This is a genomic window from Sphingomonas sp. FW306-05-A (genome assembly GCF_058782275.1).
Window position 1 is genome coordinate 1 of the sequence record NZ_JBYSXN010000005.1, and the last position, 56066, is coordinate 56066.

The window sequence follows — 56066 nt, forward strand, 5'->3', positions numbered from 1 at the left end:
CAATGAGGAGGTGAGCGCTGTGCTCGCGCGCGTTAACGCCATCGATAAGAGATCGACGTTCTCACACAGCCTCCACCCTGTGCGGGCGTCCAAAGGCCCCTGCCTCACCTCCTGAACGAACGTCCGCTTCTCGCGATCAGCTCCCGGAAGCGGCCATTCCGCTATCCACCCCAAAACGGCGATGCAGCCCCCTGCCCGGCTGTCTGAACGACGTCCGCTTACGCCGTTCGCTTCCCGAAAGCGGCCAGTCCGCTAACCACCCCCTTATGACATTCCGAACGTCGCAAGCTTCTAGAAAGCAGTCGTTCGCGTTTACAACGAGAGATAGGAATGCGGCCTACCCAGCTGGACATTTTCGAGGTATCACAAAATATCGCTACCGATCATTCCGCGAGCAGGATGGCGACCGAGGGCAATGTCTGGCTCCCGCTTGCACGTGGAGCACCAACATGCCTGAATCTGAGGATATGGCATTTCTTGTCATGCGCGAGCGACAATCGCGCGAGTTGGCGGCAGTGCCAGGGGATATCGCCGTGCAGCGAGCGCACCTGGCCATGGCGGACCGCTATGCCGCCCGCATATCCACTCTAAAATCCCAAGCCCTTTAGCTCGCTCACGTACATAGGCACCTTCGGCCTGTGGGTCGGACATCTTGGAAACTACGCGTACAGTATAGCCGATTTTGGTCAAACGCGTGCCTTCTGCCCGCCTTGCACCAGGTAGGCGTCGCTCGACTGTCGGGGCGGATCGCAACGCGTTGATTGGAAGAATGGTAAAAACTGGTGATTATCAGGCGAAAGAGGTCCAGCGCCATTTTGAGACGGAGCCGGGCCAACGTCGGATTTCTGTCGTTTTAGCTAAAGTGAGCGCATCCTCCTACAGCTAGATAGCGGACCGTACTTGTGATTTTAGTGTGTCCCAGCAAATTTGCACTGCCCGCAATTTTGCCGTCGCCTTGCAGACTATCGAAGCCTTTGTCCGCCAAGGCGAGTGAGTTCCATACTCTCGCCTTCGAGCTACAACTGAGTTCACCTTCTAAATGGCAGTCGGATAAGCCCCCTATTGATCTAACCCGTTGACAAGCAATTTTTTACAGGCAGGTTTTACGCATGCGCAAAATTCCTGAAACACCGCCGAGTTATCTGCGCGCGTTGATCACCGCCGCACCAAGTCTGACAGACCAACAGAAAGGCCAAGCTGTCGCGGTCTTGCTGTCGGATGTTCTCGGCTCGATAGACCGGGCGGTCGCAGGCGCCGCACAAAGCGAACCGGGCATAGCTTCAGTTGCGACCGACGTAACCGAATGGCACAGCAATAAAGCGGATTGTAATAGTTGATTAGACAGCGCTGACGGGATTCATCGTCGGTCGTGGCCCATTCCAAGGTCAAATGTTGGGTTTTTTGACTCTGAAACACCCTTGACGGCTCGGCAAGATAGGCGCTTGCGCTGTTGATAGGCGTTATTTTCGGAATGCCTACACGGTTTCGTCGATTACTGTCTAAACCCAAGCGGCTGCCTTCGGAATGCTACCGGTCCAGAAGTAGCTCGATTGCAATCCTGACAGGTGTCGGTCGATTACAAACCGGCCGCTATGGCTAGCATCTATCATACGCGCGCCCCCCCCCCTTTACCATGCGAGCAGCCGTTACTTATCTTCAGTGCCGTCACATTGGTAAGCGGTCAGCAAGGATCGGCTTGTACGATGGCCGCATGGAATACATTGATACAAAGGCTGCCCTGCACGAGCATCAACGAGCGGCATACGTGTTGCTTAAACAAGGAATTCAAGCGGTGGGTGCCGGCCTGGGTCCAACGCTAGCAGCACTCCCCGCATTGCGCGCTGAAATGGCGTCTGTGCTTAACGCCTATCAAGGCTTTAAACACGACGGCATTTTCAACCATGCCGTAGCATCAGGTGATCGGGAACGTGTCGCACTAGGCCACGCGATGAAGATCGAATGCATCGCTGCCGGTGAAGTGTTTCGCAGCCACTTGAGCCGTTGGAAGGAAGCAGACATCGGAGCGGATTGGGATGGTTATAAAGTGGCCACGCGCCTCGCGGCAGGTCAGCTAATCCGACACATCGACAATGAGCGCGACGGAATTCTGCGGCTGATCGATCTGGCTCACATCGGCTGCTCCCGACATTGATTTGAACGCCTGCACTGCCCAGTCAGTTGGAAGCCTTGGCAGGTTTTCCGTATATCAATATGCGCAACCGACAGCCGAAAGGGCCAAGGAATTTTCGCACCATGCAGATCATCGTTCGAGACAATAACGTCGATCAGGCGCTCCGCACTCTGAAAAAGAAATTGCAGCGTGAAGGCCTGTACCGTGAGCTGAAGCTTCGCCAGCATTACGAAAAGCCGTCAGTGAAACGTGCTCGCAAGCGAGCAGCAGCAATCAGCCGTGCGCGCAAAGCCGATCGAAAACGCGCGGCACACGACGGATGATTAACAAAACGGCAGCAAAGTGACGGCGATCGGGATGCGCCTTGAGGAAAGCGGTACCCTGATCCACAAGGGCGAAACCTTCTACCTCCGTCGTGATCTTGGGGGACTCTATCAGCTCGAAGCAAGCTCCTCCCCCGTCGAGCTCTTAGGAATGCGCGTACTTTTGTCTGGCACATGCGTGGGGACCGATCTGATCCATGTTGACCGACTGACGGGTACTGACGATTAGAACCCGCACGCGTTTCAACTGCCTACCGCACATCTGATTCAACTCGACTCATTACAATTGCTCACCCCCAGCGGTGAGGCAGAATGACGGGCATGGATCAAGTCATTGCCCACGTCTGCGGCCACTCACAGCTGCACTACTTACACGGCTTTGCCAGCCAGCAGGACCGCAAGGCTCGTTGGCTGGAGACTACGAAGTGCCGTACGTGTTTCGCTATGGACAGACAGGGCGAACAGATCGCTAACGTAACTCGGGACGATGCGACAATCGCCCATCTTGTGCTGCCGCAGCTGTCCGGCAGCGATCGGCAGATCGCGTGGGCGACTAAGATCCGCACGGAGCGGCTTTCGGCTATCCTTACGGAAGCGGCGGAACGTCATGTCAAAGCCTGCACCGACTGCCTTTCAATAACTGAGGCAAAATGGTGGATCGATCATCGCAATCTGTCCGCCACTGACCTCATAAATAAAATCCAAGCTAGTCCCTCCCTCATAGATACCAAGGCAGTTGCCGCTTTAATGTCCGATACATGCCCCACTATCCGAGCCGGTTCCTCATCGTAGCAATGCCGTAAGTCAGGGTTCGGAAGCCGCGTGTCGGGCGATGCCTGATCCGGCTTGTTTTGCTCGATGTAATGCCGTCACGCGCTTCACCTGAGCGATACTGCATCCGGCCAATTCAGCAGTACGGGCAATACTCATACCCGCCTCCCGCAGACCAATAATACGTCGGTGATGCGCTAGATCTGGCTTCCGCCCGGTGTAGCGCCCTGCCCTTTTAGCGAGCTCGATCCCTTCCCGCTGCCGTTCGCGCCGGGTTTCGTAATCGTCACGAGCGGTTTGAAGCGCAACCCGAAGCAGCATGTCCTGCACCGCTTCTAGGACAATTCGAGCTACGCCCGAACTGTCCTCAACCAGATCAGACAAGTCGACGATCCCTGGTACAGCCAGGCGAGCTCCCTTTCCCTTGATAGTTGCAACCAGAAGCTCCGCCTCAGCCAACGGCAGTCGGCTGATGCGATCAATCTTCTCGGCAATTACCACTTCACCCGCTTGCAGGTCAGCAACCATACGCAGCAGTTCGGGGCGATCCGGCCGCGCCCCCGAAGCTTTTTCGCGGTATACTGCGGCGACGTAGAAACCGGCGGCCCGTGCACTCCCCACAATCGCCTCTTGGCGCGTCAGGTCTTGCTCATCGGTACTCACCCTCAAATAGACCCGCGCTGCTCGGATCGCGTCTTGTTTCGGTTGGTCGTTCATCGCCTCGGCTCCATTGGGTATACCCAAGATAGCACACGGGAATTGGGTGGGCTCAAATGCCTGCATCGCCAGCCATCATAGCTTAGCCAATCATGCCGATCACATCTCGCCAGGCGGTCACTGCTTGCCGTGCCCCTATATATAATGCCTACAGGAATCCCTCGCCGGCATGTGCCCGGAAGCGTTCATGGTCCCGCACGTATTCGGCAACCATGTCGATCGAGGCGTGACGGCTATGCTCGCGCATCTTGAACAAATTGGCGTTCTGGCGGCCCGCCTCGGTCAGGAACCCGGCACGCAGCGAGTGGCCAGAAAACAATGCCGGCGGATAACCCGCCGCCTGCGCGGCGGCCTTCACGATCAGTGCCACGCCTTGCGCGCTCATCGCCAGTTCGGTCAGCCGCCCTTGCGGGGTGAGCTTGCGGAACACCGACCCGTGCGCGATCCCCGCCTGATCAAGCCAGGCCCGATAGTGCCGGACGGGTTCGAGACGGCGACCATCTGGAATGGCGACACTGTGCCCCCTGCCCTCCTGATCGGTCTTCGATGTCGGTACCCGTACCAGTAATCCGCGCGCATCCTCCGACACGCGGGCCACGGTGATCGCAACGAGTTCCGAGCGACGGAAGGCACCCGCCATCCCGATCGCCAGCAGCGCACGGTCGCGGTACGCGCGCAGATCGCCACCGGTGATCGTGCGCAACATATCACGGAGCACGTCACCATCGGCAGGCCGCTTCCGTGCGGAGGGATCATCGCGCTTGTCACGCCGGATCGCCCGCATCGCCTTGTCGAGCCGGGTGGCGTCGGGCTGGTGGGTCGGCGGATCAATCCCCGCTGCCCGGTGTGCGAACACGATGGCGGCAAGACGCCGGCTGATCGTCGAGCGCCCAAGCGGCTTTGCGACCGCTGCCCGCCCCCCGCGCGATCGCTGCGGCGTTTGGGGAACGAAACCGCGTTCCGCGAGCAGCGTCAGGAACGCCGCGACGATCGCCGGCGTCGCCGGCAACGGTCGGTATCCGCTCTCCTCACACCATACACGGAACAAACGCCAGTCAGATTGATAGGCGCGCAGCGTCGCCGCAGCCGATGCCCGCGCTACATAATCGTCGACGCGGTCGCGATCATCCGGCGCGAGGTCCGGAAGGTACGCGGCAACTGCCTTGACCTTATCGGCAACAACGAGACCAAGTGCGTCGCCTGTCCCCTTATCGTCGTTCTGTGACACGTGAGCTCATTCTATCACCAAAGCCACGATCATGACCCATTCTGCCACCGCTGACCGGCACGCTGACCGTAAGATAGGTACCGAAATCTATTTGGCAGGAATTACATTTATCGCTAGAATGTTTTGCCAGATATATCGCGTCTATGGCGCAATTCCGGATCTCCCTTTTTTCCGGATTCTCCGGTTCTCGCTGTTTATATCGTTTTGGCACATCTTGACGGCTATCCTTATTTTCCGTATTTCATCGATACGGGCTTAAAGCCGTCGTGCTTCTACCATGATCCGCGCGTGCAGGCTGAGCCCGTACTCGCGACCGAGCCCCGCGCGTACCGGCAGCAGCCTGCATGCGATCGAGATCCCGCCGCACAGGCAGCAGCCTGCAACGCATCCAGCACAGGAACACCCGCTCATGGCGACGAGCATAGAAATCGTACCTTCGGGCGAATTGCAAAAACAGTTCGGCCGCTATTCCGACGAGGCGATGATCCGCCCGGTCGGCGTTAGTCGGAACGGCCGCCTGCGCTTCGTCATGGTCCCCGTCGATGAATATGAGCGCCTGCGCCGTCGCGAACGGATCGCCGGCCGCGTGGAGGATCTAGATGACGAAACCCTCGAAGCCATCCGGGCCGTCGAACCCGGCCGCGGCGCCGAAGACGCCGAAAAAAGGCTCAACGCTGCCGCAACCGGGTGAAGTTCTCAACTACAGCTACCTGTGGGAATACGAGTACGTTAACGGTCGCGATGAAGGTATAAAGGACCGGCCTGTCGCCGTCGTGCTGGTGACCCGTCCGAAGGACGGGATCGATCAGGTGCACGTCGTACCGCTGACCACGAAAGCCCCTACCCGCGATCATTTGGCGATCGAAGTGCCAGAAGCAGTTCGGCGTGATCTTGGCCTGTCTGGCGAGCAATCGTGGATCATCATCACCGAGTGGAACCGCTTCGCGTGGCCCGGCTATGATATCCGGCCGATTGCGGGGCGCGAGCCGGCGGTCAGCTATGGCTATTTGCCCGCCAACTTCTTTCGGCGTGTCCGCGAAGCGATCGTCGCTGCTGGCATCGGCCGTCCAGTGGATCGCGACTAACGCAACCTGCAGGAATCGAAATAAAACCTCCATCGCCCTCGTAATCCGTGCTTTCGACGACACTTCCGTCCCATGACGATGAGCATTACGTCGGGACCCACAAGTAGACATTCAATTGCCCCTTCCCCGCCTCCCCACTTTCGGACATTAGCTGATTTTTACAAACTGCTCCGCCTGGCTGGCATAACGAGAGCCGGTACCTGTTCGTACTCTGCATGCCGCTACCCTTGACCAAGCTGTCGTCCCGCTTGTCTCCCAGTATGACGGATTGCCCTCTCCACCATTTGCGTGAGCCCGTTCCCGCGGGGGGATCGTTATGCGACTTCCTCTACCGGAGTCTTCCATCACCGATACTAACGACATTTCCGTGCTGAATGGCCTTATCACAACCACGCTCGACAGCATGAAAGGCTACGAGGACGCGGCTAAAGACGCCGAGAGCACACAGTATGCGACGATGTTCGCAGACTTCGCACGCGATCGTGCAAAGGTAGCGACTGATCTCCAAAACCAAGTCCGCAACCTCGGTGGCGAGCCAGAACTGGACTCCGGCATGCTAGCTGCTGCGCACCGGACTTTTATGGATCTGAAGCAGGCGATCACCGGCAAGGACGACAAGGCCATCATTCAGGAGGTCGAACGCGGCGAAGACCATATCAAGGCCAAGTTCGAAGACGCGATGAACGATGGCGATCTGACACCTGCGACACAGGCCGCGATCACCGAGACGTTCGCCTCGATCCGTGAGGGCCACGATAAGATGAGCGCGCTCAAGCACAGCATGGCATAACGGATGCTGGGCGGCGTTATCGATTCGAACGCCGCATCAAGCGGTGGAGCATGACGAGGTGATCGAAGCGATGCAGGCGCGGCTCGACCGGATGCCGAGTGCAATGCGGGTCAGACGACGCACGGTCGAGCAGGGCTTCGGCACACTCAAGGACTGGATGGGGCGAAGCCACTTCAAGACGCGAACGCTGAAGAACGTCAGAACCGAGATGAGCCTCCACATCCTCGCATACAACATCAAGCGCGCCATCGCTCTGGTCGGTGTGCCGGGGCTGATGGCAGCGATGCAGGCCTGAACCTTGCGTTCGCGCGCGTCTCAATCAACGACGCTTCGTCATCGTTCTCACACAGCCTCGGTGAAAAGCGGACGTAGGAAAGGCCACCGATCTCACGACCGACGGCCTTCCATTCCTTACCAATCCCGGGAGGGGTTAAGCGGCGTAGGAAACCTGCGTGCCGCCACGACGACGCCGCATCGTAAAACCAATCGCGCCATGCCAAGAATCATCATCGTCCAATTCGCAGTTTCGGGAACAGCCGCTCCCACCGAGACGGAGCCCGATGATGCAAAGAATATCGATCCGCGTTGCCTAGCCTCGACATTCTCACCCCCCTTACCAATCTTCGTGCTTTCGACGACATTGAATTCACAGGGCCAATGGAAAGTACGTTCACCGACGACATCGTCGTGTTGCCCAAGCAGTACAGACGCTACGGCTACCGCCGGGTGACAGCGCTGCTGCATTCGGTGAGTTGGTCAATGAATCACAAACGTGTGGAGCGGATCTGACGGCGCGAGGGCTTGAAGGTGCCGCAAAAACAATCGACTCGAGGACGGCTATGGTTGAATGGCGGCTCGAGTATCTAGCGGAGCGGGCTTATCTAGGGCACGTCTGAGAGTATGACTTCGTTAAGGCTCGGGCGCGTGATGGACGCAAATTCCGCATCCTCACAATCATTGACGAGGCCTGTGAGGATTGATCAAGTCAAGGTGGCTTTAGTCATCAAACCGGCATACCCATAATGTCTTTGTAAGCAGACAATAGCTTGTTCCGAACTTGCAACGCGGCTTCGAACCCGACGCTGGCCTGTTGCCGAGCAAGCATTACTTTAGCAATATCAACGGTCTCGCCGCGCTCGTAGCTTTCTGACAGTCTGGCGGCTTGCGTTTGGCTTTCATTGACACTCTTAAGCGCCCCATCGAACGTATCAGCAAAGCTGGTCGACCTTCCTACGGTAGCAGGTGGTGCCAGTACCGAGGCAGCGCGGGACAATGCCTGATTGCGATCAACGATCTGGGCGCGAAGCTGCATGAAACGGTCGATTTCCATCTCAACCGATGCTCAGGCCGATGCCACTTGGGCAAGACTGTTACCCTGCTCTCTCGCCTTAGCTAACCGGTAGCGCAGGGTCCGCTCCGAAATACCTAAACGACGAGCAGTTTCAATACGGCTGCCTTTGCATGCTGCCAGTGCGTCGCGGATCGCTTGGATTTCGCTTAACTGCACAACATTGCCCAGCGTATTGGCCCCTAACGGCAGGACCGCCTTGTGATTCACGCGTAATGGAGCATCCATAGGGCGATCGAACAAAACGTGGTTGACGTCGATCTGGTTTCCGGACGCGAGCAGCAAGGCCCGCTGCACGACGTTTTCCAGTTCGCGAACATTGCCCGGCCAATCGTGGCGCATCAACGCCGCCAATGCGTTGGACGTGGGCCAGGGGATCAACTTGCGGTTGCCCGCATGACGCAGAATCATCGTTGCAACGAGGGCTACAATATCGTCCGGACGTTCAGCGAGCCGCTTGGTAGTAAGCGGGAAGACCGCAAGTCGGTAATAGAGATCAGCTCGGAAACGCCCTGCTGCAACTTCAGCCTGAAGATCGCGATTGGCACAGGCGACAACGCGGACGTTGGTCGGCTGCGGCACGGAGGCACCGACCGGCACCACTTCGCGCTCTTGCAACACGCGCAAGAGCTTTGCCTGCATTGACAGCGGCATCTCGGCAATCTCGTCGAGCAGGATGGTACCTGCCTCGGCCGCACGGAAGAAACCTTGGCCGCCTGACGTCGCACCGGTAAAGGCACCCTTCTCATGGCCAAACAACAATGCCTCGAGCATCGTTTCGGGCAGTGCCGCGCAGTTGATTGCAATGAACGGCTTGCTCGCTCGCTGCGAGCTGGTGTGGATCGAGCGGGCCAACACTTCCTTGCCGGTGCCGGTCGGTCCGTTAATCAGAATGCTGATATCGGCCTGTGCCACCCACCGCGCCATTGCGAATAATGCCAACGTCCCCGGATCGGCGGCTGTTGGCAAATCGGGGCCGCCGACCATTACGCGGACGAAAGCGTTACCAATTGCGGAGTCTGTTGGACCGAAGATAATTCTGTGTGAATGCCCTTCACAGCCAGGCACGATCGAGGGTTCGCCAGTGCCGACGACGACGGTGCGGGCGGGCATCGACACCTGCTCGCCTTCTGCAACCAGAAACATGTCACTAGGCCGCGGCGCCGTGGCGGACGTCCCAATTGTGAACCCCTGCGCGCTTAGAGCCTTTATTAACCCCTGTCGCTGGTTCGATATTGTTACAGAGGGGAATATTGATCGCATGCAATGTCCTGCCTGATGGCGGGACATTGCATCACAAAAATGAACGCTACGTAAAATACGCTGTTGATCTTCACGAGGCCTTACCTGTCCAACGGAGCAACGTTCATGGTTTGGTTCTAGCTTTAGCGCGATGACCGTTACGGCGGTAGGCAATAATCGACTGCTAGAATGCGGTCAGCTCGTCTGCGGGGCAGTCCTGTACGACAACCCACAGCTTCCGGTCCGACGCGAGGGCGCAACCACCACCGATCGCTACGAGGGCGGAGAGCTAGGCGGTGGGGTCGAAGCTTGAAGTGGTTGGGGCATCACCTTGTAGCACAACGACATTGGAACCGGCGCCGATTGCTGTCTTGGAGTGGGCCATTGTTCAAACCTCTTGCGCGAGGCGGGCAACGGCGGCGGCTATCATTATCCCGGTGCCTTCGTTGCTGAACGTATCCAACTTCATCACCTTCGCCATTTTGGCGTTGAGGTCCGCGATCGAACGGCAGGAAAACGGGATCACAGCGTCCATTGCGTCAACCGCCGAAGGTTTTGGGGGGTCAGAGATGTGGAACCAGCTTACCCCTATCTTCAACCACGCGCTGTTCAGCAGCTATCTAGTCTGTTCCAACATTCGGTAGCAAGGAAAGCAATGCCTGCGAAAGCGAACTGTCAGCTTTGAGGCCAGACAGCAGCCCCTACCCTTATGCCGAAACTTAACCGTCAAGGCATGCAATTAGCGGTGACAGTCCGTGCCAACGAGTGCTGATATTCTTACCTCTTCGCGATCAATGGCTCAGCAGTCGATTCCGCTAGTATTCAATTAATACTAGTTGCGCAGTATCGGATGGGCTGGAGCTTTCCCCTACCATAGACCTGTATCCCAAAGGGCTGCAGGCAGCTTTGCCATAGCTCGAGCATTTGTAGATCTGGTTTGGGGCCTGCCTCCCGGGCTGGCACGTCCCCGCGCCGAGTTCGGCAAATTCCCAATTTTGGAATGCGACAGCAGCACAGTCGTTGATCGTCGCTCCGACACTCATTTCGGCAGATGAGGCCGGACTTGCCACAGCTGACTCCGAAAACTGCAAACCAACGAAAGCGATGACTGAAAAAAGGACGACTTTGTGTACACTCATCAAAATTATAACTATTTATTAACCAACACTAAGCTAGTTAACCCTTCGGTTTTATACAGGTGTTGGCGAGCTTGCCAGATTCGAGGCAGGTAACCAGAAACTTGATGGTTCGTTCCGTCACGTAGAGATTAAGTTTGCCTCATGCTTAACCGCTCTTCACTACGACCCTCCTTGGCTCTCGCTGTCGGAGCGCTGCTTCTCCCGCATTGCGCAGCTGCGCAAACTCTGGAGATTGCCCCCGTCACAATCGACCTACCTGCGGGCCGGGAAACGAGCATTATTCGCGTCACTAATCGTGGCGATCAATCAACCACTATCCAAATGCGTCCATTTTCCTGGTCACAGCAAAACAGCGAAGATACCCTCTTACCAACCACAGACTTAGTTCTCAGCCCCCCGTTCAGCACGTTAGGGCCAGGCGACACACAGACCGTCCGTATTGTGCTCCGTAAGTCGCCCGTTTTGCGAGAAAGTGCGTATCGCCTTCTAATTGACCAACTCCCTGCGGCTGCCAACCCTGGCACCGTTCGTGTCACGCTGCGGATCTCCCTGCCTGTTTTTGCGGCCGCTGCTGGCCTAGCTCACGCGACGCTTACCTGGAAAATCGTGGGTGACGATCCTGTCAAAAGATCTCTGGTTGTTAGAAACGAGGGATCTCGGCGGGTTAAGATTTCAGAACTTAAAATTAGCGGAACGGCTACGTCACCTGGATACACCTTCCGCTATGTTTTAGCTGGCAGCGAAATCTCCATACCCGTTGACGCAGGCTCTCTTGGTTGGGCTGCGTTGAAGGGACGCGCTCACATCTCCGGTTCTACGGATCAAGGCAGGTTCGAGGCCGATGCGCCCATCATGCCTGCGCCGTAAAGCCATAATATGGAGCATGGCCGTCGTGTCGCCGGCAGCCCATGCATCGATGGCACACGCGCAGACAACGAGCTTTCGCGACCTCCAACTCGAAGTCTATATCAACGGCATCGACACCGAACGGGTTGGAAGTTTTCGTGAAAAAGGGAAGAGCATCTTCGCTACTGCCGAAGAGCTGCGCTCGTTAGGTATTGTCCCACCGGTTGGGGTAGCACCCGAGGGCTTGGTCGATCTCGCTAAAGTCTTGATTGAACCGCCTGCCTTGGACGAGCGCGCACAATCTATTTCACTAAGAGTGCCCATCTCAGCCTTAACCGCTCATCGGGTGGGTGAAGACCTGATTGTAGGACAGTCACCGATCAGTTCACCGACTGGCCTGCTAGTGAACTACGATATCACAGCAACTGCCCATCGCGGCTCGGTTGACGCCGACGGCTTGGCGACTGCACGTCTTTTTGGTGGTTTTGGTACCCTACAGAGTGACTTCAACGTGACCCACTTCCGGTCCCAGGTTCGTGCCGTGCGCCTTAACACTACCTACTCGTATTCCGACCCCGTTACGTTACGCACCTATGCAGTGGGAGACGTTCTTTCGGGGGCTCTACCTTATTCGCGTTCGCTTCGGATCGGCGGTTTCCAGCTCTCGACAAATTTTGCGCTGCGCCCAGATCTTGTTACCTATCCCGTACCCGCGATCAGCGGCGGTGCTGCCGTTCCATCGACGGTAGACGTGCTCGTCAATGGAGTCCGGCAACTCAGCACGCACGTCGACGCTGGCCCCTTCTACGTACCGCAGTTACCCATCGTTTCAGGAGCTGGTCAGGTCTCGGTTGCAGTGCGGGATGCCGCTGGACATCAGACGGTACGAACTTCGTCCTTTTACCTGAGTTCAGCTCTCCTCAAACCAGGGCTATCGTCCTACTCGTTGGAAGCTGGCCCGCTTCGAAATGGCTTTGGGTTGAACGACGGCAATTACGGGCCTTTCGTTATGTCAGCGACTGGTCGCCACGGTGTAACCTCTCACCTAACTATCGAGGGCCACGCTGAGGGATCAGGTAAACTATCCCTGGCAACGGGAGGGGCGACGTTATCGCTCGGCACGCTGGCCATTGTAACCTCGGCATTGGGAATGAGTAACTCGCCAAATGGCACCGGCAGTCAGGTTTATCTGGCGATAGAACGTACGGCGCGATCGTATCATATTGGGCTTTCCACGCTCACCACGAGCAGACAATTCCGTGACCTTGGAGCTCTGGTTGGAGATTTGTCTCCTCGACGGATCATTCAGGCCAATGTTGGGGCTTTTTCGAGACGTTACGGCTCGTTTGGCGTCGCATATACTGACATTGTGCAGCATCCGTCCAAGAGCCTTCGTGACCCAGACATGATCGACATTCATCAACCTTTACGAACCTCGATTGCCTCAGCTACCTACTCCCGAGAAGTTTTGCGCGGCGCGTACCTGCGGCTGACGGGGTACAGTAATCTGCGCACACACGATCGAGCCATATCAGCGGGGGTTAGCTTTCACTTTGGCCGTCAAGGGTCGGTTATCGCCGCTTATGATTCGGCAGAGCATCAAGTCGCCATTGACGCGAACCGCCCCGCAATCAATCCAGGAGACATTGGTTGGCGGGCGTATGCCACTCAGGGATCAAACAGTCGGGCTTTGGGAGAATTGAATTATCGAGGCAGCCAAGCAGAGCTATCCTTAGGCGTCGATACCTACCGCGGGGAGACAGCAGTACAGGCCGCAGCTCGCGGCAGCATTGTAGCGATGTCAGGTACTGTCTTTGCTGCCACAACAATTACGGACGGCTTTGCCGTGGTTGATACTCGTGGATTTGGGAATGTGGCAGTTTCGTTGAACAATCGCCCAGTTGGAAGAACGAGCAAAGACGGGAAACTGCTCGTGCCCGGCGTGGCCTCCTACCAAACGAACACTGTTTCGATCGACCCCGGCGATTTGCCACTCGATACGCGGCTGGATCGACTCGATGCCAAAATCACGACCAGTGACCGAGCAGGAACGGTTGCCTATTTTAACGTGCGCCGCCAGCATGAAGTTCTGATGACGATCATTCTTGCGAACGGCACACCCCTGCCCGTCGGCTCGCGGATATCTCTCGATGACAGCAGCGAAATCAGTACGTCGGGCTACGATGGCCAAGCGTACTTTTCTAACTTGGTAGGTCGCCATAATTTGCGGATTACGCTGCCTGACGGCGGCCAGTGTCAGGCCAACGCTGTCGCACTTTCTGATAACACGTGGCCTGCAATGGCCAAGGTAGTTTGCACCTAATGAATGTCGATTTGTCGAAGCGATTGCGGTGTAACAATATTGCGGTATGCGCCTGTCTTTAGCACTTTTTTAGCGCTTAGCGACTATTCGAGCATATTGTTGTAAAACCCAGAGGGTATTCATGCGCACATATCCAGTTACGGCTTCCTTGCGGCGTACTTGCGCTGCCAGTGCAGCTCTCCTCGCCGCATTCGTTCCAGGCGTCGTTCAGGCCGCAACATCCAACTCGTCAATGCCTGTGTCTGCGACAGTACAAGCCACGTGCTCAATCACTGCGAGCCCACTAGCGTTCGGCACGTACTCGTCCGCGCAATTGGATGCTACAACAACGCTCGCCGTAAATTGTACAAATACAACAAGTTACAACGTAGGACTGGACATCGGTAGCGGTTCGGGCGCTACCGTTGCCCAGCGCAAAATGGCGAACGGCTCGCAAACGCTAAATTACACGGTTTATAGCGACATAGGCCGTGCGACGCTGTGGGGGCCTACTGTTGGGACCAATACAGTAGCTGGCACAGGCAGCGGTTCCGTTCAGATATTGAACGTTTATGGGCGGATCGCTGCCGGCCAAGCCCCGACGCCCGGCTCATACGCCGATACATTAACGGCGACAGTAACCTATTAACATGCCGTCGGCCCGGAGTCCGTCGTGGCGTTGAGTAAGTCAGTTAGACGTTTTGTGAGGGCCATAACGTTTTTACTGGTCACGGCCCTATTCTGTTCACCTCCGGCGTATGCGGCTTGTAGTGTGACTGCCACGCCAATCGTTTTTGGTAGTTACAACGGTATCGCAAAAAGTGAAATTCAGAATGTAGCAAATGTGACAGTCCGTTGTAATGACTTACTGGTAGATGCAAGTTTCACAATAAGCGTCAGCCCTGGACAAAGTGGAAACGCAATGTCCCGTTATTTGGCAAGTGGTCCATTCCGCTTGATTTACCAGGTATATACGGACGCTGCCCGTACTCGGGTTGCTGGCGACGGATCGGCGGGAACGGTATCCCCTGCTGGTTCGGTTTTAGCACTTGCCGGCATTGGGACTACCTCCAGCTCAGTACAGTTATATCCAGTCGTCGCTGCCGGACAATCCCCTGCTCCCGGTACATACACCGATACGCTTACGGTATTAGTGTCCTATTAGAGTTTGAAGAAACTACTATTATTGCATTATCTATTTATCGCCGTGACAAACCACTTAGCTCCCGAAAGGCTTGCATGTCTACGATCGACGTTGCCGCCCGCGATCTCCTCGCCGCAATGGACCTGGTGCTCGACGCAATGAAGCTGATGACGGCGTCCAACCTAGCGGACCTGCTATCGACCCGCTTTAAAAGCAGAGTAACACTGGGTGCCTTTCTCAAGGCCTTGGAGGAACGCTGCGCCGCCCTCCGCAATGGTTCCGGGGCGGAAAGGGCTATGTGTAAAAGCCTTGACGACAAGGTGGCCGCGTTGGGACTGATGCTTCACGCTCATATCTCCAAATGGAACCCGACTGCGATTTCGACGGACGTTAACGGCTACAAGGATGCCGTCGGTCACATGCAGCGCGACATCCGCTTGATTATCACGCACGCGCAGCAGCTTCCTCGTTAGCCGGTACGGCAATCTCTAAAGGGAAGGGCCGGGCTTTTGCCGCCCTTGCTCACCACCCACTCGGCTCGGCCAAAGCATGGCAATTACTTTCGTTCTATACGTTGCGGTCAAAAGCCCCGGCCGGCGACCGGAGCACCTGACATTGGGCGCTTCCGATCGGTCCGCTTTCCAGACCTATCCCACCCTACCCTCCCCTTCCTCTATATAGTCGAGTTGCTACTGGTACGTTTTAGGTATACCCTCAGCGTTCCTACGCTGGCTGGTCCGATTTGCGCCGAAAACAAACGTCTAGAAATTTGGCTCAAATAGCCCGTCGGTCTGCCTGGAGCCCTAGCCAAGGAAGACCATACGGCACTCTATCAAACTGCACCGCAGCCGCTCCATGGGGGCGTCACACAAAGCGGACCCAGATATACGCTAGCGCCTCGTCAGCGCGCCGTTGAGCGTCCCGATTGGGATCGCATATCGAGAACGCCGGCGGTTTCCCAAAACCCGTCTTCAGCGGTCATTTCGAGAAGATTGTCGGCATTTGGAACGGCAATTAGTGGTGGACTGCAGACTGTCCGCTTTCGGGCAAGTGGATGCCGATAGCTGCCGTAGCAACAACGTCCGTTTTCGCGAAAAGGCTGAATTTTGGAAATCTGTTGTATCGCCGAGCTAGGGCGTCAGCCTAAGAAGTATAAGGACGTACCGTCTTTTCTGGTCTACAATGTGCCTTCAGGAATGGCTTGACGGGCGGTGGCATGGTTTCGCCCTAGGTGGGGACCCAAGATGGGTCTATTTAGGCCTCGCTTATTCCCGAATGTCGCGCGGCGGTGTTTCGCGATCACGTAATCAAACCGTTAACGTTTGGAACCTAGGAGGCATAACCGGAGGTTTTGCGTGCGCGACTATCAGGAAGAAGCAAGGCTTGATGCCCTCTACCAGCTCAAGCTGCTGGATACCTCTCCTGCGGAGAGCTTCGACCGCATTACCCGGATGGCTAGCCAGATTTTCAATCTGCCTGTGGCTGCAGTGTCTCTGACTGATCGTGATCGGCAATGGTTCAAGTCACGTATTGGCATTGAACATTGCAGCATACCTAGAGAGAACGCCCCGTGTGCGCAGGTAGCAGAGTCCGGGAGTCTTCTCGTCATTGAGGACTTACTTAAGGACCCCTGCTACGCCGACAGTGTCCTGGGTCGCGCAGGAACCCGGTTCTATGCCGGAGCCCCACTCACGACTAGCGATGGCTATGGTCTTGGCTCCCTATGCGTGCTGGGCACGGAACCACGCCAGGCATCTGCATCAGAGATGGCCGCGCTAGTCGATCTCGCCTCTATGGTCATGGCACAGATCGAGCTGCAGCATGCTTTCGGACGCATCGATCCGGTTAGCGGGTTGCCAACCAGGTACCAGTTCCGCGATGATCTGATCGACCTTTCTCGCGACCGTACAGGTGAACAGCGTTTCGCTGTTGTTATTGATATTGCGCGCGATGACCAAATCAGTCGCATTATGCGGGTAATGGGTGGATCGCGTGTCGATGACATGATCCGCGAAGCAACCCAAGCGTTGGTTAAAGTCCTTGGTGAAGGCCGTAATGTCTACCATGTCGGCCCAGCACAATTTGCTTTTTTATCGCCTCCGAGGGTTGAACTAGCCGACTACATGTGGGCGCTGCAGTCTGGGTTTAAAGCGGCAAGAGCGTCGTCGTCGGTGCGTTTTGTTACCAACGTTTCCATTGGCGTACGTCCATTCATTCTTGGCGAAGTACCAGCTGATGACGTGATACGTGGCGCTGCCAGTGCTGCTCAAGATGCGCGATATGCAGATGGTGTGATCGCTCTGTACTCCTCCGTCAACGACACCGCTCATCGGCGCCAGTACAATCTTTTGCGCGACTTTGGCGCTGCCCTAGAAGCAGGCGATCAGCTGCGACTTGTCTATCAGCCGCGGATCGAACTCGCTACGGGACGCTGTATCGGTGCGGAGGCATTGTTGCGCTGGCAGCATCCCCGTCTTGGTGAGATATCACCCGGCGAGTTTATCCCGATCATCGAACAGACATCGCTGGCGAAAGCGACAACTCAGTGGGTACTGGACGCGGCGATGGACCAGCTGGTTAGCTGGAGTCATAGCAACAGTGAAATGGTGGTGTCGGTCAATATTTCGGCCGCCAATCTTGGCGAGGCCGATCTCATTCAACGCATTCGACTTGGACTACTTAAGCGCAAGCTTCGACCTGACCGATTGGAGATTGAACTGACCGAAAGTGCGATCATGGACGATCCCGATCGGGCGCTTGCCATGCTCAGCGAACTGGCAGAGTCAGGCATTTGCTTGGCCATCGATGATTTTGGCACAGGCCATAGCAGCCTTGCCTACCTCCAGCGACTGCCAGCACACGTCGTCAAAATCGATCAGGCATTCGTGCGCAACTTGACCAAAGCAGCTGGAGCTGACTTCTTGTTGGTTGAGACGATGATCGGACTGGCGCACAAGCTGGACTACAGAGTGGTGGCAGAAGGCATTGAAACGGCTGAAGCCGCCGGTGTGTTGACCAATCTTGGCTGCGAACAAGCGCAGGGCTTTTGGTTCGCACGTCCCATGGAAGCTGAGACGTTCGCAGCATGGCTGTCAGATCGGCAGGTGGCAGCAATGCCGAGGATATCTGTGGCTTGAGCAGACCATCCTTGACCAGTCTATCGGTTTGTTTGCCCCTACCTACCCATTTTGGCCAGATACAGTGCCGCGTCCGCGTCAGCGAGCAGGTCGCCTAGCGATCCATTTTGGACACCATTCTTGGATAAACCAACACTGCCACCAAAAGACAGGGTGTGTTCGTTATAGGCGAGCAATCCTGACAGTGCACGTCCGATACGGTCTGCCAGAACTGTGAGCATGTCGCTGCTAGTATCGAGGATCACAGCCACAAATTCATCCCCGCCAAGTCTGACCACAATATCTGATTGCCTCGTCTCGGCGGTAATCCGTCGAGCGACTTCGACAAGCACTGCGTCACCCGCTTCGTGACCATAGGTATCGTTGATATGTTTAAAATGATCGAGGTCGATCGCCAGGATTCCTGCGACCCTTTCAGGTGCTACTTGAGCAAAGCGTCGCGTCAAACCTCGTCGGTTTAGGATGCCAGTCAACGGATCGGTTTCCGCTTCCGATTGATAGCGCATTTGCTCCATATGCTCGTCGGACACATCGATGGTTACCCCGACGATCTGTTTCGGCTGGCCGTCTGCATCCCTCAGCAGTTTGCGGTCGCACCGCATCCAATGCGTGCCGTCCACAGTCTCAAGGCGGTATTGGATCGATTGGTGGTCAATTGAGCCGCTAAGCATGGGGGCAAGGTCTGCTGCGCCCCGGTCGTCGGGATGGATCTGCTGCGCATAGCTTGGCAGCTCCAGTGGTTCGTCGGCCCCTGTAGCGAAGCGGGCGAGCTGCGGTGATGTTGAGAACACACCGCTAGCGACGTCCATGTGCCAAAAGCCGCCTCGCACCGCACCCAATGCAAGCGCAAATCTCGCATTTGCTTCTTCCAGCACGCGCTCAGCTGCAAGCCGTTCGCTGATATCCACGACATGAGCGATAAACCGTGCGGGCTGACCTGATTCATTGCGAGCAACAGATACAGCCAGGGCCGCAGGCACGATGGTGCCATCACGTGCTATGTAGCGCTTTTCAATTCGATAGCCGTCACGCTTGCCATCCAGCACCTCGTCGAACAGATGCTGATCTTTGGCAAGATCATCAGGGTGGGTCACCTCCTGAAAGGTCATACCGGAAAGTTCTGCCGCCGGCCGACCCATCATCGCCGCAAAGCAAGCGTTACTGCGCAGAATATTCCCAGCCGGATCGACCATGACCTTGCCGATCGGGGCGTTCTCGAAAGCACTGTCAAAAATTGCTTCTGACGCAGCAATGCGGGACTGAAGATCGTGACGTACACTAATGTCTGTTACCAGCGCCAGAACGCCTTTTACCGTTCCGTCGATATCCATATCCGGGACATAATTACCCTGAACACGCCGACACAGTGCTCCGTCAAAGAGATCATATTCGTAGGTGACAGGTACGCCCATCAGCGCCTCGGCCAGCTTGCTGGCGATGAGCGGATAATTTGCTTCGCCAACGATCTCTCGGCAATGGCGTCCAACAATCGCAGCGGGAGCGATGCCGCGCCATGCCAGATAGGTAGCGTTGGCATACCGGTAGAGCAGGTCAGGACCAAAATAAGCGACCAATCCTGGAAGCAAGTCTAGGATTTCCTTATGTTGGCCAATAACGCTGGGATCAGCCTCCTTTGAGAGACTGTCAAAATTAGCTGTCATTATTCAACCTATAAATACTACGAACCGAGGACTATCATCTGGTATTTAATAATATTACCACTGTGTCCTCGCAAATATCTTACAATTTGACCGTATGACAACGGCGGCGCGACTCCATTGAAGCCGTCGGGCCTTCTGAAGCGGAGACGCTGGAATGTTTTCTGCCATGTTCTGCCGATCAGGCGACTTTTTTACCGAACACGCGTCTGCCCGGACGGATCAGGGGGCCAACCATCTCGACTTCAGAATGCACGGTGACCGCTCTTGCAGTTTGTTTGCTCTCTTCAATTTCGGCCAAGACCTTTGCCCGCTGAGCTAGTTCATACAGTGGCCCCGCCTTAAGCGTATGCTCAAATCGCACGCCCATGCGGTCCCCTTCCTCCCAAGCGACAACCCCATAGACAACGTCGCCTCCGAGCTCGATCATGCAGCGGGTTCCCACTGCCAAAACCGCGCCCGTGACCTGCGCACCGCCTTCTGAAAGGTCTATGATCGTCGCAGACTCTCTTGTAAGCACCGTAGCCAGAACGACATCCACCCTGGTTGCGATGCGGTCGGTACGCCTCCTAAGGTGAGTCACGTCCTTCTCCGTTCATATCGAAGGTTCTGCATATCTTCTCACAACCTTTACAGATCCTTGCACAACTCGCTATCGATTGGGCTTTGTTCAAACGGCCGATTGTCTTCCTCCGCCGGAGCCTAAACGGCCCTGCCATCTCACTTTCCTCTAGCCGCTTTTCCTGAAGTGCGCGCCCTGCTGTGCCAAGCTACTGACATGTCAAGATCGGCCTCAACAGTTTTGACGAGGCAGGCCCATAAGCAGATATTGAGAGCGCCCCCCGGTTCCAAACTTCCGTCATTCGTCCATGTCGATCTATAACGGTTAAGGCCTTACCGAGAAACGTCCGCTTTTTAGGATTCATAGGACACCCCGGAAATAACTGAGAATGGGCGCTTCCGGTCCGTCCGCTTTCCAGACGAATACCGCCCTCCCCCTCCCCCCTCCTACCGCCTCGCCCCTATATGCTCAATTTTCCGCCGGTGCTTTTTAGGTATGCCCTTAGCTCACCGCCTCAGGCTGGTCTGTTTTACGTTAAAAAACGGCGTATCGAATTTTAGTCAATTTGCTCGCCTAGTCCGGCTGAGCCCTAACCAAAGAGGACCATACGGCACCCATTCAAACAGCACCGCTGAAGCTGCATTCGGAAGGCGGTACATAGAACGGACTCAGATACGCTAAACGCCAGCAGATTCACTCAGGCGTCGCAAAACCCCTGTTTGTCGCACAATCGTGATTGCGACTGGGTTTTCCACATAGGTAGCGACGAACTGAGGTCGTCGTTCAGACAGTGCGAAGGGCGAGAATGCTAGTCCCAGCCAGCGCCGCGTCCGAGGGAAGCGACGCAGCAGGGCCCTTTCAAGCGCTAAGATCAACATTCCGCCCTCAACCACGGCGTCCTAAAAGCTATAACTGCCGCGCATGAACACGGATCTACCGTTAAATCCGAAGGGGGAAACGGCGTTGTAAGGCTGGGTGCCAGCATTGTCGGCGCCATTGCTCCCGGTCGCGACGCTCGAGACCGTTGAGGCAATATTCTCATCCGGGTAGATGTTGAAGACGTTCTGCGCTCCTACGCTCAGCCGCAATGCACGTGTTGCCTGCCAGCCGACATCGATATCCGTCAGGATCTTGGCACCAAAGCGCTGGATTATGTCTGAGTTCGACGTGCTACCTGTCGACGGGATCAAACGAACGTCATAGCCCTGTACCAACGCTGCTACCTGGGCCGGCGTACGATTAAGCAACGCTACCGTCGCAACGCGCCCATACCGGGTGTTCGTGACGGACAACGTAAACGGGCCCCGTGCATAATTCAGATCGAGTGTAATCTTATCGCGCGGTAAGCTGTCCGAAAAGCGGAGTTGCTGGGTGAGGTCAAAGAGTGGCGTAGTGATACCCAGCGCTGCGATAGGCGCCGGGGTGCCCGCGATCCTGTCGAACGTCGTCTTGTTATAATTGCCCGCAAGCGTGGCCTTGATCCGGCTCCCGTCTCCGAAGCGGTGCCGATAGTTTATAACCAGGTCAATGCCCTTGGTTTCCGTGTCGACCGCGTTGGTCAGGAACGACAACGCAGCAAAGCCAGACTGCCCATTGGTGGCCAGATAGTTGGTCAGGCGAGCATCCTGAAAGGTCGATGAGATTGCGATGCGATCACGCACCTTGATCCGGTAGGCGTCGAGTGTCGCCGCGAAACCACCCGACTCAAAGACCGTGCCGATCGACAGGTTGCGTGACTGTTCAGGTTTCAGGTCAGTCGCGCCCGCTAGCCGCGCTGCAGGATTGTCGACAGCCGCCACCCGCACGATCGCCTGGGCACCGTTGAGGATCAGCGTATTCGATGCGTTATAGCCGGACTGTGCCAGCGCAGGCGCACGAAAGCCGGTGTTGTAAGAGCCTCGCAACGCCAGCCCGCCGAACAGACCGAGCCGCCCGGCAGCCTTGAGATTCGTGGTACTGCCGAAGTCGGAATAACGTTCGTGCCTGGCCGCACCTGATAGCAGCAGCCGGCCGAGAAACTGCTTTTCCACTTCGCCATACATCGCGACGCTGTCGCGAGAGATCGACGCACGATCATCGGGTCCATTGCTTGGTCCGGGTTGCGAACCTATCGGCCCCGGACGACCGGCGTTGGGGCCATCCGGAATCAATACCCCGCCATTGCGATAGCCATCGAGCGCCCCCGAGAACAGACGGTAGGCTTCCTCGCGATACTCGGCACCGAAAGCCAGTCTGAACGGCTGATCGTCACCGACCGGAATCTCTCGCGTGAAATCGAGGTTCGAGGTCCATTGATAAAAGTCGCTACCGCCACGGTAAAAGCGCGATGGGGAGGCAGCCCCCAAGGACACGTTGACGCTGTCGACGTAAGTCGTGCGGACGGTGCTGACGCCATAGACGGTTGACAGGTCCCAACCGAACCCCGCCAGGTCGTCTCCACGCAGACCCATCGCGGTGGAAATGTTCTCCAGCCAGGTGTCGAGGCCTGGGCTGTAACCGTCCGGGTAGAGCGCGCGTACCGTCTCGTCCTGTCCAGGACGGCGGAAGAAATACTGGATGTCGCCATCGAGGCGATTGTACCCACCGAAGCTGTAGAGTTCGGTCCCCCCTGGCAGGGGCGCGACGAGGTTGTAGAAGAGCTGGTAGTTTCGGTTTGGCTGGTCGCCCTGCTGAAATACGTTCCGGTCGAACCTGGCTTCCCGCAGGTCGAGCGTCCCGTTCGATGGTGTCAGTCCGACACCTGAGCCGTAATTGCCAGAAGGCGCGACTGGCCGACCAGCGGCGTTCGTCCCGAAATACTGCTGCCGCGTATCTGCCCGCGCACGATTGGTGCCGTCCCGGTCTTGGTAAGCTGCGGTCAGGCGCAGAACGCCGTTCGCTCCGAGCGGGATGCCGGTGGAGGCGCTCGCCTCGTAGGTGTCACCATCGCCCTTCGTAGTCTGCACATAGCCTGCCTGCGCGATGGTGCCGAGCGAGCGGTCGAGGATCATGTTGATGACCCCCGAGATCGCGTCCGAGCCGTATTGGGCGGCAGCACCATCGCGCAGCACTTCGATCCTCGACATGGCAAGGGTCGGGATGGCGCTGAAATCAACCGCGACATCGCCGCGACCGATGCCGTTGCTCGAATTGAGGTCGGCCGTGGTGTGGCGACGTTTGCCATTGATCAGCACGAGCAGTTCGCCGGCCCCCAGTCCGCGCAGGGAAGGCGGCTGGATAAAATCGCCGACACCTGATGCCAGCGGTCGCGGAGCGCTAAAGCTCGGCACCTGAACCTTCAGCATCTGGATCAGATCAACACGCCCGCTCTGTTGCAGCGCCTCGCGCGATATGGCGTCCACTGGCGTCGACGATTGCGTTGCTGTGCGGCCACCAAAACGGCTGCCGGTAACGATGATCTCGCCGGCATCATCGTCGTCTTCGACTGCGTTGGCTTCCCGAACGACCTCCTGCGCCAGCGCAGGCATCTGCATCGCAGCGGTGGCGGCAAGCGCTATTGCAAATGAACGCATGTAGACCCCTTAGGTGATGTTATTCTATTATATTGCTCAGGCTGCCGATGGCCGTTCTTTGATCAGCGAACAGCCTGATAGCTGCGGGTGAGCCGTTCACCGCCATGAAGGGGTGGTTTCAGCGCCGGTCAGCGGCCCCGTTTGATCCACCCGCTGTATTTATGCGAGCGGTAAAGATCGGCGCCCGGCCAAAGTCGGCTCTGCCAAACGGCCGGTCGCGAAACAGATACCCGTAGTAAAAATTGCGCAGTCTGGCGTGGAAGGCACGCACTCGGTCCTGATATGCCAGCTGTGCGCGAACGTCGGTGTCAGCCAGCCGGGTCAGCAAAGCCTGTACTCCCACCGAAGGCAGTACCCACCCAAGCATGCGCGCAGCGGCATCGCGGCGTTCCAACCCGCTTCGATAAGCACGGACCTTGGTCGCGACGCTTTCGTCACCGACCTGATGGAAGGCGAAATACCATTTGTAATGGAAGGCCGAACCAAGCGGGGCTGAGTCCGCCCATTTGGGATGACCGGCATAGAAGCGGTGCATCGTCGTTTCGCGGGGAATGTCCCAGGCGCGGTTGACCATCTCGCGCTGGGCCAGCGCGATCTCTGCGCCCTGACCGATCGGCACGGCGCGGTTGATTGCGACGTGCGCCAGTGTCGGCAGCACGAGCACCAGTACAAGCCAGCACGCTGCCAGCGTTGCAGCGTTTGCGACCGAGCTCCAGCGGAGTCTCGCGACCAGTGCGGCGAGCGCCATCCAAAACAAGAGATAAGCGAGGATCACGGCGAGAACCGCCAGGATGGCTGCGCCCCCAACGCCGGACGCTACCGCGGTAACGAGGAAGGGCACGGCAAGCGCCGCCCATAACAGCACAATACGCAACAGCATACGTCGCCGGAGCAGCATTGCGCCGCCCCGCGGTAGGGCATCCAGCATTCGCAGCCGCCCCGCCTCGCGTTCGCCGGACGTCAGATCATGGAACAGCGCCACCACGAACAGCGGCGCGAGGAAGACAAGCACGAACGCGAAATCGAACCGGCCCGGCAGAGCGAGCTCAGGATTGAAGACGTCGCCGTCATAGATTTGTGCTTCCAATCCCAAAGCCCGGACGCGTAAAATATAGGGCGTGACGTCGCGCATCCCGATTGCGGCGAAGGCCAGCGGGGACGGTGCGTCCCAGGTTGGGTGGAAGCTGTAATAGCCCGCACTGCCCGCGTCCTTGGTCCGATCGACATAGTCGGCAACGGCCGCGATATCTTCGGACTGCGCAGCCGGGATCACGGCGATCGCGGTACGCTGCCGGGAGATTTCCACCATGCCCGCGGTGACAGCAGCGACGGTGAGTATGGCCAGCAGGATCAGTGCCACGACGCTTAGTCGTGCACGGAGCAACAGGCGCAGTTCTTGGATCCACAGCGTCATTAACGGGCTCCCAGACGACGGGTCACCCGTGTGAGCAGCAGTGTGGCTACCGCCAGCCACAGTCCCAAAATAATGATCCCGGGCAGCGCTGCGGTCGCGAGCGCCGCGGCGCTTGGCGCAACGAAGGCGAAATCAGGCATATGTTGCCAATTGTCCGCTGCGATCCGCTTGCGGCGATCGGCACCCGCATCCTCGGCTATATCGTCGGCGTAGCTGACATTCTTCGCCTCCATCCGGTTGAGACGCTGCACAAGGGCGTAGCGATACGTTTCCGCCTGTTCGAGGAAACGGCGATGTCCGGCAAAGTCGGTGTCCGCCGCAGCCATCGACAGCGCGCGGATCGCGATCGTCGGGCTCAGCACACCTATCGCATCGACCAACCGGTTCTGAGCGGTCTGTGCGGCAAAGCTGGCACCTGCATAGCGATCGAACAGGCCGGACGTCAGCCGCTCCCCCTCCATCGCCAGCAGTCCTTTGTAGTTCACCGGCAGATCCTCGACCCGGGTTACGCCGTAGCGTTGCAGGACCGACTGCTTGAAGGCCGCCATATGCGGATCGTCGGGATTATGACTGTCGCCCAGCTGGCGCAGGTCGCGCGCGATGGCGACATCGGTCTGAAGACGGTTCTGGAGCGGCACCGCGGCCCCCGCAATGTCGGGGGCGATGCGCGGCACCAGCACGACCGCGACCGTCCATATTGCCAGCAGTGCAAGGAGGGCATCGCGCCCGCGCTGGGCAAAGCCCGACGCGAGCAGGATCAGGACGACCCACAATGCAAGATACAGCGCATAGCCAAGCCCAATGGCCGCCATCGGCAACGCTAGCGTGCCGGGTTGCGCGACGACTGCGACAAAACCGACCATCGCCGGCAATCCGACGATCAAGGCCACGATCCCGAGCGCGGCAAGCTTGCCACGCACGAGTTGTCCGCGCGAGACACCCTGCAGCATCAGTAATCGCAGTGTTCCTCGTTCGGTCTCGCGCGCCAGCACGCCGAAGCCCAGGAAGATCAGCAGCAATGGGGCAACTACCTGAAGGACGAAGGCGGGGGTGAGTTGCCCAAAACGAACCAGCAAGGAGCTTTGCCGCACGTCGCCAAAATTGGCGCTGTTCTGGCGGTGGCCTTCGAGGAACATGCTGTTGCCCGTAAAGGCGTCGACACCGGGATCGAACGCGGCCAACGCCCCCAGCGGGCGATAGATGAAGGTGCCGTAATGGACCATGCGGTGCGGGTGGCGATCAGGTTGAGCCTTGAACGCCGCAGCAGCCACCTGCTGATGCCGCATGCGCAGCTCGGCGATGCCGCGTTGGTGCGACCATGAACTGAGTACAGCCGCCAGGGTCAGCAGGACGAGCAGAACAAGCGCGATCACCGCGACGCGGTTGCGTGCCATCAACCGAAGTTCGTCACGCGCGATCAGGTGGGTCGCACTCACGCCGCACGGGTCCCTACGCCGACTTGGAACCGCGCGTGCAGGGCGCGAATGTCGAATCTTTCGGACCCGGTGGCCGTGACATCCTCGACGATCCGGCCCTGTTCGAGGAAGGCGATCCGGTCGGCGACATCGGCGGCAGATAAGAGGTCGTGCGTTACCATCAGCACCGCGGTGCCACGGTCGCGCACTTTCAGGAGCAGCGCGTTGAAGTCGGCGGTTGCGCGCGGGTCGAGACCAGAGGTCGGCTCGTCGAGCAGCAGCACCGGCACTTCGCGCAACAACGCCACTGCAATCGCGACCTTCTGCCGCATACCCTTGGAGAAGCCGCCCAGCCGTTGGTCCCACGCCCGGTCCTGCAACCCGGCAGCTGCCAGCGCATTGGTGATCGTTCCCCGGTCCTGACGTTGATCGGCAAGTGCCAGCAGGTAATCGGCATTCTCAACCGCGCTCAGATGCCCGTACAGCGCGACGTTCTCCGGGAGATAGGCAATACGTCGGCGTGCCGCGTCAGCGTCAGCACCTGGATCGATGCCGCAGACCGCGATTCGTCCCTCATCGGCGCGCACAAAGCCAAGCAGAGCGGACAAGGTGGTCGACTTGCCCGCTCCGTTGCCACCCAGCAACGCCGTGATGCTGCTGGCGGGAACAGTGAGCGATAGACCGTCGAGAACGCGATGGCTTCCGTAGGCAAGCGCCAGTTCGTGGATAGCGATAGGGTTACCGTTGTTATCGGGCATAGGCCTCAATCTGGCTGCGACATGATATAGCGTATCATACGGCGTTGTTGCCGCGTTGCAACATTCCATGTTCCGAAAGGGAGCGGGCAGCGCACGACACACAGTTCATCGCCGAAGGACTTCGTACCCATAACGCTCTTCAGCGATCCGACAGCGGGCATTATCGACGCCTTTCCGAGCGGCAGGCTGGGCAACCGCAATGTAACGCGGGACGCTGCCGGTCGCAGAATTGCCGACTTGCTGCGGTCAGGCATTCACGGCTTTTGCAAAACAGGGTGGTACCTTTATCGCATCTTGACGCAATGCTACTCATGAAACATATGGTGTTGCATGAAACGGGACAGCAGATTGTCGGGCGTGTTGCACGTCCTCCTCCACATGGCCGAGGTGGAAGGGCCGGTGACATCTGAGACGATGGCCAAGGTGATGCAGACCAACCCGGTGGTCATCCGTCGCATCATGGCGGGCTTGCGCGATGCCGGCTTCGTTCGTTCGGAAAAGGGGCATGGCGGCGGTTGGACGATTGCCCGTGATCTTGCCTCCATCACGTTGCGCGACGTCTATGGAGCCCTTGGTGAACCTGTGCTGTTCGCTATGGGCAACCGCACTGAAACACCGGGCTGCCTGGTCGAACAGGCCGTTAACGGCGCGTTGAACGACGCGTTCCAGGATGCGAAAACGCTGCTGCTCAAGCGCTTCAACGCGGTGACGCTCGCCGAACTGAGTGCTGACTTCCACGCTCGGATGGTTGCCTGCGGCAAATCCGTCGATCTCGAAATCGTACATGCCGAATGACGCCAACGTCTCGGTCTTGGCCCAGCTCAGCTTCAAAGGGGAAACTCATGCCTGACAACAACCGGATGTTCCTCGAGATGTTCTCCGATCGCGAGCGCATCGCACACTACGCCGATGGCCCTCGTCGCTTCACACCCGGTATCGACGCGGTGCATCGCATGACGGCGCTCCTGCTGGCCGAGCACGCGCCAGCCGACGCCCATGTGCTTGTGCTTGGTGCCGGTGGAGGGCTCGAACTGAGGGCATTGGCCCAAGTCCAATGTGGCTGGCATTTTACGGGCGTCGACCCGGCCGGACCGATGCTCGATTTAGCGCGTGAAACTATGGGCGACGATGCCGACCGTGCCGACCTCATCGAGGGCTATATCGACGCCGCGCCCGCTGGCCCGTTCGATGCTGCAACCTGCCTCCTGACGCTTCATTTCCTTAATCGCGACGAACGGGTCCGCACGTTAAGCGAGATGCACGGCCGCATGAAGCCCGGCGCCCCGCTTGTCGTGGTACATTCGAGCTTTCCGCAAGACGAACCGTTTCGCACGCGCTGGCTCGCACGATATGCCGCGTATGCCGTAGCGTCCGGTGCCGACCCTGCTCAGACCGAACAGGCCCGCGCTGCCGTGGGTGCCAGCTTGGCACTGCTGACGCCCGAAGAAGATGAGGCTTGCTTGCGCGATGCTGGCTTCAAGGACGTGGAGCTTTTCTACGTTGCGTTCACCTGGCGGGGTTGGGTATCCCGCGCCTAACCGGTGTGGAGCGCCGGCCCGTTTAGCTGGTCGCTTATACCCGACGTTCTGTAACAACAGCACGAGGGATCACGTCTAAAACGCCGATGTTTATTGCGTGGCCGGCCAGCGCTAAATAACTTTCATGGAATAACCGACACTACCCGTTCCCAGCAGGGTTCGTCATAATCCCGTAGCGCAGGAAGAATGCTGGGTATTGCTGATCGAATCAGCGGAGCCAAAACATACCGGCGACGAGATGACCGAACGTACCCGAAGCTTGGCTGAGCAGCTAAGCTAGGGCGCTCGATCTGACCGAGCTGGCTTCTTGATACACCATCCATTTTGATAGGCCGGAACGGCAGCTAAGCTAGTTATCTCCCACCAGTAAGGCCTGATCCGCCAACTGGCGACGTCTCAGCTACTCTTTCCATACCGGCGATCAACGGGCGTCCTTTGGTAATCGCATCGCGAACGGATGGCAGTTGAAGCGACGCGGCATGAGCCTCCTTGGATTCCCAAACCTCGGTAATCCAGATGACGTTGGCGTCAGCTGGATCGTCAGCAACCACGTAGCTCAGGCAACCAGGCATGCCAGCAACCCCCTTCACGAGGATGTCCGTAAGGGCGCTCCGCTTGCCCGCTTGAGCGGTCATCTTGCCTATTAGGCCGTACATGGTGTGCCCCTTGTTCATTGCCGCTGCTCGTCCGACAGCGACGAGCGCCGTTGTGCCAGCGAGGAAGATGCGTCGCTCAATCATCATTGTGATATCGTAACGACAATCCACCTCATGAGAAAGTCGAACCGAGAGACGATCTGCCGCCACGCAATCCGCCCTTTCCCGCTTTTAGATGGCGGAGTGGGAAACCGGATGCATTCCCAACCGCCGCCTCAATCGCTAAAACGGAAAGGTACGGAGGTTTGTACGCCGGTGTCACAACGTTGCCGTCAACCCATGTCTTGCCGCGAGCAGGGATCCCAATATGGCTCGGGTCCAAAGCGATTAGCGAGCGCGTCGATGAAGGCTCGGGTTTTCGCCGCTGGCGGTCCCGGTGGTCGCAACGCGAAAAGCGCCTCTTCAGCGATGGGGAAGGCCGTCAGGAGCGGCGTCAGCGCGCCTGTCGCGATGGCGTCACCCAGCATAAACGTTGGCAGTCCCGCGATTCCCAGGCCAGCGAGCGCCGCAGCCAGGATGGAGGCGGGATTGTCTGACCGAAAACGCCCGGTGATCCGCACCGAGGTAGAACGCTCTCCCTCGCGAAAACGCCACAAGTCGCCGTCGGGCATCCCATAAACGATGCAGTCGTGCGCCAAAAGCTCTCTGGGGCGCGAAGGAGTACCGTTTCGCGCCAGATAGTCGGGACTGGCAAGCACGGCCAAGCGAAGCGGTGCGATGCGGCGCGCTACCAGGGTGGAGTCGGGCAATGCGCCCATGCGAACGGCCACGTCAAAGCCGTCGGCGAGGATATCAACCCGGCGGTCCGAGAAAGAGGCGTCTATCCTAAGCCGGGGATGTTCGCGCATGAAGTCGGACAGGAACGAAGAAAGGTGCGCCGTGCCGAAGGCGACTGGGGCGGTGATGCGCAACACCCCGGTCAGCTCGCCAGTTCTGCGAGCAGCGCTCTGCAACGCATCGTCTAGCTGCTCGAATGCGCCGCCAGCCTGAACGCGCAGCGCATCACCCTCTTCGGTGGGGACCACGCCCTTGCTGCTACGCATGAACAGCCGGGTACCAAGATCGCCTTCAAGACGGGTGACGCGGCGGCTTACAACGGACTTGGCCGTTGCCAGCTCCTCGGCTGCGCGGCTGAAGCTGCCCGCACGAGCCACGGCGAGAAACGCCTTCACATCTCCCAGATCAACCACCGTTCTCCTTTCGGCAACGCGCATATGCCGAATGCGGCGATACTAGCTTGCCGATAGAACGTCTACGAAGGTCTCAGAAACATCGAGGCCAAAGGGCAGGTGTTTGATTGACAGGAGTCATGATGCCCACAACTCTCGGACCGGCGTTGGTAAACGCTTCCACATCGGGGCCGCTGCGCCCCCGGCCCATAGTCTCACGTACACGAGGCAGTGGTCATGGCGGCATCACTCGTCTGATGAGCCCATCAGACCTAGGGCAGCAATTAAAGCCTTTCGTCTTCCTTGACCTATTTGATGGGGATTCATCGTTTGCAGGCGCCATGCCGGTTCATCCACATTCCGGCATTGGCACGGTCACGCTGCTGGTCGAAGGCAACGTAAACTTCGATGATCCCCACTCTAATACAGCCGGCACGATCGGCTATGGCGGCGTCGAGTGGATGCGTGCGGGGAACGGTGTGTGGCATGGGCAGGAGATGACGCCTGGAACGTCTTCGCGCATGCGAGGCTATCAATTGTGGGTAGCACTTCCTGCCAAGATCGAGAACGGCCCGGTAGACAGTCAGTATATCGAGGCAGAACACGTGCCGACGGTTGGTCCGGCACGGCTGATCCTGGGCAGCTACGAGGGTATGACCAGCCCTGTACGCTCTCCGGCGGGCATCAACTACCTCCTTGTCACGCTGAAACCGGGCGAACTTTGGACCTACACGCCCCCCCCTGGGCATCGTAATGCATTCATCTCGCTCAGCCGGGGTAGGTTATCTTCGCCTGACGCTCTTAGTGAGGGTGAGCTAGCGGTCTTTGCGTCTGGCGAAGAGGCGATAACCTTCGTCAATGCGGCCGAAGATCCGGCCGTGTTCGTGCTTGGCACCGCTGTTCCGCATCCTTACGAACTGGCGCTTGGGTACTACTCTGTACACACGTCGGAAGCCGCGCTGGCTCGCGGGGAAGCCAGGATCGCGGAACTGCGCCAGCGGATGCTGGCGGCGGGCGCTCTCCTGCAGGGAACGGGCGGCGTGCCGGTGTTCCGCTGAACAGGCCGACGGAAGTCTCCTGCCAGGCTTGCCAAACGCACTTTTCTGCCGTTGCACACCAAGCGCCGCGTCTAGGCGAAGCTCGAACGCGGAGTTGGGCGTGCGATTTAGATCAGAGCAGTTCTCGAGCCCGGACCACGCGAACCTGCCAGGAAGGACGCCTGCGTTGGGCGATCGCTAGTGGATTATGCACGCAGACGAACCTTCCAATCGCTACCACCACCTAACACGGTGTGCTGTTTTCTCGCCGGAGAGGGTGACCTTTTCCCGGCGAACATTGATTAGTCGAAGTGCAACGGGCCGGGCGTCGGAGAGAAACAGTTTAGGCTACTGCTTTGAGGACCGCATCCTGACGGCCAACAAATTCTTCCATCGTCGTTTGTCCCGTGTCGATACCCAATGTTCCGCCGGCTAGCACGACAGTCACATCAGTAATGCCGATAAAGCCCAGGATCTGACGCAGGTAGTCGCTCGCGACGTTAAGGCCCGCATAGGGCGTTCCAGGGGAGAAGTCGCCGCCGGAAGCGATGATGACCGTCGCCTTCTTGCCAGTCACCAGCCCTTCGTAGCTCATACTGAAGGTCACGCCGGCACGAACGACGTGGTCAATATAGGACTTGAGCAAGGCCGGTATTGAAAAGTTATACATCGGTGTGGCAATGACGATTTCGTCGGCGGACAGCATTTCGGCAATGTAGTCGTCAGACACCTTGATTGCGTCGGCCATCTCTGGCGAGTGCTGTTCCGCGGGCGTAAATGCTCCCCCAATCCACGGCAAGCTGATGTAAGGCACGTTGGACGTAGCGAGATCGCGAACGACGACGTTGCCATCATGCTTTGCACGCCATTCATCAGCAAACCGCTCTGCCAAACGACGTGAGGCCGAGTACGGGCCACGCGGGCTGGCCTCGACAATAAGTAAATTCGGCATGCAGAATCTCCAATTGTGACCGATGCCGTATCCCGGAAGACCAGCCAGTCAGGTTGAGGAGTTCAATATCGTCGTTGCTGGACAGCGCGCGAAGGCCAGCAATTGGCAATCCGGTGTTGCGCGTGAGCGAACACGGCTGGGTGCCTTAGCGATCGATTAGTGCGGCAGGTCGGTCGCCACTAGATGCCGGGACTAAACAGCTAGCGGCCGAGCGTCTGATCGAACGGGGAAATCGATCGCGCAGGTTGCACAGTCAATGGGTTATGCTTTCTGCGCGGTGGGCCGCTAGTAGTTAAGTAAGATATCAGACAAACTCATTGGTCTTGTATCTTTGCTCTATGAAGCTCTTTCATAGTTCGAAGCACATGCCGTCACATCCGCTGATGGCCATGACGAAAGAACATGATCGATCAGCGCGTTCAAAGACGCTTTTGGCGTGCCGGCCTTTGCCTGAACTGCCATGCCATGGTTCATGGTCATCACGTAACTAGCCAGCATGGTACAATCCGCCGTGCGAGGAAGATCGCCTTGGTCACGGGCGGCCTCTAATCGCACACGGAGAGCAGATTCCGCCATCTTGCGACGCGCTATCAATTCCCGCTGAATGTCGGCGCCGTCACCTGAGCAGGCCAGTGCTCCATTGATACCAAGACACCCACGACTTTCGTCATTCAGTGTCATGAGCGCAACTGCCCCCTGCAAGATGGTCCGAACAACCTCCCGGCTCGTCGATGCCTCCAACGCCTCGGACATAAAGCGCATATGGCGCTCCTCGTACCGATCGAGCGCCTTGCGGAACAAGGCCTCCTTATTACCAAAAGCCGAATAGAGCCCTGGACGCGCTACACGGGTGGCGCGCGACAGGTCTTCCAATGAGGTACCCTCAAAACCTTTGTCCCAAAAGACCTCAAGCGCCGCATCCAAGGCGGTTTCTTCGTCAAATTCTCTGTGGCGTCCCATCTGCTGGCCCCGTAAAAATTCAGTATCGATCGTTATAAAGCCTTGACGACCTTTGTCTAGACTCGATACCGAACGTTATAGTAACGATCGTTATCGAATGTGGTAGCTGATATTGTCAGCCGGTTCGGTCCGGTTCCACCGCACGAAGGACGCAATATGACTAACGACCTTGACCAGCAACGTATCGCAATCACTATGGAATACTTCCGCAAGCTTGATGCCGGAGACCCTAGCATGATGGACCTCCTGACCGATGATATTCAGATGTATTTTCCAAAGTTTGGCGTAGGATACGGAAAGGAAGCCGTTGGGCGTGCCGCACAGGGCATGATGAGCACTTTACAAAAAATCGAGCATGACTTTGAGCGTATGAATGTCCTCGTGTCGGGCGATCACGTCATTGTTGAAGGTTTCGAGGGTGGCGTGAGCTCCGACGGCTTGTCTTGGCCGATCAAAGGCCGGTCTGAGGGGCGTTATTGCAATGTCTTTCAGTTCGACGGCCTCAAGATTAAGCGGCTGCATATTTACGTCGATCCCGACTTTGACAGCACTCATGACGAACGCTTTCTATGGGACGACGTTGGTATGACCCGTGCCGGCGATCTCTGAGCAAGTTCGCAAAACTTATCGGGCCAAACGCCCTGCGAGACGGGGGCCGCGCCGGTCGATGGTTTCCTACGCTCGTCCCTGTCCCTTTTCGGGGACGTGTTGAGGACAGATTATGCAACCAGACTTATTTCCTGGCTTTTCAGAGCACTGGTTCGAGGTGAACGGCAACCGACTGTTCGCCCGGGTAGGGGGCCCTGACAACGGAGCCCCTTTGCTCCTCATCCATGGTTTTCCCCAATCCCACCTTGAATGGCATCCCATTGCCCCCGAATTGGCCAAGACGCATCGAGTGGTGGTTATCGACCTAAAAGGCTACGGACGATCTTCCGCGCCGGTGGGGGATGCCGCTCATGTCGTCTATTCGAAAGCGACATGGGCCGCCGAGGCGGCCGAGGTCATGATGCAGCTCGGACACCAGCGGTTCACCGTCGTCGGACATGATCGTGGCGCGCAGGTAGCGTACAAGCTTGCGCTCGATTATCCTGAGCGCATCGAGCGACTGGGCGTCATGGATAATCTGCCGATCTTCGTGGTGTGGGAGATGATAAAAGCCGTCCCAGGTTCCCTCGATCACTGGACATGGATGGCCGAGCCTTATCCGACGCCAGAGCAGCGCATGACAGCCGATTACATCGAGGAAATGTGCCGGCCATACAGCGGAAGCGGCACCCTGGATTGCTTTCACCCTGCCGCCTTAGAGCAGTTCCGGCTCGATTGGAGCGATCCAGCGCATGTGCATGCCTATTGCGAAGACTATCGCGCAGGGGCTGGCGTGGACTTGGAAATCGACCTCGCTGATATGGCAGCCGGAAAAAGGATCACCTGTCCAACCCTTATTCTATGGAGTCGACTAGTTTTCGGCGCGAGCCCCAAAACTCCACTGGAGATGTGGCGCGAGACATTTGCTCCTGAAGCCTTCGGCAACGGCGTCGACCATGGTCACTTTATCGTTGAGGAAAACCCCACGGCGACGCTCGAAGGGATCAAGCAGCTCCTATCCATCAAACCGGGAGCTAAGTGACAACTCGTTGAATAAAGCATCGGCTTTCAGGAAAGGCATCTGGGCATAGCGCGATTTACTGGTTTCGTACCTCAGACGCTAGTTTGCCGGCCTGTCGCAGCCCCCCTGATCGGCTGCTCCACCAGTTTGGTATCGATCATTCGTTAAAGGCCGATAGCAGGGTGCTTGCAACACCTCGTGCGTTGGGGCCGAGCGCCTCGTCAGGAAGTTCGCCGGCGCTCCAGAAGGACAAGGCACCCCGAAAAGCCAGAGCGAGCTGGCTCGGCAGGCCGTCCAGCGCCTCCTTGCGACAGCCCTCCGGGATGCCTTTGCCCTCTCCCAATGCTAGCGTCCACAACGCTGTAGAGCGCGCCCATGCATGACCGGGAACCCCGCCGGCGGTGCCGATCCAGCCCATCACGGCGCGGTTCACACCTGGTTCCTCCAGTATCACTTCTACCGCTGTATCGACAGCAAGCATCACACGGGACGCAGCGTCTGGCGGAAGCTGCGCTTCGCTAAAGCGCATCGACATCGTGTCCGTCCGACGTTCAGATAGGGCGTGCATAATCGCCCCCTTGCTTCCGAACTGATTGAAAGGCGTCGCGAAGCTGACGCCAGCTTCGGTGGCCAGGTCTCGCATGGAGAAGTCCGCCTTGCCATCACGCAGCAGTCGTTCGGCTGCGTCGATCACTCGCTGGCGCACCGGCTCACCGCGGCTGGCAATCTTCTCCGATGTCTTGCCCTGTGTCATATCGCTATCTATATCATGATACAGTGATTGAGTATAACGGAGTTACCCCATGGCGACGATTACCCCCAAGACCTTCCTCATCACGGGCGTCAGTTCCGGCCTCGGTCGCGCGTTTGCCGAAGGTGCTCTAGCCGCCGGTCACCGCGTGATGGGCACGGTGCGCCGAGAAGACGACGCTGACGCGTTCGCCACGCTCGCTGCCGGCCGGGCCCATCCCTTGATCCTCGACGTGACGGACTTCGCGGCCGTCCCCAATGCCGTCGCCGAAGCGGAGCGGCAGGTCGGTCCGGTCGAGGTATTGGTGAATAATGCTGGATACGGGCACGAAGGTGCCTTGGAGGAATCGTCGATGGATGACCTCCAGCGTCAGTTCGCCGCCAACGTGTACGGACCGGTGGCGATGATGAAGGCAGTGCTGCCCGGCATGCGCGAGCGCCGTCGTGGCCAGATTATCAACGTGACCTCGATGGGTGGCTTCATCACCATGCCTGGAATCAGCTTCTACTGCGGTAGCAAGTTTGCATTGGAAGGTATCTCCGAGGCGCTCGGCAAGGAGGTGGCCGACTTCGGCATTCGAGTGACAGCCCTGGCACCCGGCCAGTTTCGGACTGATTGGGCCGGGCGTTCCATGGATCGAACCCCGCGCAGTATTTCCGATTACGACACCGTGATGGACCCGATCCGGGCGGCGCGTCAGGCAAAGAGCGGCAATCAGTCGGGCGATCCGGCCAAGGCAGCACAGGCTTTGCTCGCTATAGTTGACGCCGAGAACCCGCCGGTGCGGCTGTTTCTGGGTGAGGACGCACTAGGCGTGGTCAATCAGAAGCTCGGTGCGATGAAGGCTGAAATCGCCACCTGGGATGCGCTTTCTCGTTCGACCAGCTTTGCGCCGTGACGGTATGGATCGCGGGTCGGTTAGCTAGTGTCACTGCTAGACTTACAACGACGCCAAAAGCCGTCCCTTCGGACGCCTGCACCATGCTGCGGCCGGCCGCGATCACAGTTTTCATCAATCGACGTGGGCGGACGGCGAATGGGTGGCGAGGATCAGACGTCAGTCCCCGCTCTCCGTTCAAGTGTCGGCGTCGGACTTTCAGCGGATGCTCGGAAGCGAACGCGCTCCGTGAAATCGGTTGGGCAACTAGATTGGAACCTCGTCCAGGATATCGTTCTTACCCTCGTCCTGCATCTAGCGCTCGTGCTGCTAGGCGTTCTTATGATCAGACTGAGGGGCGGCACGGTCAAGTCACGGCCGCTGTTCCTGGGGTTCGGGTTGATCGCTCTCTATTGGGCTGCCTCGATCGGAGGGCTCTCGCTTCAGTCAGCGCTCTTCCCCGAGCTTCGCTGGAACTGGCTGGGAAAGGTCTTCACGATCGCATCAGCCTTCGCATTTCTGGCCATTCTAGCGAAAGTCGACCGACATGAAGTTGGCTTTGTATGGCATCAAAGGCGGGGATCGCTTCTCCCTGCGCTATTGATGGTAGGTGTCATTTGTGCGGTTAGCTGGGGACAAGACATATTCGATGGTGAAGCAAGCAATCTTTCGCCGGAACGACTTTTGTTCGAGGCGATAATGCCCGGTCTTGATGAAGAGCTTGTCTTCAGAGGAGTCCTGCTTACGCTCTTTGTGCAAGCCTTTGGTGAAGGGCGACCGATTTTCAAAGGACGTTTCGGTATCTCGGAATTGGCAATAACCTTACTTTTTGGTGCGGCTCATGGACTGCATGTTTCTCATTGCATCCCGGTACTCGATGCAGAGTCATTTATAGTCACTGGAGCCATTGGTGGGGCACTCATGTGGATTCGACAACGGACCGGGTCATTGGTGTTACCAACGTTTGCACATAATCTGTCAAACTTTGGCGAGTGCTTCTTTTGAGATAGTGAATTTAAGGTTTGGTACGCTGATGATTATTCGCGATGCAATTCTTAAAGATGAAGCAAACGTCGTTGCTTTGTGGCGTTCCTGCAACCTAGTAGCGAGCTACAACGACCCCGCGGCTGATTTCCGCTTAGCAATGGCGGGTTGCAATTCGACGTTGCTCGTCGCCGAAGAAGGAGGTCGCATCTCGGGAAGCGTGATGGTCGGGCACGACGGGCACCGAGGTTGGCTTTATTATGTCGCTTCCTCTCCTGGCCACCGACGGCAAGGTACCGGCAGAAAGATAGTAGAAGCCGGTGAGCAATGGCTTCGAGATCGGAACATCTCGAAGGCGCAGCTTATGATCCGCCCAACGAACGCGACCGTAGTGCCGTTCTATGAACGCCTCGGCTACGAAAATGCACCCCGCATACTCATGAGCAAGTGGTTAAACCCGCCCGAATAGGGTGCCGTATGCTTGGCCGCCTCGTACGATCAAGTGGCGTGCAATCGGGAAGACGCACGTCGCTTCCTTGCAAAATGTGGCCTGACCGGTACCGACAAGGCGGCGTTCGCGAATGGCAACTGGCTCAGGCTGACGGGCGATGTAACCGCGTAGCGTTGCGTTGTCACCAGATTGAAAATGACAACCACATGGTCAACTCCGCAGATGCCTTGAACCGAGTAGCCGGCAACGACGAAGAGGATGAGGTTGCGTCAAATGATGCCTTAAGTTTCGGACGACGCGTATGCCCCGCCTTTTGCGACACCGGCCACGCTGGCACTGTAGTCGCTCTGGGCTTTCGTTCGCAATTGATGATCGAGAAGACCATAAATGCCTTTCGAAGAAGGGTGGCGACCGGCGAGCAACCGGTCACCACATCTTCAAGCGGGCTGGAAAAGCTCGATAAGCATCTGCTCGTTATCATGGATGAAGGCGAAGCGGCTACCGCCACTGTTGGGAACCTCGCGCGGCGGAGACACCACTTCGACGCCCTTCTCCTGCAACGCCGCGATCGTCCCATCGAGGTCCACGACTTCGATCGCGAAATGATTGATACCGCCGATCCTCAGGTTCGTTTCGGCACGGCGCCTGTCCTCCGCCATGCGCGTCGCCTGCTCGTTCTGGAACAGTTCGATCTTGAGACTGCCTCGACCGATGAAGGCTGCCTGCACACCCGGCCATCCAAAAGTGTACAGACGCTCGAAACCGAGGTTGTCGACATACCAGGTCACGCTCGCTTCAACGCTTTCGACAACGATGCCGATGTGGTGGATTCCTGAAAGCGCAATCATTGAGGATTTTCCTGTCAGTGTTGATTGGGGGATAGAACGAGCGATGCCGTCAGCACCTCGCGCATGGTGCGCGGAGACCGACCGAGCAGCCGTTCCAAGCTCGGGTCAGTGGCGGCGAAGTCCCCGCGGCGGGCAGCCCGGAACGCCCCCAGCAGCATCTCGGCGTATATGGCGGGCATCCCGGCCGCGACCTTCCCGTCCCGCCACTCCTCGTCCGACACGATCGTATGTCGCACGTCACGGCCAAGCACTTCCGAAGCGATCCACGCTAACTCGGTCATGGTTACAGCCCTGCTGGCGGTGAGCGGAGGCGTGATGCCGTCCCACTGCCCGTCGCCCGCAAGGATCGCTGCATCCGCTTCCGCCAGATCGGCACGCGCCGTCCAGCTTACTGGCCCATCCTCGGGCGTTCGCAGGTCGCCGGTCCGCAGGCTGTCCCCGATTATCTGCAAGCAGCTTTCGGCATAGAAGCCGTGGCGCAACGACGTGTAGGTCAACCCGCTTGCCGCAAGGTCTGCTTCGGTGCCGGCGTGCTGGTCGGCCGGCAGGAAGGGCGAAGCTGGCCGTGCACCCATATGGCTGGTGTAGAGGATACGGTGGACGCCGATATCCTGGGCAGTGTTGATCGCGGTCCGGTGGAGTTGCAGCGCCTCCTCGCCAAGCTTGTCGGCCGACACGATCAGGACCTGACCGGCTCCTGCAAACGCCTTTCTCAAGCCGCCCGCGTCGGCGAAATCGCCTGTCCGAACGTCCACGCCGCGGGCGGCGAGACCCGTGGCCTTGTCTGCGTCGCGGACGCTGGCAACGATCTCATTCGCAGGAAGGCGTTGTAGCAGGTCCTCGACGATGGCCCTTCCAAGCTTGCCGGTAGCCCCAGTAACGACAATCATGGCTAAATTCCTTATCATTGGAAACAAGACAAGGCTATCAGTGATACGCAGGTGACGCAATCGTTGCTATCGATCTTGCCTGATCGATGTTATTCAACACTATGACCATCGGATTGGAAGGCGAGGCGGAGGGAGGGGACCTTCGGGCCCGGGTACTCGATGCGGCGTCCAAGATCATCGCCAGTGGCGGCATTGCCGCTGTGACCACGCGTGCCGTGGCATCCGCGGCATCGGTTCAGGCCCCCACGTTATACCGCCTATTCGGGGACAAGCGCGGACTGCTGAACGCGGTGGCGGAACATGGGCAGGCGGCGTTCATCGCGGGCAAGGCCGCGCTGCCGCCACATCCTGATCCGGTGCAGAACCTGGCGAACGCCTGGGACAGCTATGTCGCCTTCGGCCTTGCCCATCCGGCCGTGTTCGCGATCATGAACGAGGTGGGGGCGCCGGCCTCTGGATCACCGGCCATGCTTGCTGGCATTGCAATCCTGCGCGAGCGGGTGGAGCGTATCGCGCGAGCAGGCCGGTTGCGAATGCCTGTAGAGCGAGCGGTGGCGCTGATCCATGCTGCCGGGGTCGGCGCGGTGACGACCTTGCTTGCCCTCCCCGAGGATGAGCGCGACCCGCAGCTGTCGCCAGCGACGCGGGATGCCGTACTCTCATCCATTGTTACGAGCTTGCCCAAGCAGGACGATGCCGATCTGGCATCATTGGCGGTCGGACTGCGGGCTCACGTCGATACCGCCAAGGGACTGACACCGGGCGAACGCCTGTTGCTGTGCGAATTGCTCGATCGCCTCGCCTAAGACCGCGAGGTTGCAAGGGCTCCTGCAAAAAGGCGTGAAGCAAGAGTACTGACTTGTGGACGTCGCGTATGTCCCTGCTTTCGCGACACGGGACGTGAGAGCGGCCATAGACAGAAAGCGCCGACTGCTACGGCAAAAGAAGGCGGTGGAGCGTTCGTCTGAACCGCGCAAGAGGCACGCTGGAACGTTCTAACTTCATGCGCAGCAGGGTCCCATGCCATGCCGCAAGCAGCACGGCTGCGAAATCGTCAGCATCGCCGGGTTGCGCCAGTTCGCGTAAGACCCCGGCGAAGGCAGCGGTTTGCCGCTCAAGTACTTGAACCAGTGCGCCACGAAGCAACTCGCTATGCGCCGGCGTTTCTGTCGCCAGATCCGGGATCAGGCAGCCGACGCCCCAATTGTGTTCGTCGAGCGCGTGTTCGATGGCATCGAAATAGGCGTAGAGGCGGCCTGCTGGCGGTTGCGAAGCATCGTGCAGCGTCGCGTCCATGATCCCGTTAAGCCGGGCGACATAATGCTCCAGTACGGCAAGAGCGAACCGTTCCTTGGATCGGAAGTGGTTGGTGAAAGAGCCCAACGGCACATCTGCGGCAGCGGAAACTTGGCGCACCCCGGTCGCCGTATAGCCGCGCTCGTGGAATATGCGGGCGCCGGTTTCCACCAGAAGATCGCGCTGGGTAGGCCCTGGAGGCTGTGACATACCGCCTTCGTATCTCAATACGGTCGTATTGACCAGCAGCTTCGACCGTGGGATGGACGTGGATCATGATCGATCCCAATCACCATTTCGTTGATGCTGGCGGCATCCGTCTCCACGTCGTCGAGCAGGGAAGCGGCCCCGCGGTCGTATTCTGTCACGGCTTTCCTGCAACATGGGCGAGCTGGCGCCGGGCCATGCAGGCGACTGCCGAAGCCGGCTTCCACGCCATTGCGCTCGACATGCGCGGCTATGGCGACAGCGACGCGCCGAGTGACGCCAACCTGTATACGCCCTTCCACACGGTCGGCGACGTGATCGCCGTACTCGACCACTTCGAGGTCGGCAGCGCGATCCTAGTAGGCCATGATTTCGGGGCCAACATCGCTTGGAACGCGGCAATGATGCGACCCGACCGGATCGCAGCCGTGTTCGGCGTTAGCGTCCCCTTTCTCCAGCCCGGCGGCCCGAGCTTCCTTGACCAGCTCCGTGACGCAGGTGTCAACGGCTTCTATATGTTCGACCAGATGGCGGCTGAAGCCGACGCGAAGTGGGCGGACGCGGCACACAGCATTCCAGCCAGCCTCTATTGGCTGTCGGGGGAGGCACCGGAGCATGCGCGTTGGGATCCGTTCGATCCGGCGCGGCACATGCTCCGTCCCGCCCCTGGAGCACCCACGACCATCAACCCCGCCTATGTCGACGAAATGGTGGAGGTATTCGGCCGAACAGGCTTCCATGCGCCGCTGAACTACTATCGGGCGATCGACACCTTCTTTGCTGTTGCCAGCCGCGCCTTCGCGGGCTGCGTGATCAAGCAGCCGAGCTTCTTTCTCACCGGCAAGGCCGACGGCTTAAACGCCGTTCGCAACCCGAACGAGGCGTCGCTCCGTGAAACCTTGCCTGGACTTCGAGGCTTCCTCGCGATCGAAGGCGTAGGGCATTGGCCGCAACTCGAAGCGCCTGATGCCTTCGATGCAGCGCTTCTACGGTTTTTGAGATCGCTTGCCTGATGCTGCGCAATGACCAGCGATCCAGGCGACCTCATGCGATTTACCGGATCGCCTCCACTCTCAGCACACCGGCAGGATGCGTTTAGGTGCCAGAAATTGAGCACAACGTAAGAGCGCTGTCGCAATAGTGCTAAGTTTCGAACGTCGCGCATGTCGCCGCTTTTGCGACAGTGGAATGTCCGTACCTGGTAGAAAGCGGACAGGCTGCTTTGGGGACGGCGGGTGGCGATAGCAGACATTGGGCAGCTGCCGGCTTTCCCAAAAAGGATGCTAAAGTGGGAAGGCCGCAGCCTTCCCAAAAAACCCGTGTTGGGAGGGAATCATGCCGAGGCGGCGAGCTGCTCGTACAGCGTCTCGTGATCCTCGACATGCCAGTTCTCGACAATCAATCCATCGGCGACTCGCATGATATCGGTCGCTAGATAGTCGATCGCTTGCCCGGCTCCTTCTGTACCGTTTCGCCACCCGGTAAAGGTGCCGGTGACGCGAAGATGACTCACGATACGGTCCTCAACGAGCATTTGCTGGACGACCTTCACGCGGCCGTCTGGAAAGGCTACAAAGAAGGCCGCCTCGGCATCGGCAAGGCCTGCCGGCCCTTGCTGGCGACCGGCGGGTAGAGTCTGATCTATGTAGTCGGTCGAGACGGTCGCTTCTAGAAGTGCGACACTGCCGTTGTTCCAAAAGCCGTAGTAAGTCGCGGCGAGCTCCGCGAGTTGGGAGGCGACGCCGTCACTGGCGCGAACCAGCACGTCAGGGCTCGCAAACGCCACGGCCTCCACATCGTCGAGCCGCGGGTAGTCGGCATATCGTGAAACTCTCATTTCAGGCGGCCTCCCGCCGATCGAGCCATGCTGGTCCATCGGTCACTTTGATGCCCCGCGTAGCGTTGAACGTCTGCGCCTTGTCCCAGGCGATCCCAGTATCACGTGCGAAGGCAAGTTGATACTTCCGCATCCCGTCGTCCGGGTGTGCCGCGACTTCGGACCGCAGCCGATCCATGTCCCACAATACCCTCTCCACGTCGCGGCCAAGGTGATGCGCCACCATGTCGGCAAGCCGCGTGTAGGAGAACGTATCTCCCGCGACATACACCACCTCGTTTTGGATGCGCGGTTCATGCGCGAGGATCGCGGCGGTCAGCGTTCCAATATCCTCGGAGGTGGTCACGGTCAGGCGATTGTCCCAACTGCCGAGCGCATGGACCTTGCCGTTTTCGAGATCGACCACGCCGAAAGCCGGTTCGAACAGGAAGCTGGTGAACATTCCCGTCGAGACGATGACCCATTGCGTAGCGGTTTGCCCGCGCAGCATGTCGCGTACGTCCGACTGCTCATCAAAGACTTCCTGACCGCTCCCCCGGCCGACCACATCGTAATCGACGCCGAACTGCCACGGCACATAGCGTTTTGCGCCAGCTTGTAGGACCGCAGCGGTGATCTTGCGCTGCGTGCCGGGACCACCGACGAAGCCGGTGCAGCAGATAACCGTGTCGAACTTGACAAAGATGTCGGCGAGGCCGTCCACCGTTTCCGCCGCAAGGTCGCCGTGCACGATCCAAAGTCCTTTGTCCTCCAACTGCCGGATAACCCGCTCCCCGGCTTCGTTGGCGGGTGGACGGAGAAGGACGCTGATCGATTGGGCGCTTTCTGGGTTCTGCTCTAACAAGCCGTTGATAACAGCGAGTCCCAGTTCTCCCGCGCCAATGACAAGGGTAGTGGCGGAAGGGGTTTTCGTTTTTGGCATCAGGCACTCCATATGATCCTGATGACAAATGAGACGCAGGATCGGAATGCTGAAGAAGGTACACGCGTGATACCGCCTGATGAATTGGACTTCGATGCAGTGATCGCCCGCTCGCAAGCGGCCTGCGATGCGTTGAGCGACGACGATGACGGGCTGAAACGGGAAGTGCTGGCCCATGCCGGCAACCGGTGGTCACTCGGTATCGTCCATGCTCTCGGCGTGGCCGGTACGCTGCGGCATGCCGAACTGGCGCGCCGGGTGGAAGGCGTCACTCAGCGTATGTTGACCCGAACTCTACGTCACTTGGAACGCGATGGCCTCATTGTCCGCCGGGACTACGCGGAGGTCCCACCACGTGTTGATTACACGCTCACGCCCTTAGGCCAGGAACTGCTTGTGGGGATGATCCCGCTTTGGACATGGATTATCAACAACGCTTCGTCGTTCAGGGTGGCACGCGAGCGGTTCGATCATGGCGCATTCGATACCATTGATGCCGTGGAGGTTGGCGGCCTTCCCGATTAGTAACTTTCAATGAGGCAGCGCAGGCGTTCTCGGAATCGATCGAGAAAAGAGAAAGGCATAACCTTCCCGAAACACGTCCATTTCGGCTATTTGAGAGAGCTTTTAATCGTGGATAGCTAGTCTCAGCGCCGAGATGATATCGGACGGAGCAGCTTCTGCCAACAACGGGCAATTATGGGAGGGATGATGCCATGCGTCGCATGGCGGGCGTCAGGGGACTTTATGTCGTTCGATCTGATGCGCTGGGACGGCCGCTTCCTGCCAAGAAGCGGCCTTTCCTCTGCCGGACGATCGCAGTCAGGCCGATTCATTCAAGGTGAGCACGATCTTGCCCCGAATATGTCCCTTGGCAGCGCGCTCGTGAGCCTGGCGGGCATCAGCGAGCGGGAAGCGGCTGTCGATCGCGACGCGGATCGTCCCGTCGTTGAGCAAGTGTCCGATTTCTTCCAATTGCGCACCGCTCGCCCGCACCTGCGTCGTCGAGATCATGACGCCGCGCTCGTCCGCTTCGTCACCGCCCGAGACGCCAAGACCAAAGATCGGGAACAGCGCGCCGCCCCGCCTGAGTGTGGGCAGGAAGCGGGTGGTCGTTGGCCCACCAATCGCGTCGATGACGAGATCAAAGTCACGCGCCACATCTTCAGGGACGACATTGGTGTAGTCGATGAAAGCATCTGCACCGAGATTGCTGAGGAATTCCTCGTGGCTGCCCGACGCCACGGCCGTCACATGCGCGCCCTTCCACTTCGCGATCTGCACTGCAAAGTGCCCTACGCCGCCAGCCGCGCCATTTACGAGGACGCGTCGTCCCTCGAGCGGAACCGGTACATGCTGGTTCGGCTGAAGCGGGTTTGCAACATCGTGTCCCTGCGCGATGAGGAACTGCCACGCCGTGAGCAGCGACATCGGCGCGGCGGCCGCATGCACATAATCTATACCTGCCGGCTTCAGCGCAAGGTCGGAGGACGGCACGCTAACATACTCGGCGTAAGCGTCCGCAAATCCATTCGGAAAACGAACCATCGAATACACCGCATCGCCTACTGCGACCCCTTGGACGTCCGGCGCGATCTCAACAACCTCGCCTGAGATATCCGTTCCCAGGATGACCGGGAACTGCACTGCGGGTCGCCACTCGGGGGGCAGTATCTTCATGCCGTCGCGCAGGTACCAGTCCGGTGGATTGAGGCCGATCGCGTGAACGCGGACGAGCACCTCGCCCGCCTGCAACACAGGCCGTGGGGCGTCCTCATACAGCATCACATCGGGACCGCCGAACTCATGCTGCCGTATCGCCTTCATCAACTTCGCTGACATTGTGTGACCTTCATTCCTCATCGAGCTAGTAGCATCGAGAGGCCCTTGTGGAATGGACGTGGTAACCAAGCTCTGCGAGTGGCGAACGAACGCCCTGCACGGCTCAAATAGGGGCCTACAAATATGTTGATAATGGCGTTCAAGTTCGCTTCAATTGTGCCATGAAGGAACAAATAGGTTTTGAGCGGCTCACGGGTCTGATTGCATTCGCAAGGGCCGGCTCCATGGGCAGCTATACGGCCGCGGCGCACTCGCTCTCCATTTCACCCTCAGCAGTCAGTAAAAGCGTGCAGCGGCTTGAGCAGCGTCTGGGGGTGTCACTGTTCACGCGCACCACCCGTTCCCTGACTTTGACGCCGGAAGGCCGCGATCTGCACGAGCGCGCGCTCAAGCTACTGCGTGACGCCGAGGAGATTGAGCAGATCGCGATCACCGCGCGAGCGGCACCATCCGGTACGTTGCGGATCGCCGTGTCACTGCCGATTGGCGTCCACTTGATCGGTCCGGCCCTCCCAGCATTCCGCGAACGCTACCCCGACGTTATGGTCGATCTGCGGGTCAACGATCAGATTACCGATTTGGTCGAGCAAGGCATCGATGTGGCGGTGCGGATCGGCGAACTTGCAGACTCAAGGCTTCTGTCGCGCCGGCTTGCGCCCTATCGGCTCTGCGCTTTTGCGGCACCGGCCTATCTCGCAACCCATGACACCCCGCTGCATCCAAACAGGTTGGAAGGACATGACACCGTCAGTCTTCGCTATCAAAGCTCAGGACAGCCCTATCGGTGGCCATTCCGGATCGGCAACCGTGAGGTTGAGATCGTGCCCCCGTCGGGGATCATGGTGGATGCAAGCGAAGCACTGGTTTCCGTGCTTGCGGCGGGCGGCGGCATTGGCGTCCTCGCGACGTTCATTGCGGCACCCTATGTGGCGCGCGGCGAGCTTGTCCCTGTGCTGCCTGCATTCGCCGTCGAGCGCAACAACATCACGGCGCTCTGGCCCGAGAGTCGACGGGCGAACCCTGCCGTGCGTGCCTTCCTAAACCTTTTGCGGGAGATCACATTGGAGCATCCACAGCTGACAGCGTCGATGACATGATGGCAGGTCCCTTTTGGTAATGTGACCGGCGCATGCCTACGCCCGAACGGTGTCACGCGCATAGCGTCGCGGCGAAGTCCCCATCGATCTACGGAAAGCGGTATTGAAGGCGTGCTCGGAGGCATAACCAACCGACTGCGCCACTCGCGCGATCGTTTCGCCACTCCTGATCAGGCGCTCGGCCGCCAGCATCATCCGCCAACGGGTCAGATAAGCGATCGGTGTATCACCGACTTTGGCAGTAAACAGGTGTGAGAAGGCTGATCGCGACATCGCCGAGCGCCTGGCGAGCTCCTCTACCGTCCACGGAAAGGCCGGTTCGGTGTGGATAGCGGCCAATGCGGTGGCGATCCGGGGATCGGCAAGGCCGGCCAGCCATCCCGTATCCATCTCGGTCTGGGTCGCAAGATAAAGGCGTAGCGACTGGACGAGGATCATCTGTGCCAATTGCTGCGCGAGTAGTTCGAACCCCGGGCGCTTCTCGCGCATCTCCTCCATCATCAAGTCGATGCACCACCGTAGCCGGGTCTGCCCACCGGCACCTTCGATCCGGATTAGCGGGGGCAGGCGACCGAGCAACAGGTCGGCGTGGCGGCCCTTGACCTCGAAACGGCTTCCAACGAGATACGTGCCGCCACCCCCGTTATAAGTGACGACATCGCCGCTGCGATTCGGGTCAAGCACCTCACTCGCCCGCTGCGGCACCAGCCGGGGATCGCTCCCGATCGTCGCCGAACGACCGGTCGGGAGGACGAAACAGTCGCCTTCGCTCAGACAAACCGGCGCGGCGTCACCGTCAAGCGACAACCAGCATCCGCCTCTTACGACTGCGTAGCATTTGATTCTACCGCCGAGGTCATCAAGAGCAAGGGACCACGCGCCGCCAGCATCGAACCCGGCGGTGATGTAGCTGTTCGGCTTGAGCAGCGAGAGCAGCTGTGAGAGGAGGTCCATGCTTTTCCAGACGATCGCGTAAAAATGGCGGATGATCAGGTATAGATCGTATGGGAGGATCAAGTCACGAGGCGGCCTTACATTTAAAGGAGCCGCGCCATGCAAGCAGCAGTCGTGCAAACATTCGGCATACCGCCACAGATCACCGAGTTTAGGGAACCGGAAGCGGGCAGCGGCGAAACCGTCATCGCCGTCTCGGCCGCACCCCTTAGTCCGATCGTCAAGGCAATAGCCGCCGGGGCGCACTATTCCGGTGGTACCACGGCCGGTTTCGTTCCGGGTGTCGACGGCGTCGGCGTTGATCCGCAGGGGCGTCGCGTCTATTTTCTATTCCCAAAGCCTCCGTTCGGATCGATGGCGGAGCGATCCCTGGCAGCCAGCGACATGCTGGTGCCGGTGCCTGACCTGCTCCCCGACGATCTGGCCGCGGCCATCTCCACCGCCGGACTCGCATCTTGGGTCGCGCTGACGCGGCGTGCCCGGCTAGCCGGCGGCGAGACGGTGCTCGTTAATGGCGCAACCGGGGCGGCCGGGAGCATGGCGGTGCAGGTCGCTCGTCATCTGGGAGCAGCGAAGGTCATCGCGGTTGGACGCAACCGCGAGCGGCTCGGCAATCTGGATGCCGAGGTCCGCATCGCGCTTGATGACAATGCCGATGTCGCGCTCCGGGACGAGTTCGACCGAGGCGTTGATGTTGTGCTCGACTTCATCTGGGGCGAGCCTGCTATGGCCGTTTTAAAGGCGGCCGCTACCAATCGAGGAGCGCGGACCGGCGAACCGCGCCTCAGATACGTGCAGATTGGCAATTCGGCTGGCGTCGACATACCGCTGCGCGCGGACATGCTTCGCAGCTCAGGATTGGAACTGCTCGGCAGTGGCATCGGCAGCGTCGCAGTCAAGGAGTTGCTCGCCGGAGCGGCAGAGCTTCTCGCAGCGGCTCACGGTGCTGGTTTCAAGCCAGCATTCACCAGCGTACCATTGACCGATGTTGCGCACGTCTGGAACAACGATTCTAGCGTGAGGTACATCGTCCAGCCTCAACATTAATCGCCAGTCGGGAAGACGTTGTACCGCACGTCCGGTCCAGTCGCACGACTATGACAAACCGGAAATGGCTTGGTCGAGGGTAATGGATATGCCCGACCGCAAGCGGCTTCACTTATCGGTGGCGAAGCGTCGTATCGGTGTCGATGCCACGGCTTTTCTGGAAAGGAACGTTGAATGGGAACGTCTGCAGGTTCCAAAACCTCATCGCGCAATACGCGGGAAAAGGGCGAAGAAAATACAGATTACCGAGTGCTAGGCCGACAAGAGGCGTCGGAGCGTTCGCTTAAAGCGCGCAACAGGGGCCCTGGACCGTTCCACTTTCATAAGCGTTTGTTTTTCCTTCGCGGCATGAGCAGTCGACGATCAAAGACATGATCCTATCGCTCGTCTCCGACACCGAATATTTCATTCAGGACCTTGTGTCGTCCCGATAGGCTGGTGCGGCGACGGTCATACCCGGCATGTCCGCTATAGGTAGGAAGCACGATCCCGATTGCACTTTCCCGAAATGGCCGATCGAACACGGAGAAACAGGAAAGATCGCGCTTAATGAATGGCCGTTATCGGGAGCCCGGATAGCAAGCCTGAACGTCGGGATGTGGGCGGGAGCGGCCCGGCCGCTTTGACCGCCTACTGCCCGCCACGCGCTGTCGATAAACACATGATTTCCGATGGCACCCCCGTGGCCACTGACGCGGTCATTCATTGAGGCTCAGCCTGGGCGACAAACCCTGCCGCTTTGCCCGAGTAGGCGGAAACCCGATCTTGGCGGTTTTGCGTCACTATCGATCGTTAGCGTGTAACTGGCTCCGTTCTGTGCGCCGACCCCTGTCTCCGAATCGACATCAATCTTATTTTGCACGACGAAACAACCGGCGACACGAAGGTCGTTCAGCGGGCCGCGGCATCGACTGGGACGGCGCTACCTGATTTTTGAATCGTCAGTTTAACCCGGACGTATTGTGGGATGACGAAGCGGTGAGCAGCCGGAGTGTCGTCGAAAGCACGAACTTTTGGTGCCACTCGCGCTATTCCCCCCAGCCCGGCGACTGACGGAATCACAAAAACCCCTCTCCAGCATGTTCGCGAAATCGCTCATGATCGCGGACATACTCGGCGACCATATCGATCGAGGCATGCCGGCTATGCTCACGCATCTTGAACAGATTGGCATTCTGCCGCCCTGCTTCGGTGAGAAACCCAGCTCGCAGCGAGTGCCCAGAGAATAAGGCTGCCGGATAGCCGGCGGATTGGGCAGCCGCTTTGACGACAAGCGCCACACCCTGCGCGCTCATCGGCTGCTCGGTGAGCCGCCCTTGCGGGGTCAGCTTGCGAAACACCGGACCGCTGTCGATCGCGGCTTTGGCAAGCCAGGCACGATAATGCCGGACGGGCTCGAGGCGCCGACCATCGGGGATGGCAACACTATGCCCCCTGCCCTCCTGGTCGGTCTTTGACGTTGGAACACGGACCAGCAACCCGCGCGTATCGTCCGACACCCGACCGACGGTAATCGCTACCAGCTCGGAGCGACGAAACGCACCCGCCATCCCGATCGCCAATAAGGCCCGATCCCGATGCGATCGCAGATCCTCGCCATCGATCGTTCGCAACATGTCACGCAACACGTCACCATCCGCGGGGCGCTTCTTACCCGACGGATCGTCGCGCTTATCGCGCCGGATGGCACGCATGGCTTTTTCCAACCGCGCGCCGTCTGGCTGCTGCGTCGGTGGATCGAACCCCGCTGCACGGTGGGCAAAGACGATTGCCGATAGCCGTCGACCGATGGTCGAACGCCCTAACGGCTTGGCCAAAGCCTCGCGCCCTCCCCGCGCCCGATGCGGCGTCCGTGGAGCGAAGCCGCGCTCCGCCAGTAACGTCAGGAAGGCAGCGACGATCGCCGGCGTGGCGGGCAGCGAGCGATATCCGCTTTCCTCGCACCAGGCGCAAAACAGCCGCCAGTCGGATTGGTAGGCGCGCAACGTCGCTTCTGCCGACGCGCGAGCGACATAGCCATCGACCCGCTCGCGATCGTCCGGTGCCAGATCGGGTAGGTATGCAGCGAGTGCGTTGACCTGATCGGCCACGACGACCTTAGTGTCCAGGCTCATGTCAATCTCGGCGTCGTCTGACACGTCGGTTCGCTCGATTACCAAAATAGGTCGGAAGCCACATTTTGTGGCCTCGGATAGGTACGCGACGGGCCAATTTCGCGCCAGCATGTTTCTAGCGGGAATCGGACTTATCGCTAGAATGATTTACCAGATATCCCGCACTTGCAACCTTATACCGGTTCTCCTGTTCCCATTCAATCCCCTGTTTCTACGTGTCTTGACGGTTATGCGTATTTTCCCTATTTGATCGATATCGGCTTTAAGCCGGTCGTGCTTCAACCACGATCCGCGCGTGCAGGCTGAATCCGCACGCGCGACCGAGCCCCCCGCGTACCGGCAACAGCCTGCATGCGATCGAGATCCCGCCGCGCCGGCAGCAGCCTGCAACGCATCCAGCACAGGAACACCCGCTCATGGCGACGAGCATGGAAATCGTACCCTCGGGCGAATTGCAAAAGCAGTTCGGCCGTTACTCTGACGAGGCGATGATCCGCCCGGTCGGCGTTAGTCGGAACGGCCGCGTGCGCTTCGTCATGGTCCCCGTCGATGAATATGAGCGCCTGCGCCGTCGTGAACGGATCGCCGGCCGCGTGGAGGATCTTGATGACGAAACCCTCGAAGCCATCCGCGGCGTCGAACCCGGCCGCGGCGCCCAAGACGCCGAAAAAAGGCTCAACGCTGCCGCAGCCGGGTGAAGTCCTCAACTACAGCTACCTATGGGAATACGAGTACGTTAAAGGCCGCGATGAAGGCATAAAGGACCGGCCCGTTGCCGTCGTGCTGGTGACCCGTCAGAAGGATGGGATCGATCAGGTGCACGTCGTGCCGCTGACCACCAAGGCCCCTACCCGCGATCAGTTAGCGATCGAAGTGCCGGAGGCCGTTCGCTGCGACTTGGGCCTGTCCGGTGACCGATCGTGGATCATCATCACCGAGTGGAACCGGTTCGCATGGCCAGGCTATGACATCCGACCGATCCCAGGGCGCGAACCTGCCGTCAGTTATGGCTATCTACCAGCGAGCTTCTTTCGACGGGTTCGTGATGCAGTCGTCGCCGCTGGCATCGGCCGTCCAGTGGATCGCGACTGACGCAACTGCAGGGACCGAAATCAAACGTCCATCGCCCTCGCAATTCGTGCTTTCGACGACACTACCGTCCGATGGCTACGGACATCAAATTAGACCCATAAGTCGCCGTTCCCGGCGCTTTTCCGCGTTCCCAACTTCCGACATTCATTCATCGGTTCGCGACCGACCTGCCGCGCCGCGGGAATGGCGAAAATATGGGACATTCCCGACGTTCGCATGCGTCATGTCGAACGACATCTCGTGTCGGAAGCCGACGCTCAATTCTCGGCCGACCCGAACCGCGGAATGACAGAAGCTGGGCCGGTTGCAGACAGGCAGCTTATCGGCCGATAACAGCGCAAACGCGGCTGTCTGCAATGACCGCTTACCTCTTCGGCAACATTTTCAGTTAGCGTGAAAGCTGGAGATGAAAGAAGGGGCAGTTTCTCTCGATTTCCTGCGATTCTTCGCTACCAGGGCTTGCCGGGATAGGCCTGGCAGGCGGACACAATGGGACTGACGGAAAAGACTCTCGAACTGAATGTAACTCACGAACTGCTCGCACTTGGCCAGGGTATTTGGCACGTCCTCTGGGCAGCAGGACCATGGTCGTTGCCCGGCGCGTCGGTGATCGGGCCCCCGATTTACGCGGCTGGGCTCAGCTTACAGGACGAGTTGGAGCATGGATGGGATGTCTCACTTGATCTCCCGCCGATGGGAGCGACAGCGGCCCGAATTGCATTTCTTCAGTTCAAGATGGGCAAGAGGCGTAAATATTCTCGGCATTCTGGCAGCGTTTTTGTGTCGCCATCCACGCCAGATACTGAGCATGTACTTTTCGGGATAAACAATAATAGCGAGAAGAATCAGCATAGCCGGCTTCGTGGGACTGGACAGGCAGCAGGTGTGCCAGAGTCAGCGATTTATGCCCTCCCTCTTTTCACTGACGAAGCGGAGGTGCGTCGCTCGCTGGGCGGGTTGTTGGCAAATACGGTCTTCTTCTCGGTGCCTGATGTCGACGTGGCGACTCACCATGATCCGATCGTAGACGGGACGAAGCGCGAGGTTGCGTTCAGCAAAAAGGACCCGACGATCAGAGAGTTTCGTTCCAAGCCCGTCCCGTTCGAAGCGCGTGAGATCGGTGGGCAGCTCATTGGAGAGATCGCAGCGGTTCGACTTCACCGTGCGCTATCGATGCTACGGCCAGACCTTTTAACGTCCCTCGATTCTGGCCGCACCGTCGGGCGCTGGGTCGCAAATGAGATAGCCCAATTCCTAACAGACTTCGTTGGTGTTGACACTCCAACTGCAGAACACGCGTTCACACGAGAGATGCGCCAACCAAGTGCGCGGTTCACCGCCGCTCCAGCCGACGGCGATTTCCGTGGTATCTCCCGGGAGATGAGGAATAACCGAATCTTTGATGTGGCTAGCGCTGTTTCGCCGTTGTTGACCCGCTTGGACTCCGGAGAGTGGCAAGATGAGGCTGGTCAAGCAGTTGAGACCAAGCTGTTGGCAACTGCATCGCCAGATGGGGTGCGTCTTAACCTCAAAATGAAAGAAAGACCCGCCTCATCGATGCGTCTGAGTTATATCGTCGTCTGATCCGGCACGTCGGCGCGCTTATATGTCGAGCAGGGAAGTACTCAACTCTTTAACGACCGCTATGTCCCCAATGTCAGCCGTACCCCGCCTCCCACCAAGCAGGGTGGAAGAACGACGGCTTACAGAATGCTGGTCAGGCAGTTCGAACGATCGACATAGGCGCCTCGCTGACACTCCGCTTCGAGGCAGCCCAACGGCAGCTTCTGCGAGGAGGAGACGTTCGCGGTAGCTGATCGGAAAGACCGGGTCTGGTCGAGAGCCGCTGTCAGCCTCACGCCGGCCCTGACACAATTTCCGCCATTCCGACGTCCCCGCTTCCGCGGCTCGTTCACCCGCCGGACTGGTCGAATATCGCCCTGATACCCGCGGTCGTCCGCGTATAGGCCAGCCTTCGTCGCCATCCTCCGCGCCTCGCCAGTAAGCAGCCTAACTGCGCAGCGCGGGTTGGGCTCGTTCATTCGTCCGGATCGATATCATCATCCACGACGTCAACGGTATCCGGCTTCGGCTGGACCTGAGTTAGTTGTTTCCGACTGAGCCCCGCGGCGTGAAGCGTGGCCCGGTTGCGCATCCAGGCGTCATTCACCAAATCCTGCCACTGAACGACTTCGATCTGACCGCGATAATTGCCGCTTAGCTGGCGGATTCGTCCTTGGCTGTTCGACGTCGTGTTCCAACCCGATAGCTGCAGTACCAGATCGCCGACAATGTCCGCGACAACGTAGCAATGGAAGACGCAGTCCTTGGCGACCCGAACTCGAGTCCGTCCGAATGACTCGATCTCTTCACCCTGTAACTGGGCGAGGTAACGGGTAATCTGCTGTTCGATCTGGTCCTTCGGACCTTGATATGCCCTGCGTCCTGGCTTCTTGAATTCCACCACCATAACCGTTCGAAGCGGTTCGGAGATATCGACCGCTTCCGGTTGGTCAGGGTCGGTTGAGCCTAGTCCATATGCCAGATCCCAAAGAAACAGATCGGGCCGATCGGCGGATCCGGCGTCCACAAGGACGTCATCGAGGCGCTTGTCCGAAGAAAATGCTCGCGTGAAAGCCAAGCGCTCGTCCACGACCCATAATTCGTGTGCGCGGCTCTTGCGCTCGGCAGGATCGTCGCCTCTGACATTCATCGGGCAGATGAAGGAGTGGAGTGTCCGTTCCAGATGGAAGTCGTCGGACGAGCCTTCACGCGCACGTATGCGCGTAATCAGCTTTTCCAATAGCTCCAATGCCAGCTTTCTGCGAACCACATGTTGCGCGAGGGCGAGCTGTTCCGAGGCCTGGATCTCGCAAGCCGCTTCCGCCACCGAGCCCTCGAAGCTGAATTGCACATCGTTATCGAGGGCGTCGATTAACCTTTGCAGCGTCTCTTGGCGTTCCTCATCGCGCCTAATCTGGAACTTGACCAGGAACGAGGCGAACTCCTCGGGCGTCGCGGCATGAAGCGGCACGCGGCCGAGTTGCGTGTCGTCGTCGTCGAACCCGAAGGTGGGATAGCGCTCCACAAAAGCCTCGTAACGTTCGCGACGCTTGGCGAAGTACTTCCTGACTTGGTCGGGCAGCATGCGGATGCGAACCGCCTCCATGCATTGCCTGCTGATCTGCTTCAGCGTCCGTTCGGTCAGATTAAACGCCGTGCGGCCCTCGTTAACCCGAAGATCAAGATACTCACCCGAAACACAGCCATGAAAGGCGAGATCCGTTTCCCCGTCGCGCTCCAAGCTGTCGATCCCTAGGAGATTATCCACCTTCCTAGTCTCGACGGTACGGTCGTTCGCCAGCAGATGAAGCTGGTGAAGGCCGTCCAGGCCGGTGCTGGCTTCCGCGCGGC

Annotated in this window: 54 protein-coding genes and 3 pseudogenes (1 of these 57 running past the window's edge); 31 read left to right on the forward strand and 26 right to left on the reverse strand. The window is 58.7% G+C overall.

Going from position 1 to position 56066, the window contains the following annotated elements; translation table 11 throughout:
- Nucleotides 1-789: 789 nt before the first annotated feature.
- Nucleotides 790-1014, reverse strand: a pseudogene (locus AC3WJR_RS18785) (hypothetical protein); the annotation flags it as partial.
- 95 nt (nucleotides 1015-1109) lie between these two features.
- Here AC3WJR_RS18785 and AC3WJR_RS18790 point away from each other — a divergent pair.
- The 4 genes from AC3WJR_RS18790 to AC3WJR_RS18805 all read left to right on the forward strand — a co-directional run bounded on the left by AC3WJR_RS18790 (nucleotide 1110) and on the right by AC3WJR_RS18805 (nucleotide 2683).
- Nucleotides 1110-1337 carry a hypothetical protein gene (locus AC3WJR_RS18790; protein ID WP_492726983.1) on the forward strand — a complete coding sequence of 76 codons (228 nt, stop codon included), beginning with the start codon at nucleotides 1110-1112 and terminating at the stop codon, nucleotides 1335-1337.
- Between the two features lie 374 nt (nucleotides 1338-1711).
- On the forward strand, nucleotides 1712-2152 hold the full coding sequence (locus AC3WJR_RS18795; protein WP_492726985.1) for a hypothetical protein: 441 nt from the start codon (nucleotides 1712-1714) through the stop codon (nucleotides 2150-2152).
- 101 nt (nucleotides 2153-2253) lie between these two features.
- On the forward strand, nucleotides 2254-2454 hold the full coding sequence (gene rpsU / locus AC3WJR_RS18800) for a 30S ribosomal protein S21 (protein ID WP_492726986.1): 201 nt from the start codon (nucleotides 2254-2256) through the stop codon (nucleotides 2452-2454).
- Between the two features lie 34 nt (nucleotides 2455-2488).
- On the forward strand, nucleotides 2489-2683 hold the full coding sequence (locus tag AC3WJR_RS18805; protein ID WP_492727205.1) for a DUF5818 domain-containing protein: 195 nt from the start codon (nucleotides 2489-2491) through the stop codon (nucleotides 2681-2683).
- A 575-nt stretch (nucleotides 2684-3258) separates the two neighbouring features.
- On the opposite strand, the gene AC3WJR_RS18810 is transcribed toward AC3WJR_RS18805, so the two are convergent.
- Nucleotides 3259-3942, reverse strand: coding sequence for a recombinase family protein (locus AC3WJR_RS18810; RefSeq protein WP_492726988.1), 684 nt, complete (start codon nucleotides 3940-3942; stop codon nucleotides 3259-3261).
- Nucleotides 3943-4090: 148 nt separating this feature from the next.
- A complete protein-coding gene (locus tag AC3WJR_RS18815; protein WP_492726990.1) occupies nucleotides 4091-5170 on the reverse strand; it encodes a site-specific integrase in 1080 nt (359 codons plus the stop codon).
- Between the two features lie 409 nt (nucleotides 5171-5579).
- Between AC3WJR_RS18815 and AC3WJR_RS18820 the strand changes: the two genes are divergently transcribed.
- The 5 genes and pseudogenes from AC3WJR_RS18820 to AC3WJR_RS18840 form a co-directional block, all read left to right on the forward strand.
- Entirely contained in the window at nucleotides 5580-5861 is a 282-nt protein-coding gene (locus AC3WJR_RS18820) for a type II toxin-antitoxin system Phd/YefM family antitoxin (protein WP_492726991.1), read from the forward strand.
- Nucleotides 5770-6255 (forward strand): hypothetical protein, encoded by a 486-nt coding sequence (locus AC3WJR_RS18825; RefSeq protein WP_492726992.1) that lies wholly within the window; start codon nucleotides 5770-5772, stop codon nucleotides 6253-6255. Before AC3WJR_RS18820 ends, AC3WJR_RS18825 begins: the two co-directional genes overlap by 92 nt.
- Nucleotides 6256-6571: 316 nt before the next feature.
- Entirely contained in the window at nucleotides 6572-7045 is a 474-nt protein-coding gene (locus tag AC3WJR_RS18830; RefSeq protein ID WP_492726996.1) for a ferritin-like domain-containing protein, read from the forward strand.
- 29 nt (nucleotides 7046-7074) lie between these two features.
- Nucleotides 7075-7340 (forward strand): annotated as a pseudogene (locus AC3WJR_RS18835) (transposase); the annotation flags it as partial.
- Nucleotides 7341-7705: 365 nt separating this feature from the next.
- Nucleotides 7706-8022: pseudogene (locus AC3WJR_RS18840) on the forward strand (IS3 family transposase); the annotation flags it as partial.
- A 26-nt stretch (nucleotides 8023-8048) separates the two neighbouring features.
- On the opposite strand, the gene fliE reads toward AC3WJR_RS18840, so the two are convergent.
- From fliE to AC3WJR_RS18855, 3 genes are all read right to left on the reverse strand, one after another.
- A complete protein-coding gene (gene fliE, locus AC3WJR_RS18845; RefSeq protein WP_492726998.1) occupies nucleotides 8049-8375 on the reverse strand; it encodes a flagellar hook-basal body complex protein FliE in 327 nt (108 codons plus the stop codon).
- 12 nt (nucleotides 8376-8387) lie between these two features.
- The gene (locus tag AC3WJR_RS18850) at nucleotides 8388-9539 is read right to left on the reverse strand and encodes a sigma-54 interaction domain-containing protein (protein WP_492727000.1); all 1152 of its coding nucleotides are present in this window, start codon (nucleotides 9537-9539) and stop codon (nucleotides 8388-8390) included.
- Nucleotides 9540-10023: 484 nt separating this feature from the next.
- Nucleotides 10024-10170: a hypothetical protein gene (locus tag AC3WJR_RS18855; protein ID WP_492727002.1), complete on the reverse strand. Its 147-nt coding sequence runs from the start codon at nucleotides 10168-10170 to the stop codon at nucleotides 10024-10026.
- Between the two features lie 745 nt (nucleotides 10171-10915).
- On the opposite strand from AC3WJR_RS18855, the gene AC3WJR_RS18860 reads away from it, so the two are divergent.
- From AC3WJR_RS18860 to AC3WJR_RS18885, 6 genes are all read left to right on the forward strand, one after another.
- Nucleotides 10916-11641 (forward strand): fimbrial biogenesis chaperone, encoded by a 726-nt coding sequence (locus tag AC3WJR_RS18860; RefSeq protein WP_492727004.1) that lies wholly within the window; start codon nucleotides 10916-10918, stop codon nucleotides 11639-11641.
- Between the two features lie 16 nt (nucleotides 11642-11657).
- Entirely contained in the window at nucleotides 11658-13943 is a 2286-nt protein-coding gene (locus tag AC3WJR_RS18865) for a fimbria/pilus outer membrane usher protein (protein ID WP_492727006.1), read from the forward strand.
- Between the two features lie 232 nt (nucleotides 13944-14175).
- A complete protein-coding gene (locus AC3WJR_RS18870) occupies nucleotides 14176-14571 on the forward strand; it encodes a Csu type fimbrial protein (RefSeq protein WP_492727007.1) in 396 nt (131 codons plus the stop codon).
- A 54-nt stretch (nucleotides 14572-14625) separates the two neighbouring features.
- On the forward strand, nucleotides 14626-15087 hold the full coding sequence (locus tag AC3WJR_RS18875) for a spore coat protein U domain-containing protein (RefSeq protein WP_492727207.1): 462 nt from the start codon (nucleotides 14626-14628) through the stop codon (nucleotides 15085-15087).
- A gap of 116 nt (nucleotides 15088-15203) precedes the next feature.
- Nucleotides 15204-15539, forward strand: coding sequence for a hypothetical protein (locus AC3WJR_RS18880; protein ID WP_492727009.1), 336 nt, complete (start codon nucleotides 15204-15206; stop codon nucleotides 15537-15539).
- Nucleotides 15540-16421: 882 nt separating this feature from the next.
- Nucleotides 16422-18203 carry a sensor domain-containing phosphodiesterase gene (locus AC3WJR_RS18885; protein WP_492727011.1) on the forward strand — a complete coding sequence of 594 codons (1782 nt, stop codon included), beginning with the start codon at nucleotides 16422-16424 and terminating at the stop codon, nucleotides 18201-18203.
- Nucleotides 18204-18241: 38 nt separating this feature from the next.
- On the opposite strand, the gene AC3WJR_RS18890 is transcribed toward AC3WJR_RS18885, so the two are convergent.
- The 6 genes from AC3WJR_RS18890 to AC3WJR_RS18915 all read right to left on the reverse strand — a co-directional run bounded on the left by AC3WJR_RS18890 (nucleotide 18242) and on the right by AC3WJR_RS18915 (nucleotide 27522).
- Nucleotides 18242-19864, reverse strand: a complete 1623-nt coding sequence (locus tag AC3WJR_RS18890; protein WP_492727013.1) for a PAS domain-containing protein — start codon at nucleotides 19862-19864, stop codon at nucleotides 18242-18244.
- Between the two features lie 178 nt (nucleotides 19865-20042).
- Nucleotides 20043-20444 carry a PilZ domain-containing protein gene (locus AC3WJR_RS18895; protein ID WP_492727015.1) on the reverse strand — a complete coding sequence of 134 codons (402 nt, stop codon included), beginning with the start codon at nucleotides 20442-20444 and terminating at the stop codon, nucleotides 20043-20045.
- A gap of 878 nt (nucleotides 20445-21322) precedes the next feature.
- A complete protein-coding gene (locus tag AC3WJR_RS18900) occupies nucleotides 21323-23935 on the reverse strand; it encodes a TonB-dependent receptor plug domain-containing protein (RefSeq protein ID WP_492727017.1) in 2613 nt (870 codons plus the stop codon).
- Nucleotides 23936-24053: 118 nt separating this feature from the next.
- Nucleotides 24054-25349 (reverse strand): DUF3526 domain-containing protein, encoded by a 1296-nt coding sequence (locus AC3WJR_RS18905; RefSeq protein ID WP_492727019.1) that lies wholly within the window; start codon nucleotides 25347-25349, stop codon nucleotides 24054-24056.
- Complete coding sequence (locus AC3WJR_RS18910; protein ID WP_492727021.1) at nucleotides 25349-26785, reverse strand: ABC transporter permease; 1437 nt, start codon at nucleotides 26783-26785, stop codon at nucleotides 25349-25351. Before AC3WJR_RS18910 ends, AC3WJR_RS18905 begins: the two co-directional genes overlap by 1 nt.
- Nucleotides 26782-27522 carry an ABC transporter ATP-binding protein gene (locus AC3WJR_RS18915; RefSeq protein WP_492727023.1) on the reverse strand — a complete coding sequence of 247 codons (741 nt, stop codon included), beginning with the start codon at nucleotides 27520-27522 and terminating at the stop codon, nucleotides 26782-26784. Before AC3WJR_RS18915 ends, AC3WJR_RS18910 begins: the two co-directional genes overlap by 4 nt.
- A 330-nt stretch (nucleotides 27523-27852) precedes the next feature.
- Here AC3WJR_RS18915 and AC3WJR_RS18920 point away from each other — a divergent pair, with 330 nt between their 5' ends.
- Complete coding sequence (locus AC3WJR_RS18920) at nucleotides 27853-28317, forward strand: Rrf2 family transcriptional regulator (RefSeq protein WP_492727025.1); 465 nt, start codon at nucleotides 27853-27855, stop codon at nucleotides 28315-28317.
- Nucleotides 28318-28364: 47 nt separating this feature from the next.
- Nucleotides 28365-29060 carry a class I SAM-dependent methyltransferase gene (locus AC3WJR_RS18925; protein WP_492727026.1) on the forward strand — a complete coding sequence of 232 codons (696 nt, stop codon included), beginning with the start codon at nucleotides 28365-28367 and terminating at the stop codon, nucleotides 29058-29060.
- Nucleotides 29061-29413: 353 nt separating this feature from the next.
- Here the strand turns inward: AC3WJR_RS18925 and AC3WJR_RS18930 are convergent, their stop codons facing one another.
- Nucleotides 29414-29866, reverse strand: coding sequence for a putative quinol monooxygenase (locus AC3WJR_RS18930; protein WP_492727028.1), 453 nt, complete (start codon nucleotides 29864-29866; stop codon nucleotides 29414-29416).
- A gap of 122 nt (nucleotides 29867-29988) precedes the next feature.
- Nucleotides 29989-30930: a LysR family transcriptional regulator gene (locus tag AC3WJR_RS18935; RefSeq protein ID WP_492727030.1), complete on the reverse strand. Its 942-nt coding sequence runs from the start codon at nucleotides 30928-30930 to the stop codon at nucleotides 29989-29991.
- A gap of 212 nt (nucleotides 30931-31142) precedes the next feature.
- Between AC3WJR_RS18935 and AC3WJR_RS18940 the strand changes: the two genes are divergently transcribed.
- Nucleotides 31143-31943, forward strand: a complete 801-nt coding sequence (locus AC3WJR_RS18940; RefSeq protein ID WP_492727032.1) for a pirin family protein — start codon at nucleotides 31143-31145, stop codon at nucleotides 31941-31943.
- A gap of 322 nt (nucleotides 31944-32265) precedes the next feature.
- Here the strand turns inward: AC3WJR_RS18940 and AC3WJR_RS18945 are convergent, their stop codons facing one another.
- Together AC3WJR_RS18945 and AC3WJR_RS18950 are read right to left on the reverse strand one after the other, a co-directional pair.
- On the reverse strand, nucleotides 32266-32874 hold the full coding sequence (locus AC3WJR_RS18945; protein ID WP_492727033.1) for an FMN-dependent NADH-azoreductase: 609 nt from the start codon (nucleotides 32872-32874) through the stop codon (nucleotides 32266-32268).
- A 336-nt stretch (nucleotides 32875-33210) separates the two neighbouring features.
- Nucleotides 33211-33834 (reverse strand): TetR/AcrR family transcriptional regulator, encoded by a 624-nt coding sequence (locus AC3WJR_RS18950; protein WP_492727035.1) that lies wholly within the window; start codon nucleotides 33832-33834, stop codon nucleotides 33211-33213.
- Between the two features lie 156 nt (nucleotides 33835-33990).
- On the opposite strand from AC3WJR_RS18950, the gene AC3WJR_RS18955 reads away from it, so the two are divergent.
- Complete coding sequence (locus AC3WJR_RS18955) at nucleotides 33991-34443, forward strand: nuclear transport factor 2 family protein (protein WP_492727037.1); 453 nt, start codon at nucleotides 33991-33993, stop codon at nucleotides 34441-34443.
- Between the two features lie 211 nt (nucleotides 34444-34654).
- Nucleotides 34655-35464 carry an alpha/beta fold hydrolase gene (locus AC3WJR_RS18960; protein ID WP_492727039.1) on the forward strand — a complete coding sequence of 270 codons (810 nt, stop codon included), beginning with the start codon at nucleotides 34655-34657 and terminating at the stop codon, nucleotides 35462-35464.
- A gap of 136 nt (nucleotides 35465-35600) precedes the next feature.
- Here the strand turns inward: AC3WJR_RS18960 and AC3WJR_RS18965 are convergent, their stop codons facing one another.
- Entirely contained in the window at nucleotides 35601-36197 is a 597-nt protein-coding gene (locus tag AC3WJR_RS18965) for a TetR/AcrR family transcriptional regulator (protein ID WP_492727041.1), read from the reverse strand.
- 49 nt (nucleotides 36198-36246) lie between these two features.
- Between AC3WJR_RS18965 and AC3WJR_RS18970 the strand changes: the two genes are divergently transcribed.
- The 3 genes from AC3WJR_RS18970 to AC3WJR_RS18980 all read left to right on the forward strand — a co-directional run bounded on the left by AC3WJR_RS18970 (nucleotide 36247) and on the right by AC3WJR_RS18980 (nucleotide 38524).
- Nucleotides 36247-37092 (forward strand): oxidoreductase, encoded by an 846-nt coding sequence (locus AC3WJR_RS18970; protein ID WP_492727042.1) that lies wholly within the window; start codon nucleotides 36247-36249, stop codon nucleotides 37090-37092.
- A gap of 378 nt (nucleotides 37093-37470) precedes the next feature.
- Nucleotides 37471-38076: a CPBP family intramembrane glutamic endopeptidase gene (locus AC3WJR_RS18975; protein ID WP_492727043.1), complete on the forward strand. Its 606-nt coding sequence runs from the start codon at nucleotides 37471-37473 to the stop codon at nucleotides 38074-38076.
- A 28-nt stretch (nucleotides 38077-38104) separates the two neighbouring features.
- The gene (locus tag AC3WJR_RS18980; RefSeq protein ID WP_492727045.1) at nucleotides 38105-38524 is read left to right on the forward strand and encodes a GNAT family acetyltransferase; all 420 of its coding nucleotides are present in this window, start codon (nucleotides 38105-38107) and stop codon (nucleotides 38522-38524) included.
- A gap of 419 nt (nucleotides 38525-38943) precedes the next feature.
- On the opposite strand, the gene AC3WJR_RS18985 is transcribed toward AC3WJR_RS18980, so the two are convergent.
- Both AC3WJR_RS18985 and AC3WJR_RS18990 read right to left on the reverse strand, forming a co-directional pair.
- Nucleotides 38944-39354 (reverse strand): VOC family protein, encoded by a 411-nt coding sequence (locus AC3WJR_RS18985; protein WP_492727046.1) that lies wholly within the window; start codon nucleotides 39352-39354, stop codon nucleotides 38944-38946.
- A gap of 14 nt (nucleotides 39355-39368) precedes the next feature.
- A complete protein-coding gene (locus tag AC3WJR_RS18990) occupies nucleotides 39369-40244 on the reverse strand; it encodes an SDR family oxidoreductase (RefSeq protein WP_492727048.1) in 876 nt (291 codons plus the stop codon).
- A gap of 101 nt (nucleotides 40245-40345) precedes the next feature.
- On the opposite strand from AC3WJR_RS18990, the gene AC3WJR_RS18995 reads away from it, so the two are divergent.
- Nucleotides 40346-41050, forward strand: coding sequence for a TetR/AcrR family transcriptional regulator (locus AC3WJR_RS18995; RefSeq protein ID WP_492727049.1), 705 nt, complete (start codon nucleotides 40346-40348; stop codon nucleotides 41048-41050).
- A 127-nt stretch (nucleotides 41051-41177) separates the two neighbouring features.
- Here AC3WJR_RS18995 and AC3WJR_RS19000 read toward each other — a convergent pair whose 3' ends face one another.
- On the reverse strand, nucleotides 41178-41711 hold the full coding sequence (locus AC3WJR_RS19000) for a TetR/AcrR family transcriptional regulator (RefSeq protein ID WP_492727051.1): 534 nt from the start codon (nucleotides 41709-41711) through the stop codon (nucleotides 41178-41180).
- A 104-nt stretch (nucleotides 41712-41815) separates the two neighbouring features.
- On the opposite strand from AC3WJR_RS19000, the gene AC3WJR_RS19005 reads away from it, so the two are divergent.
- Nucleotides 41816-42760: an alpha/beta fold hydrolase gene (locus AC3WJR_RS19005; RefSeq protein WP_492727052.1), complete on the forward strand. Its 945-nt coding sequence runs from the start codon at nucleotides 41816-41818 to the stop codon at nucleotides 42758-42760.
- 320 nt (nucleotides 42761-43080) lie between these two features.
- Here AC3WJR_RS19005 and AC3WJR_RS19010 read toward each other — a convergent pair whose 3' ends face one another.
- Together AC3WJR_RS19010 and AC3WJR_RS19015 are read right to left on the reverse strand one after the other, a co-directional pair.
- Nucleotides 43081-43623 (reverse strand): ester cyclase, encoded by a 543-nt coding sequence (locus AC3WJR_RS19010; protein ID WP_492727053.1) that lies wholly within the window; start codon nucleotides 43621-43623, stop codon nucleotides 43081-43083.
- Entirely contained in the window at nucleotides 43586-44506 is a 921-nt protein-coding gene (locus tag AC3WJR_RS19015) for an aromatic alcohol reductase (RefSeq protein WP_492727055.1), read from the reverse strand. Before AC3WJR_RS19015 ends, AC3WJR_RS19010 begins: the two co-directional genes overlap by 38 nt.
- Before the next feature lie 12 nt (nucleotides 44507-44518).
- On the opposite strand from AC3WJR_RS19015, the gene AC3WJR_RS19020 reads away from it, so the two are divergent.
- Complete coding sequence (locus AC3WJR_RS19020) at nucleotides 44519-45031, forward strand: winged helix-turn-helix transcriptional regulator (protein ID WP_492727056.1); 513 nt, start codon at nucleotides 44519-44521, stop codon at nucleotides 45029-45031.
- Between the two features lie 297 nt (nucleotides 45032-45328).
- Here the strand turns inward: AC3WJR_RS19020 and AC3WJR_RS19025 are convergent, their stop codons facing one another.
- Entirely contained in the window at nucleotides 45329-46348 is a 1020-nt protein-coding gene (locus tag AC3WJR_RS19025) for an NADP-dependent oxidoreductase (protein WP_492727057.1), read from the reverse strand.
- Between the two features lie 161 nt (nucleotides 46349-46509).
- Between AC3WJR_RS19025 and AC3WJR_RS19030 the strand changes: the two genes are divergently transcribed.
- Entirely contained in the window at nucleotides 46510-47445 is a 936-nt protein-coding gene (locus AC3WJR_RS19030; protein WP_492727059.1) for a LysR family transcriptional regulator, read from the forward strand.
- 36 nt (nucleotides 47446-47481) lie between these two features.
- Here the strand turns inward: AC3WJR_RS19030 and AC3WJR_RS19035 are convergent, their stop codons facing one another.
- A complete protein-coding gene (locus AC3WJR_RS19035) occupies nucleotides 47482-48399 on the reverse strand; it encodes an AraC family transcriptional regulator (RefSeq protein WP_492727060.1) in 918 nt (305 codons plus the stop codon).
- A gap of 99 nt (nucleotides 48400-48498) precedes the next feature.
- On the opposite strand from AC3WJR_RS19035, the gene AC3WJR_RS19040 reads away from it, so the two are divergent.
- Entirely contained in the window at nucleotides 48499-49446 is a 948-nt protein-coding gene (locus tag AC3WJR_RS19040) for a quinone oxidoreductase family protein (protein WP_492727062.1), read from the forward strand.
- A gap of 1058 nt (nucleotides 49447-50504) precedes the next feature.
- On the opposite strand, the gene AC3WJR_RS19045 is transcribed toward AC3WJR_RS19040, so the two are convergent.
- Entirely contained in the window at nucleotides 50505-51560 is a 1056-nt protein-coding gene (locus AC3WJR_RS19045; protein ID WP_492727063.1) for a site-specific integrase, read from the reverse strand.
- Between the two features lie 416 nt (nucleotides 51561-51976).
- Between AC3WJR_RS19045 and AC3WJR_RS19050 the strand changes: the two genes are divergently transcribed.
- From AC3WJR_RS19050 to AC3WJR_RS19060, 3 genes are all read left to right on the forward strand, one after another.
- On the forward strand, nucleotides 51977-52258 hold the full coding sequence (locus AC3WJR_RS19050) for a type II toxin-antitoxin system Phd/YefM family antitoxin (RefSeq protein ID WP_093400905.1): 282 nt from the start codon (nucleotides 51977-51979) through the stop codon (nucleotides 52256-52258).
- On the forward strand, nucleotides 52167-52652 hold the full coding sequence (locus tag AC3WJR_RS19055; RefSeq protein ID WP_492727065.1) for a hypothetical protein: 486 nt from the start codon (nucleotides 52167-52169) through the stop codon (nucleotides 52650-52652). Before AC3WJR_RS19050 ends, AC3WJR_RS19055 begins: the two co-directional genes overlap by 92 nt.
- Before the next feature lie 489 nt (nucleotides 52653-53141).
- A complete protein-coding gene (locus AC3WJR_RS19060) occupies nucleotides 53142-54236 on the forward strand; it encodes a hypothetical protein (RefSeq protein WP_492727067.1) in 1095 nt (364 codons plus the stop codon).
- Between the two features lie 454 nt (nucleotides 54237-54690).
- Here AC3WJR_RS19060 and AC3WJR_RS19065 read toward each other — a convergent pair whose 3' ends face one another.
- Nucleotides 54691-56066: the 3' portion of a hypothetical protein gene (locus tag AC3WJR_RS19065; protein ID WP_492727068.1), read on the reverse strand. 856 nt of this gene lie beyond the right edge of the window; 1376 of the gene's 2232 nt are visible here — the last part of the coding sequence; its start codon lies beyond the right edge, outside the window; the stop codon is at nucleotides 54691-54693.

What these genes read in the sequence shown, in the direction of transcription:
- AC3WJR_RS18790 (WP_492726983.1), top strand. Translation starts at nt 1,110, where the DNA reads ATGCGCAAAATTCCTGAAACACCGCCGAGTTATCTGCGCGCGTTGATC.
- AC3WJR_RS18795 (WP_492726985.1), top strand. Translation starts at nt 1,712, where the DNA reads ATGGAATACATTGATACAAAGGCTGCCCTGCACGAGCATCAACGAGCG.
- rpsU (WP_492726986.1), top strand. Translation starts at nt 2,254, where the DNA reads ATGCAGATCATCGTTCGAGACAATAACGTCGATCAGGCGCTCCGCACT.
- AC3WJR_RS18805 (WP_492727205.1), top strand. Translation starts at nt 2,489, where the DNA reads ATGCGCCTTGAGGAAAGCGGTACCCTGATCCACAAGGGCGAAACCTTC.
- AC3WJR_RS18810 (WP_492726988.1), bottom strand. Translation starts at nt 3,942, where the DNA reads ATGAACGACCAACCGAAACAAGACGCGATCCGAGCAGCGCGGGTCTAT.
- AC3WJR_RS18820 (WP_492726991.1), top strand. Translation starts at nt 5,580, where the DNA reads ATGGCGACGAGCATAGAAATCGTACCTTCGGGCGAATTGCAAAAACAG.
- AC3WJR_RS18825 (WP_492726992.1), top strand. Translation starts at nt 5,770, where the DNA reads ATGACGAAACCCTCGAAGCCATCCGGGCCGTCGAACCCGGCCGCGGCG.
- AC3WJR_RS18830 (WP_492726996.1), top strand. Translation starts at nt 6,572, where the DNA reads ATGCGACTTCCTCTACCGGAGTCTTCCATCACCGATACTAACGACATT.
- fliE (WP_492726998.1), bottom strand. Translation starts at nt 8,375, where the DNA reads ATGGAAATCGACCGTTTCATGCAGCTTCGCGCCCAGATCGTTGATCGC.
- AC3WJR_RS18850 (WP_492727000.1), bottom strand. Translation starts at nt 9,539, where the DNA reads ATGTTTCTGGTTGCAGAAGGCGAGCAGGTGTCGATGCCCGCCCGCACC.
- AC3WJR_RS18855 (WP_492727002.1), bottom strand. Translation starts at nt 10,170, where the DNA reads ATGGACGCTGTGATCCCGTTTTCCTGCCGTTCGATCGCGGACCTCAAC.
- AC3WJR_RS18860 (WP_492727004.1), top strand. Translation starts at nt 10,916, where the DNA reads ATGCTTAACCGCTCTTCACTACGACCCTCCTTGGCTCTCGCTGTCGGA.
- AC3WJR_RS18865 (WP_492727006.1), top strand. Translation starts at nt 11,658, where the DNA reads ATGGCCGTCGTGTCGCCGGCAGCCCATGCATCGATGGCACACGCGCAG.
- AC3WJR_RS18870 (WP_492727007.1), top strand. Translation starts at nt 14,176, where the DNA reads ATGCCTGTGTCTGCGACAGTACAAGCCACGTGCTCAATCACTGCGAGC.
- AC3WJR_RS18880 (WP_492727009.1), top strand. Translation starts at nt 15,204, where the DNA reads ATGGACCTGGTGCTCGACGCAATGAAGCTGATGACGGCGTCCAACCTA.
- AC3WJR_RS18890 (WP_492727013.1), bottom strand. Translation starts at nt 19,864, where the DNA reads ATGACAGCTAATTTTGACAGTCTCTCAAAGGAGGCTGATCCCAGCGTT.
- AC3WJR_RS18900 (WP_492727017.1), bottom strand. Translation starts at nt 23,935, where the DNA reads ATGCGTTCATTTGCAATAGCGCTTGCCGCCACCGCTGCGATGCAGATG.
- AC3WJR_RS18905 (WP_492727019.1), bottom strand. Translation starts at nt 25,349, where the DNA reads ATGACGCTGTGGATCCAAGAACTGCGCCTGTTGCTCCGTGCACGACTA.
- AC3WJR_RS18915 (WP_492727023.1), bottom strand. Translation starts at nt 27,522, where the DNA reads ATGCCCGATAACAACGGTAACCCTATCGCTATCCACGAACTGGCGCTT.
- AC3WJR_RS18920 (WP_492727025.1), top strand. Translation starts at nt 27,853, where the DNA reads ATGAAACGGGACAGCAGATTGTCGGGCGTGTTGCACGTCCTCCTCCAC.
- AC3WJR_RS18925 (WP_492727026.1), top strand. Translation starts at nt 28,365, where the DNA reads ATGCCTGACAACAACCGGATGTTCCTCGAGATGTTCTCCGATCGCGAG.
- AC3WJR_RS18935 (WP_492727030.1), bottom strand. Translation starts at nt 30,930, where the DNA reads ATGCGCGTTGCCGAAAGGAGAACGGTGGTTGATCTGGGAGATGTGAAG.
- AC3WJR_RS18940 (WP_492727032.1), top strand. Translation starts at nt 31,143, where the DNA reads ATGAGCCCATCAGACCTAGGGCAGCAATTAAAGCCTTTCGTCTTCCTT.
- AC3WJR_RS18945 (WP_492727033.1), bottom strand. Translation starts at nt 32,874, where the DNA reads ATGCCGAATTTACTTATTGTCGAGGCCAGCCCGCGTGGCCCGTACTCG.
- AC3WJR_RS18950 (WP_492727035.1), bottom strand. Translation starts at nt 33,834, where the DNA reads ATGGGACGCCACAGAGAATTTGACGAAGAAACCGCCTTGGATGCGGCG.
- AC3WJR_RS18955 (WP_492727037.1), top strand. Translation starts at nt 33,991, where the DNA reads ATGACTAACGACCTTGACCAGCAACGTATCGCAATCACTATGGAATAC.
- AC3WJR_RS18965 (WP_492727041.1), bottom strand. Translation starts at nt 36,197, where the DNA reads ATGACACAGGGCAAGACATCGGAGAAGATTGCCAGCCGCGGTGAGCCG.
- AC3WJR_RS18970 (WP_492727042.1), top strand. Translation starts at nt 36,247, where the DNA reads ATGGCGACGATTACCCCCAAGACCTTCCTCATCACGGGCGTCAGTTCC.
- AC3WJR_RS18980 (WP_492727045.1), top strand. Translation starts at nt 38,105, where the DNA reads ATGATTATTCGCGATGCAATTCTTAAAGATGAAGCAAACGTCGTTGCT.
- AC3WJR_RS18985 (WP_492727046.1), bottom strand. Translation starts at nt 39,354, where the DNA reads ATGATTGCGCTTTCAGGAATCCACCACATCGGCATCGTTGTCGAAAGC.
- AC3WJR_RS18990 (WP_492727048.1), bottom strand. Translation starts at nt 40,244, where the DNA reads ATGATTGTCGTTACTGGGGCTACCGGCAAGCTTGGAAGGGCCATCGTC.
- AC3WJR_RS18995 (WP_492727049.1), top strand. Translation starts at nt 40,346, where the DNA reads ATGACCATCGGATTGGAAGGCGAGGCGGAGGGAGGGGACCTTCGGGCC.
- AC3WJR_RS19005 (WP_492727052.1), top strand. Translation starts at nt 41,816, where the DNA reads ATGATCGATCCCAATCACCATTTCGTTGATGCTGGCGGCATCCGTCTC.
- AC3WJR_RS19010 (WP_492727053.1), bottom strand. Translation starts at nt 43,623, where the DNA reads ATGGACCAGCATGGCTCGATCGGCGGGAGGCCGCCTGAAATGAGAGTT.
- AC3WJR_RS19015 (WP_492727055.1), bottom strand. Translation starts at nt 44,506, where the DNA reads ATGCCAAAAACGAAAACCCCTTCCGCCACTACCCTTGTCATTGGCGCG.
- AC3WJR_RS19020 (WP_492727056.1), top strand. Translation starts at nt 44,519, where the DNA reads ATGATCCTGATGACAAATGAGACGCAGGATCGGAATGCTGAAGAAGGT.
- AC3WJR_RS19025 (WP_492727057.1), bottom strand. Translation starts at nt 46,348, where the DNA reads ATGTCAGCGAAGTTGATGAAGGCGATACGGCAGCATGAGTTCGGCGGT.
- AC3WJR_RS19030 (WP_492727059.1), top strand. Translation starts at nt 46,510, where the DNA reads ATGAAGGAACAAATAGGTTTTGAGCGGCTCACGGGTCTGATTGCATTC.
- AC3WJR_RS19035 (WP_492727060.1), bottom strand. Translation starts at nt 48,399, where the DNA reads ATGGACCTCCTCTCACAGCTGCTCTCGCTGCTCAAGCCGAACAGCTAC.
- AC3WJR_RS19040 (WP_492727062.1), top strand. Translation starts at nt 48,499, where the DNA reads ATGCAAGCAGCAGTCGTGCAAACATTCGGCATACCGCCACAGATCACC.
- AC3WJR_RS19045 (WP_492727063.1), bottom strand. Translation starts at nt 51,560, where the DNA reads ATGAGCCTGGACACTAAGGTCGTCGTGGCCGATCAGGTCAACGCACTC.
- AC3WJR_RS19050 (WP_093400905.1), top strand. Translation starts at nt 51,977, where the DNA reads ATGGCGACGAGCATGGAAATCGTACCCTCGGGCGAATTGCAAAAGCAG.
- AC3WJR_RS19055 (WP_492727065.1), top strand. Translation starts at nt 52,167, where the DNA reads ATGACGAAACCCTCGAAGCCATCCGCGGCGTCGAACCCGGCCGCGGCG.
- AC3WJR_RS19060 (WP_492727067.1), top strand. Translation starts at nt 53,142, where the DNA reads ATGGGACTGACGGAAAAGACTCTCGAACTGAATGTAACTCACGAACTG.